The sequence below is a fragment of the Psychrobacter sp. CX18 genome (assembly GCF_057396215.1).
On record NZ_JBXYJH010000007.1, the window covers coordinates 57672 to 115342 of the forward strand.

Consider the following 57671-nt stretch of genomic DNA (forward strand, 5'->3'; position numbering starts at 1 on the left):
TCCGACGCTTGCTAATCGGCTCATCAATACTCGGTAACTCACAAGCATCACCGCCAAACTGAGCAAACTCAGCAATGAGCTTTCGCACACGGGTGGCAGATAAATTGTAGCGGGTAGGATGGGCCAATACCGCCTTACCGCCACAGCGATGTATTAAACGAATCGTGTCTTGCATACTTAAGGTTTCGATAGGAACATAAGCGGCTTTATTATCGGCTAGATACTTATCGAACGCCTTTTGCATGGTGGGAACCACCTCTTTTTCCAACATAACTCTGGCGATATGCGCCCGTCCAACGGCATCGGCATTACCATCTGCTTTGTCTAATACTGCTTGCCATAATTCATCAAAATCATAACCGGTTAATTCAGCGACTTTTTCAACAATCATGCGACCCCGGTTGCCACGACTGGTCTGAATATGAGTCAATGTGGCATTCATTTCATCGAAGTTATCAAACCCCAAAGCAAGCACGTGGATCACCTTATCTTTCTCTTTATTTTTGCCATAGCCACCCGTTAAGGTATGTTGACAGCTTATTTCCACCCCATTGATTAGAGTCATGCCCAACTGTTCAGCGACTTTTTTGGCTTCCGGAATACCCTTTAAGGTATCGTGATCGGTTAAGGCAAAGATATCGATATTGGCATTATGGGCTTTTTGTAGTAGCTCGGTGGGAGAGTTACTGCCATCTGAGCAGGTACTGTGGCTGTGTAAATCGATACGTTTATAAGCAAGGCTTGAGTTTGAAAGAGACTGACTGTTTGACATATTTAAAGGCTTTCATGTAAGAATTATTTAAAAGGGTTATTTAAGTAGTTATTGTAACGGTTAATTAATTATTATGTCGAAAAATTGGTAAATGGACGTTTCCATCGTAGCAATGCCTTTTTTTTGTGGGTCATGCCGTGTAAACTATTGCCACAGATTACATTCAATCGTTTATAGTCAACACGTATAGTCAGCGAACTACTAAACGGCTACGGCGTTAACCTCGTTAAGCCTACTCCCGTATTAGATGCTACTTGCACTCAGTTGCCTTGTAACCATTTTAGGCTTCTTTGACTATACATTATAGTCTATACAGGTTTTAAGAACTGAATCGACTCATCCCCTTCTTCTTACTTATTGTGACCGATATGAAAGCATTGCTGGACTTTATACCTTTATTAGCGTTTTTTTACTTTGCCAAAACTCAAGGCATTTTAGCGGGTGCTGCGGCGATCTTAGTGGCAACGATCGTGGTTGCTGTCATACATTTAATCACTCAGAAAGGTCGCCTTACTAAACAACAAGCCATCACGCTCATACTTACCGTGTTATTTTGTGGATTAACCTTACTATTTAGCGATGATATTTATTTAAAATGGAAATCTACGGTTATTAACGGTATCTTTGCGGTTGCGCTTATTGTCAGTGTCTTAATTGGTAAGCCTTTATTACAGATGGCTATGAAGAATGTGTTTACGCTTACCAAGTCAGGCTGGAACAAACTGACTATTGCATGGGCAGGCTATTTTATTATCATGGCAGGGCTACAGTACTATTTTGCGTTTTATACCAGTAATGAGACTTGGATCAATTTTAAGAGCTGGGGCTGGCTACCCTTTATGCTGGTGTTTATGGTTGGGCAGTTTGTTATACTTAAAAACTATATCAATCCTGAAATCAGCGATGATAAGTCTAAAAGGCCATAACGCACCATCAGCGTCTATCCCTTTTCGGACTTACGTTCTATCTACTTGCGTTCATGTTATATGAGGTCTTTTATGCCACAATTTATGATTATCGGTCATGATGTTGCTGACTCCACTGAGCTTAGACAACAAACTCGTCCGGCTCATGTCGAACGTCTAAAACAACTAGAGTCCGAAGGTCGACTCATTATCGCCGGTCCTAACCCAATCGAACATGGTAAAGATGCCATGTCAGGCAGTCTAATCGTTGCCGAATTTGAGAGTTTACAAGCCGTTCAAGACTGGGCCAGCGAAGAGCCGTATTTAAAAGCTGGGGTATACAGCCATGTCGATATTAAACCGTTTATCAAGACGTTACCTTCTACTTAAATAGCTGCTCATTTTATTAATAATAAATTAGTATTAGGTTAACCTTCTTTTAAACTTATATTAGCCTCCTATTAAATAGCCACCGGCTCTATGGAATCAAACTACCATGCCTGCTTTTGAAAACTTTACCTATCGATCGGATGTGCCCCACTCTAACGCAACACATCATAATGTAAATGATAGCCAGCGTCCTAGCACCGAGACATTCCTCTCACTATGTAGAGCGACTACTGTTGCAGTGGTGTGTACGCTAGCCGTAGGTATGGTTCCAATGACGGCGTTCGCAGAGCCAACAGTGGTGGTGAACAACCCCAACCCTAATAGTGCTCAAAACGCGGCACCCAATACTGCTGCGAATAATCAAAATACTAACGGGGCTGTCAACGCCAATGCTCCGACCGATCCGCAAGTAGCACCGCCACCCGCCAGCCCTTTTAACAATACAACTGATCAGCAAAATCCTAACGGCAATCCTAATGCTATAGGCGCACCCACTGGCAATGCCTTGGACAATCCCAATAGCCTTGCAAGCAATATGCACCCAAGTGATCAATCGTTGTCAGATGCTAACCAACAACTGCTAAGTCGCAATGCTCAGTTACAACGCGATGTAAATGATCTTGAGACTCGAGTCAACGTATTGATTAATGAGCGCAGTGGGCAACTGTTTATGTATGGCGCAGTTACCGTTGTGTTGTCATTATTTGCAGGTTTTGTATTAGCGTGGTTTATTTTTAGCCGTCGTGAACGTTGGTAGGCGCATAACGCTATCTTAGCTTAGGACGAAAACCAAGACCAATTCCAAGATTAAAACTAAGACCAAAAATAAAACAAGACTGAATCGTACTATTCGAGACTGACTCTTTATTGGTATTTTGAGTATTGGTATATTGAGCCACTGGTCATTAGGGTGATGCAAATGAATGAGGTTACGCCTGCACAACTCACTTGGACCGAGGACGATCTAGGCAACTTAGTGCCCGTCTCTGAGATCTTTGGTGATGTGTATTATTCCTTAGCTGATGGCCTAGCAGAGTCGCGATGTGTCTTTATTGACCAAAATAAACTACCTGAACGCTTCTTAGCGTTATTTGAAAATGCCTATTGTCAAAGTAAAACTGTTCACATTTCATTGAATCATAACGACAGCGATTGTCACTCTACCCGCAATAAGACTAATATTTTTACCATTGCTGAGCTTGGGTTTGGCACAGGTCTTAATGTACTCGTAACGTGGCAGCTATGGCGGTCGATCAAATCAAAAGTTCGCTCGACAACTGAACTAAATGACGACAGTCTGTCAAACCCACCTAGATTGCACCTTATTAGCACTGAAAAGCACCCGCTAACCCATGCCGATTTGACCCGTAGCCTTGACAGTTGGCAACATAAAGACCCAAGCTTATCGCCATTGATTGAGCAATTATTAGCACTCTACCCCACCTTAATATCCGGCTGTCACCGTCTGCATTTAGACAGTGATGTGACGTTGGACCTATGGCTTGGCGATGCGGCACAAAGCTTACAAAAATTGGCCGGTCCAAATGGCAGTACATCTCACCTCACGCATCAAACACAGACTCAGACCAATCCAGCTTATCAGTCTTATCATTCCATGCCAGCCAGTGTTGATGCCTGGTACTTAGATGGCTTTGCGCCGTCTTGCAATGAATCCCTGTGGGCGGATCAGATATTTGAGCAAGTGGCTCGATTGTCAAAGTCAGGAACCACAGCCGCTACGTTTAGTAGTGCCGGTGTGGTCAAACGCGGCTTAAGAGCGGCCGGCTTTGCTATTAAGAAAGCCAAGGGTTTTGGCCGTAAACGAGAAATGCTCACGGCGATTAAAAATCAGGATTTGACAGATAGCACTACGGATAATTTGCTACGTAACGAGTCAGGTCATGATGGACATGTTGAAAACCAGCGTGTTGAAAACCAGCGTGTTGAAAACCAGCGTGTTGAAAACCAGCGTGTTGAAAACCAGCGTGTTGAAACAGTACCGTATGAAACCCAGCAAGTTAATCTGCCAAAAGAGATACATTCCAAAATATCAAACAATACTCGTCAAGTTCATCGTCACCTGTATCATCATGTGGCAGTGATCGGTGGCGGTATTTCTGGTTTAATGTCGGCATGGGCGTTAGCGCAGCGTGGTATTCAAGTAACTATCATTGACAAACAAGCGCCCTTAGCTGGCGCATCGGGAAACCCACGGGCTCTACTGGCTCCGAAGATGACGCCTATTGGACATGTGGCGGAGCATCTGCACAGTATCAGCTATTTATACTCTGAGCGCTTTTATCGTCAATTAGACCATCAATTAGAACGGCAATTAGATCGGCAACGTCAGACGCAGAAAACCAATGATGAGCCTATTTTCAGTCCTGTCTTTGAGCCATGCGGTACGCTCGATCTACTGCTAAAAGCCAATGTGGATGTTGAACAAATTGCTCAATACCCTGATCAAATGGCGACCACCTTATCACCTACAGACGCCAAAGAGTTATCAGGTCTCACCCAACAAGATCTCCAGCGAAACTTATATCTACCACAAGCCGGATTAGTGAACCCAAAAGCCTTATCAGAGATTGTATTAGCGCATCCGAATATTGGCTTCAAACAAGGCACCATTGAGCGTATAGAAGTCTCAAATAACGCAGCACAACACACGAATAAAGGCACCGGTAAAGCTAAGGATGAAAATAATAATGAAGCTAAGAATACAGCCAAAGAGATAGAAGCAGAGATAGATTCAGACAATATTAACGGTGCAAATAAAGCCTTAAACCAAAGCGTCACTCTTCAGGTGGCAAATCAAGACAGTATCGTTGCCGATGCGGTTATCATTGCTGCCGCATTTGACAGCAAATATTTGGATTCACGACTATTTGAATGTCGCAAAATCCGAGGTCAGTTGTCTTGGTTTGAGCCCACGGCTGATCAGCTTGCATCTCTGCCCAAGCTACCGCTTAAATATGGTGGCTATTGTGCTACCTTTATGCCCCATCATCACGATGAACAGTTGAATCCAGTGACGCCCAACAACCCAACATTTTTACTGGGCGCAAGCTTCGTGCGAAATGATATTTCTACTAACATCCGTGACAGTGAACATGCTGTCAATCTTGATAAGTTGATCTCCGCAATTCCCGAATTAGCGTCTGTGCTAAACAATACGACAGAAAGCCAATCATTTGCAGGATGGCACGCCCGTGTTGGCATCCGCGCACAGACACCTGACTATCATCCGTTGGTTGGGCAAGTTGATGATGCTGGGCTCATCTGGACAATGAGTGGTATGGGCTCAAAAGGCTATGCGTTTGCTCCACTATGCGCGCAAGTATTGGCCGACTGCATGACGGGGCAATTCACTCCGCTACCCAGCGCCTTATTAGACAGGCTCTCGCCGCAACGCAAAAGCTTACAAAAGCCGTTACCCTAATGACTCAATAACGTCAACGCTTCACTAACCATCACCATGCCCACCACTGAGGTGATAGCGACCGCTGAGCCATAACCGCCGCAATGCAGCCCTCCGTTCCCTCCAGTCCCCGCAACCTGACAGCTACCATCGGCTGACTTATTAACAATCGGCGGCTGAGTCGAATACACACAGCGAATACCAAACTTCTCCTTCATCTGTTGATTGATACCATGTTCATGGCGCAACTTACTGCGCATACGCGCCAACAATGGGTCTTGATAGGTGTCCTTTAAGTCACTGACCGTAATTTGCAGTGGGTCGGTTTTACCGCCTGCACCGCCCGCACAAATCAGCTTTAGCTTATTAAATCGACAATGCAGCGCAATTGCCAGTTTGGCTGCCATATCATCGGTACAGTCGAGTATCATAGTTGCCTCTCCATCAGCGAGTCTCGATTTAGCGTGCTCACGACTAGGTAATAATTCAGCGACATTCTCTGCGGTTAAAAAGTCATCAACGAGGTGAAGCTCAAGTCTTGGATTGATTTGACGGGCACGCTTCGCCATTGCTTCAATTTTACTTTCCCCAAAGCTTGAGTCCATTGCCGGCAGCTGTCGATTGACATTCGAGGCGACAAGCACATCCATATCTATCAAGGTCAATTTACCAATCGCCGTTCGCGCCAGCCCTTCGACTGCCCACGTCCCTACACCACCAACCCCGATCACGATAACATGTGCGTGTTCAAAGTTGTGAAAGCTCTGTTGCCCATATAGAGTTTGCGTGCCTTGAAAACGGCGCGCATATTGAGTCGTGTCTGTTTGTTGAGCCTGATCAAGCGTTTTGGATGTCATAATATATGTGCTTTTAATAAAGGTAATAAAACATAAAATGAAAAATTATAAACTGAAATAAGACAATATCAATGTGGAGCTCATCCAGCTTTACGCTACTATCTTGGCACGCACTGAGGCGTGCGCTAAAGGTACGTGTCGTTTCTGCTATCACGATATCGCCACTTACCAAGCGCACGCATCTCAGTGCTTACCCAAGTATATCCGCTGCAATCTGGGCTAAACCGCTCTATCCTTTCTCGCTATTTATAAGCTTTCTTACTCAGAATTAACTGTCTCACTCAGAATAAATTGTCTCACTCAGGATAAGACCAATCAACCCTCAATGCCTCACAGCTATTTCTCCATAACTGTGGCGCTAGTATCTGCACATCTACCGCTAATAAATCACTAAGACTATGTAGCACATGTGTTAGATTACCTGGCACATTGCGGGTGGGCTCATGACCCTGTTGACAACAAACTGGTGTCATATCAGGACAGTCCGTCTCTAACACTATGCACTGAATACCATACTCGCTCACCGCTTCGCTAATTGCACGTCGCAGCTTTTTGGCATTTGGATTCGTTACCTGACCCGTCACCCCTAGTTTAAAGCCCAGCTTTACAAAGGCTTTGGCTTCTTGCTCACCGCCACTAAAGCTGTGCGCAATACCGCCAAGCTGATGCGCATCGTAGGCATGATGTTTGAGTAGCTGTAGGCACTCGGCATGGGCTTTACGAATATGCAGTAACACTGGCAACTGATGCTGCACCGCTAAGTCGAGCTGAATGCTAAAGAAGCGCTTTTGTTTGGCAACAGACGCCTCTGCTTTTAACGCATCCGTAAAAGTATCTAAGCCAATCTCGCCGAGTGCAAGATGCGGGTGCTGCTGCAAAAACTCCGCCAAATAATCCAGATCGGACTCACTATGATCATCAATATAAGCTGGATGTAAGCCGCTGGTCAAATGCGCTTTTGGCACAGGTTTTGTCTTGCTTTGTAGGTTCTCTAATTGGGCTTGCGTACTGATCAAGCGTTCAAAATAGGTTGCTAAATAGCCGATTAATAGCAAATGTCGCACACCGGAATGATAAGCAGAATGCGCCAGTTGCTCCCTATCGTGATCAAACACGACGTCATCAAAGTGGGTATGCGTGTCGATCATAGGATAGATTGATTCACTTTGTTTGACGTTAATTGGATTAGCGTTAAGTGGGTTGGTGTTAAATGGTGTTGCATCCAGTGTGGCAGTAGGCATAGGTGATCACGGTTACCCTTATCATTAGGGATTATTAGGGATTATTAGGGGTGTGTTTATAACTAATATTGAGTTTAAATAGAGCGAAGCTGTTTAAGAGTTATTATCGGTATTTTCATTGTCTTTAACATCAGCGTCTGTATCAGCATCTAAATTACGTTGCTTATCAAGAATGGGATGTTTCTCATTATTGGCATGGCTATTATTAGGGCTTCCTTCATCAGCGCTTCGCTGAGACTGTCGGCTACTGCGCCTTGGTATCAGCAATAATGCCACACCCACTGCACTAAGCTTTACTAATTTAGAAAGTTTCATATGATTCTCTGAGTTAGTTTTTCATTAAGCCACTTTTATTCATGTATTTTTATTCATATATTTTTATTCAAGCACTTATATTAAGTCATTTTGAAACGAAATACGCTTAAATTGAAAAAATACAACATGTAACAAAAATCTTTATTGCACAGCGTTATATTGTACGTAAACCTAGTTTAACTATCAAACTAAGCTGAATGTGTGGTTTAGATATTAGTTGACTAGTAGATTGATTGTTAATAGAAAGCTGTCAATCGTAAGCGATCGTTTGAATCAATAATAACGGCAATATCAATGATAATTATCATAATTATGACTAAACATAACTATAATAAGAGGCAATATAAATGACTGAACCCAATAATAATTCAATTCTATTTCAATGGGCAGAAGCGGAAAAAACTCTAAAAAAATTCATGCCCATCATGGTTGCAGAGCAGGCCAATGTTGCCAACACTGACATCCTCAACCCTTTGCCTAAAGAAAAACAAGACGCCATCAAAAACATCCCCTTCCTTGAAGAGTCGCGTTCTGCAGATGACGTTTTACAGGATATGCATGATCTGATTTATAAATATCGCACCAAGCAAAACAACCCAAGATTTTTCTCTTTTATTCCCTTAGCCTTATCTCCCATATCTGTGGTTGGCGATGCGATTAATGCTTTTTATTCGCCTTATGGTGGTAGCCATACGCTGAGTCAGGGCATGGCCATTGCTGAAAAAAGACTGCTTAACTGGATGGGTGAGCAAATTGGTTACCCCGTCAAAGAACTTGGCGGATTGTTTGTCTCTGGTGGTTCAATGGCAAACTTAACCGGCTCCATTGTGGCTCGAGATGAGAAGCTGAAAGATGAGGAATTCGGTAAAGGCACCGTTTACGTCTCAGACCAAACCCACTCATCCGTGGCAAAAGGCATCCGTGTCATGGGTATCCCTAAAGCCAATATCCGCAAAGTCAAAACCAATGAGCGCTTTCAAATCATCCCAGATGACTTAAGAGCGCAAATCGAACAAGACAAAAAAGATGGCTTTATTCCCTTCTTAATCGTAGGTACTTGCGGTACCACCAATACAGGCTCTATTGATCCGTTACACAAGTTGGCAGACATTAGTGAAGCCTACAATACTTGGCTACACATCGATGGTGCCTATGGTGCGAGCGCTATACTATCTTCTCATCGTGAGCTGTTAGATGGGATTGAGCGTAGTGACTCAGTGAGCTGGGACGGTCATAAATGGCTATTTCAATCATATGGCTGCGCTACTGTCATCTGTAAAGACCGTCAAGCTATGTCACGTACCTTTATGGAAAATCCAGAATATTTAACCGACATTCAATCAGATGATGCTAATATTAACTTTTGGGATATGGGGATTGAATTAACGGCGCCTGCTCGTGGTATGCGCCTTTGGTACACCCTACAACGAGTAGGTCTTAAAGAGATGAGACGAGCCATTGATAAAGGCTTTGAAAATGCAGAATATTTTGAGCAGTTATTCCGTGCTGAAGACTACTTTGAGATTGTCTCGCCTGCTCAGTTAGGTATTGTTAATATAAGATATTATGACGACCGCCATACTGAAGAAGAGATTAATGAGATTAACCATAAATTGTCCGAAATGGCAGAACAAAGAAATCAGTCTGTGTATTTTACAACCATGTTGAATAAAAAAATTGTTTTAAGATTCTGTGCTATCAATCCTTTATTAACCAAACAAGATATTGAAGATGTGGTGAATAATATAAAAAGCGATATTGCATCGCTTGGTTTGCTTGAACAATAATATAGTCGTAGGCAAACTAAAGAGCGACAGCGTTAACCTCACTAAGCCTACTAGAGTAGTACTTGCGCTCGGTTGCCTTGTATCTCATTTAGTTGCTTATGACTATAGGTTTGATTGAAACATCTTTCTATTCAATATCGACAAAAAAAGAGCCTATATTTAATATAGGCTCTTTTCAATGTAATCCATATATTCTAAGATTTAAAACGGGATATCATCATCCTTTGGTGTATCCGTCATGCCGCCCGCAGGTGTGGTAGTTTGATTGTTAAACGCAGGCGTTTGTGGTTGAGCGGCAGGAGAGCTTTGCGGCGCAAAAGTATTTTGATTATTATTGGCAGGTGCTTGATTGCCATAAGATGAATCATTGTTGCCGCCTTGATTACCATACGACTGACCACCTTGATTTTGAGCCCCGCCTTGAGGTGCAAAGTTATTTGGTGCCGTTTGATTACCACCCGCACTATCAAGCATTTGCAATTGGTCAGCGCGTATTTCAGTGATATAACGGTCTTGACCGCTCTGGTCTTGCCACTTACGAGTACGTAAGCTACCTTCGATATAGACTTTACTGCCTTTACGCAAGTATTGAGCCGCAATCTCACCCAAGCGATTAAATAGCACGATACGATGCCATTCTGTGGCTTCACGTTTCTCGCCCGTCTGTTTGTCAGTCCATTGCTCAGACGTTGCCACTGAAATATTGGTCACGCTTCCGCCATTACTGAATTGACGGGCTTCTGGATCAGCGCCTAAATTACCCACAATAATTACTTTATTGACACCACGCATAACATTTCCTTTTTAAAGTTTCGTCTATAGAATTGCCTATCATTCACATAAATAATCAATTTGACAATTTATAATCATTAAGCTTTTGTACTTTTGCAGTCACTGTACAGAATTTTCAATCAAATATCTAGCCTAGTTTCCGTTAGTTGCGACAACATCTGTCGTGAGTCCTCAGTAAGTTTTAATTTATTAAACTTTAAGTACGCCACGCCATCCTTTGGCATCACGACTATCTCATCAATCCCATCAATATTCATAATTTGTTGCGACCAACTTTGGATATCTGCCTGTTCAGGAATCGCTAAGGTGGTACTGGTCAAATATGGGGGCTGCGAGATTGGGAATATTAATATCAAAGCAACCGCCATCACTGCGCCAAGGATACCCCAAGACAACAGAGTCCCTTGATTCAATAGCATACCGCCCAACGCACCGCCAAAGAATGCCCCTAAAAACTGACTGGATGAATTAATGCCCATCGCCGTTGCTTTATTAGCAACCGGTGCTTTTTTAGATATCCAAGACGGTATCGTTGCTTCAAGTAAGTTAAAGCCGATGAAATATAACCCTAGTCCCACGATCAAGCCCACACTTAACTGACTGCCGAGCGCCAAACAGACAAACGCTAGTACAATCACCATTAATGCTGCTAAAAATATCTGACGCATTTTACGCTTTTTTTCAGCGATGATAATAAACGGTATAGCGATGGCAAAGCCAATGAATAAGAGCGGCAAATACACCATCCCTTGTTGACGAACGGTTAAATCTAGTACATCAGCTAACTGCTGTGGCACGATCACAAAGATTGCAGTCATAGTCAGGTGTAGCGCAAAAATACCGATGTGCAATCGATTTAGATCGCCAATTTTCAGCACTTCTTTAAGCTGTTCTTTGATCGATTGATTGGCTAAATTATGCTTCAAAACACGTAGCGGCGTCGGTACGATAAACAACAGCATCATTGCCAATACGGCAAACAGTGTAGTCAACCAAAATAGACCCGATATCCCCAGACTTGCCACCATAATCGGTCCAATGGCAAATGACAACATAATAGAAGTCGCAATGGTCAGACCCATTGTTGCCATGGCTTTGGTGCGAACTTGCTCTCGAGTCACATCCGCTAATAGCGCCATCAATACCGCAGATACTGCCCCACTCCCTGCCAGCGCTCGACCAATAATCACTTGATAAATACTGTCTGCGGTCGCAGCCACCACACCACCGATAGCAAATAATAGCAGACCTAACAATATCATTGGCTTACGTGGAAACTTATCAGCAGCCATGCTCATTGGAATTTGGAAAATCGCCTGCCCTAGCCCGTAAATACCGACGGCTAAGCCAATTAATAGCGGCGTCGCCTGAGCATAATTATGACCGTAGACTGAAAACACTGGCACTATCATAAATAGACCAATCATACGCAGTGCAAAAATACCACCTATACCTGCAATAGCTCGTTTTTCGATGCTATTCATATTGCTCCCACTTAATGATACACCTAAAGCTTTATTCTACACCTACTGAACCACGACGTCATTATAATGGTTTCAATATAAGTATGGGCAGTGACAGACGACGGATTTTTAGTAATTATAGTCAAAGAAGTCTAAAATGGTTACAAGGCAACCGAGTGCAATTAGCAAATAATTTAGCAAGCAATACGGGAGTCAGCTTAACGAGGTTAACACTGTAACCGTTTAGTAGTTCGTTAACTATACATATTATTGGACCCAAACCGCCCCTTATAAGTTGCAAAAATAGGAGCCAAGAGGGTGAGCCTGCTAATGATTGCTTTAAGCTCAGTACTTGAATTATAGGGATAACAGACCCATAAATAGTCTAACGCATTGACACATTTATTAAACCGACTACTTATACAACTGATATATATTTGAGCGCCTAAATCGGCTATTCTACTCCAATTACTCTATTTTATTTAGGGGTTGTCTATTTTAGTGCTCGTTTAATTTAGAGCATATCTAATTGAGTCATTATGGATTATTAAATATCGAACTTAAATGCAGACTCCTGAAGTACGAACAACGACAAGTAATCAGCGCTAGATAATAAAACTCATACTGCTATCTTGAATAATTTTACTGTTCTAGGACAGACCCTAATAATATTAAACGACTCAATCAACTTAATTTATATCTTAAAATAGCTTAATTATTTTTTAGCCATTTATATTTTGCAACCATCTTATTAACCTGTTTTTATTACCACCATTTAACTACTCACTACATTTATTACCATCTTTTAATGACAAAGGCTCTATATGGCACACGAACATATTAAAATTCGCGGCGCACGTACTCACAATTTAAAAAACATCAACATTGATATTCCACGTGATAAGTTTGTGGTAATTACTGGGCTTTCTGGTTCCGGTAAGTCCTCTCTTGCATTTGATACGCTCTATGCAGAAGGTCAACGCCGTTACGTTGAAAGCTTATCAGCGTATGCCCGCCAGTTTTTATCGCAAATGGACAAGCCTGAAGTGGATAGCATCGAAGGCTTATCACCTGCGATTGCCATTGAGCAAAAGTCGACCAACCACAACCCCCGTTCAACGGTCGGTACCATTACCGAGATTTACGATTATCTGCGTTTATTATACGCCCGAGTGGGCACACCTTATTGCCCAGTGCATGACTTACCGATGGTGGCACAAACCATCACCGAAATGGTCGATGACATCATGGCGTTGCCTGAAGACACTAAGCTGATGATATTAGCGCCTGTGGTGCGTGACCGCAAAGGGGAACATATCGTACTGCTTGAGCAGCTAGTGGGACAAGGTTTTGTGCGCGTGCGGGTCGATGGTAACGTCTATGATATGGATGAGCTGCCTGCCCTTGAGAAAAATAAAAAACATACGATTGAGGTGGTGGTTGACCGTTTTAAAGTGCGTGATGATTTAGGTAACCGTGTTGCTGAGAGCTTAGAGACCGCATTGCGTCTTGGTGGCGACTTAGCGATTTTGCACTATATGGACGGTAACCCAAACCCAGACGCGTCCAATCAAGATAGCGACGACCAAGTATTATCCGCCAAGCACTCTTGCCCAATTTGTGACCGTGCGGTATCGGAACTTGAGCCTCGCCTATTTAGTTTTAACAATCCTTACGGCGCTTGCCCTGCCTGTGACGGCCTTGGCAAACGTCAATATTTTGCGGCTGAAAAGCTGGTGACCAATCCTGAGAAATCTTTAAATCAAGGGGCGATCAATGGTTGGGACAGACGCCATGCCTATTACTTTGGTTTGCTTAATACGGTAGCCAAGCACTTTGATATCGACATGGACATACCATGGCAAGAGATTTCAAAAGAACACCGAGACATCATCTTAAACGGCTCAGGTAAAGAGAAGATCCAATTTAACTTTACCGATGAGCGTGGTCGTAAAACCAAAAAGACCACCCCATTCGAAGGGGTACTGCCCTACCTTGAGCGCCGCTATGCAAAGACGCAAAGTAACTTTGTGCGTGATGAATTGGCAAAATATTTAGCCGATACTACCTGTAACGTCTGTGATGGCGCCCGCCTAAACGAGATAGCCCGTAACGTGCGGGTGGACGGTCGCGGTATTGCTGACATTGTGCAGCTGTCTATTGGCGATGCGGCAAACTATTATAGCGATCTGCACATGGGCGGTGCCAAAGGAGAGGTCAGTGACAAGATTTTCAAAGAGATTAACGAGCGTCTGAATTTCTTAGTCAGTGTCGGGCTTGATTATCTTAATCTTGCTCGCTCTGCCGAGACGCTATCAGGCGGTGAAGCTCAGCGTATCCGTCTTGCCAGCCAAATCGGTGCAGGCTTGATGGGCGTCATGTATGTGCTTGATGAGCCCTCTATCGGTCTGCATCAACGGGATAACGACCGTCTGCTACAGACCCTTGTGCGTCTACGTGATCTTGGCAATACCGTGTTGGTCGTTGAGCACGATGAAGATGCCATTCGCCAAGCCGATCATGTGATTGATATCGGTGTCGGTGCTGGCGTACATGGCGGTCATGTCATCGCTGAGGGCACCATGCAAGACATTATGGACGTCGATGAGTCATTAACCGGTCAATACTTGTCAGGTAAAAAGAAAATCGATATCCCTAAAACCCGTCATAAAGCCAAAACCATCGATCTCAATAATCCGCCTGAAAAAGCACGTATTATGCCAATGGGTAAAGCCAAAGCGGCGGCAGCTAAAAAAGCAGCTAAAAATGCAAAACCCAAGCCCAAAAAGATAGTGCCAATGCAGATTGAGCTAAAAGGCGCCTCAGGTAACAACCTGCAAGATGTAAATCTCACCATTCCTATCGGCACCTTTACCTGTATTACCGGTGTATCAGGCTCAGGTAAATCCACCTTGATTAACCGTACCCTGATGCCCTTGGCCGCCACCCAATTAAACAACGCATCGACCTTAGTGCCCGATAAATACGACAGTATCACTGGGCTTGAATATCTCGATAAAATGGTCGATATTGACCAGAGTCCAATTGGGCGTACCCCCCGGTCTAACCCAGCGACCTATACGGGCGTATTTACCCCCATTCGTGATTTATTCTCGCAAACCCAAGAGGCCAAAGCGCGTGGTTATAAAGCAGGTCGCTTTAGCTTCAATGTCAAAGGCGGTCGCTGTGAGACCTGTCAGGGCGATGGCCTAATTAAAGTTGAAATGCACTTCTTACCGGATATGTACGTGCCCTGTGACAGCTGTCATGGCAAGCGTTATAACCGTGAGACGCTTGAGATACATTACAAAGGTAAGAGCATCGCTGAAGTATTGGACATGACAGTAGAAGATGCGACTGAATTCTTCTCAGCCATTCCGCCGATTCATCGTCGGCTACAAGCATTAGTGGATGTTGGTTTAAGCTATATCCGCTTGGGTCAGTCTGCCCCGACATTATCGGGTGGTGAAGCCCAGCGTGTTAAGCTGGCTCGTGAGCTTGCCAAACGCGATACCGGTCAGACGCTCTATATCTTGGATGAGCCAACCACTGGCTTGCATTTCCACGATATTTATAAGCTACTTAATATTCTTCATGCACTGCGGGACAAGGGTAATACCATTATCGTTATTGAGCATAACCTAGACGTCATTAAGACTGCCGACTGGATTATCGACTTAGGTCCTGAAGGCGGTAAGAATGGTGGCATGATTATCGCGGAAGGAACGCCTGAAGAAGTTGCTGAAAATAAAGCCTCGTTTACAGGAGCGTTTTTGAAGCCGATGCTTGCGGGTTAAAATCCAATTTCATAATTAGATAATGATACAAAGGCTATTCACAATGAATAGCCTTTTTTTTGCGTTGGGATTGTTGGTTTTACGAACAGATATCATGTGTAGGGTGTCGCCATGCGCACCAATAAAACGAGCTAGAAATATATCAAACTGTAAAATATCTTAAGACTTAACGATATTAAAAAGTAAAGTTGGAGCTATTCCTGCCAACCGCTTGTATCTACTGGTCTAGGCGGAGCGGGGACTAAGACTAGATGAGTTCCATCATCCAAGCGACCACCTCTAGCCAAAGTCCCCGCAATCCGCCCAGATCAGTAGGATACCGCTCATGTCAGGGCTAGCGGTAACATCGAGTTCTTGTTGATATTTAAAGTAGCCGTACACTTTTAAGTATGCCGATAGGGAAGATTAGATAGTTCGATTTTGACATTAGTATCACTTAATAATTTAGCGAGATATGGCTGGTAGTGAGTCGCAGCAGGTGCAATATAAATTTTATCTAAGTTTGACTTAACATTAGGTTCGTATTCAATATATAAAGCACTACCAAAATCCATCATCACTTCTAGGCTACTGATAGATGTAATGTATATCATTCGACATTCCTGCTCCTCTTGGAAAGCAGAGTGTTTAATTAAGTACTTTAAGGGTAATAGAATTTTATTAATGAGCTCGACATTTTCTTTAAAAGCTTCAGGATTATTGTTTTTTAGCTCTTGATAAGTTGTAGTTAGCTCTTCTAGTGCTTCAGAAACTTCATCTGTTGTATCATTAATAAATTTTTTATAGCCTTTCCATTTATCTTCAGCTACTTTTTTATCAAGAAATTCTCTATAAAAAGTAATCTCATTTCTTTGTGCTAATTGCACATATCTAGACTCAGGTTCAACATAAACACATCGCATTATGTGCAAACTAGATACTTTACCATCTGAATTAACTTCATGAGGTTGTACTTCTACTTCATCCTCAATATTTGAGGTAGTAAATTGATTGTGGTTACTTATACTTAAATAGCTGGGTAAAAAATCAATTCCGTTAGATAAACTGTCAGGATTAAAAAAACTCGACTTAAAAACTAGGCTAACACCAGATGCTTCCAAATTATCTTGTTTTCCGTATAAGCGAAACTGATTAAGACTATTATGGTTAAATGTAAAACAACCTACAAAAGCTTGAAAACGCTCATCAAAATTTTGAGAATAATTTACTTCACCACCATATCTATTAAGATAATGATCTAATACATGTCCTTCACTAGGATCATTAACATTATTAATAGTATTTAAACGCAGTGAGCCACCTTTATTATTTATAGCATTATAATTCAATAAAATATTGGCTACGTCTGTTGTTGTATAATGAGCAAGCTTTCTTTCTAAAGAATCTTCAAAAGTAATAGTTAGTTTTTGTAGTATTTGACGTACTTTATCAAAGATATGTTCTAAGAATTTTCCTGTCTTAAACGTATTAGAATCAAGTAAGAGCTCACATATCTTTGAATAGCAGTAAGCTTCGTAATGGTAATGATTACTAGCATTTTCAAAGCATTTTTTTGCAATATTAATCTTGTTTGTATCATTGAGATTAATAATCTTTGTACCAACATAGTAATGTGCTTTTGAGAAAAATTCTAGATTATCTGAGATACTAATATTTTTTAAATGCAAAATGCACTTATCCAACTGCCCCCTCAAACTATATAAAATAATTATTGCATATTGAGCTTCAGTATAGACTTCACGAGAATAGCTTTTTTTAATATTCTCAAATAGTTTAATAGAATCATCTATATCTTCTAACTTCAGACCACCCTTTTTTTCAGCAATATTTAACTTAGCTATATATAGCAGAGCTTTAGCATATAACTCCTTTTCATCACTTAGATTAATATTCTGAAAGTACACTTTAGATTCATGAAATTCCTGGACATTATAAAATATTTGCCCTAATTCTAGTTGAGATTTAGCAAAGCCTTCACCACCATCTTTTTCACGAGTCACTTTCTGCAATTCTTTAATCTTTGCTATTGTTTCCTCATCCAGTCCCTTAAAAATATCATGACTCATGCTCTACTCTCCAATCTATTTTAAAAACTCAGCTCGTAGGTTGGGCGGAGGCAACGACACCGAACACCATGCAATTTAATTCAACCAATAATATGCTGGATCTCGTACCTCGACGCCAACCTACTAACCCTTATCAAATTTGTGCACGATCCGTAGGTTGGGTGGAGTTTGCGACACCCAACAAATGAATCAATATATCAAACCAATCCGCCCCAATTTATATCAACTAAACCATTATTAACATACCGATGAAACGATGAATATTGCCAATCTTTAACCTGCGTCACATAACCGTGCTTAACGAGGTTCTTATGAATATAATCAACATGAGCACGATAATCTGCATCATCACGAATGCAGTGTCCCCAGAATCGACGTTGCCAAATACCCCGCTCTCCCTTGCGTAATCGACTTTTTGAAATATGCTCCGTCTTTTTAATATGGTACGAAAAATAATACTTAATCAATTTAATACGCTTAGAAAAATCATCATCGTCTGGTGGCATCGTACATAACAGATGCACATGGTCAGGCAAAATAACAACGGCATCAATATAAAAAGGGTGTTTTTGCCTAACGGTTTGAAAGGCTTGGCGCAATATATCAATATCAGCTATTAACAAGTCGCTAGACCTATCTTGCAAAACAATCGTAAAAAAGTAAGTCGCACCTTGTTGATAGTATCGCCGATATTGCATAATGACTTATAAATAATGAACGTCATTGGATTGTAGATGAGTGTTTTAAGCATAGTAAATGTTACGTTATAGATATTAAATGTTGGGTCTCGTACCTCGACGCCAACCTGCCTGATACATATATGAGAAATCTACAAGGTTGACGTGGCGCTTGAAAAATTCATATTTTCTAAATTTAATATAGAGGTTAACATGGGCCCTGATAGAAGTGATGGCACTATAATTGAGATTGATAACACTTTAGCAAAAGCTTATATTCAAGACAGTTATGAAGATACAGTTTTTGAAGCTGACTTGCCTAAATATAACGGTGAAATTCAGTTATCGGTTGGCACTAAAGTAGAGTACTTTAAACTTTATTATTCACAGCCTACTGCTCATTTATTAGGTACGTCTAAAGAATTCGAACAAAACTATTCTAATATTCATTCTAAGAATGTACAGTTTACACCTAATACATTTAAACAGATAGTTTATGAAGGAAGATTTAGATACTGCTTTTATATCGGATGTATTTTATTAGGAATGATTATCGGACTCTTTGATTGGTTTTAACGATAATCCAGTCTGTATATAATTTTATACTAGGATAGTTTAATGCAAAACCAACAGATAAATAGCTGTAGAATATGTGGTTATAGCAATGATGAGTTTATGCCTTGGAGTAATGATGGTAAATATCCAATGTTTGAAATTTGTCCTTGCTGCGGTATAGAATCTGGATACGAAGATATTTCATCAGACTCAATAGACTATAATAGACAGAAATGGATAACATCGCAAAAATATAAGTCAGATATGAAATATAAAATACAGCTTGAAAAAATACTGACGCAGACATAATTGTACGGTGCACTCTTACCAATCAGAAGAACTCACCACCTCCCTATCTTAAATAAACTCTCATCTAATATCCCGAGCCTGAAACCTCAACTACCTGCTGGATATTGTTCTCAATTTGATTAGATTCTGATTCAAACTAGTGAAAATGTCAGGGTTAACGCTCATGTATACATTACTGCCTCCTTTTTAAGTGATACTTTTGTTATATTAGCCTTAGATTTCAACTAAAAAAGTAATAAAAATGAGTATACACGTACTACAAACGATGCAATGGTCAAAGCTTAATTGGGATGCCTCTTGGCAACCTATTATTGATGTTGAGATAATACTGCCTTGTACGGGTATACACTATAAAGTTACCTTTGAGCCTAACGAAGAAGATAACGTAAAAGAAGGTTTGAGTTATATTTTATGGCGCCCACCTCATTCAGAACTAAACGGGTGGGCAGATAAAAGACCATCAGAAATTCTTCAATCCCATATAATACAAGGTCAGTTAACTCATGTTAAGACAGACTACTTTACTCGTAAATCGACGGCTATTTTCGAAGTCTATCAAACTAATAACTTAATTAATTTTTTCGAACGCGTGCCTTTAGAGCCTCACTATGCCAACTCCTGCTCTTCTATTGAGCACAATAAATTACTATATGACTGGACACAACTGGATGTTATAAAAAAAGCCGTTATCAAAGATTATATTTACTTAAATGGACAGTATGGAGAAACTACGCTCGAGGCTATATTATCCTATCTTGACAATCGCTTATACCTGCACTATGAAGCAATATTGCATCATACAGCGTCATATACCACAAATATCACTAAATATATACTTAGCCCTGTAGAGCACCTTCATTTTGAAAAGTTAATAGCTAAGGCTTATGAAATACACGACAACTCCTTAGATCAACTTGAACCTAATCAAGTTTTTGGCGCAGAATATTGGTAAGAATGGATTGATTAAAGCCTACTTCATCTGACAATAAGGCTTAAAACATTACAACCTATCTAGATAATCCCAAGTCGAATAGTCAAAATCCTTCATCTTACTTAATAAGTCCTGCAGCCATTCTGCTAAAGAATCGAAGATAACTTTTACATCTTCATCCCAGCCATCTTGAATAACTATTTGACCAAAATTCTCTTTTGAAATATCAATGCAGGTAGCATCACCCGACCCATTATCAGTAAATGGAACCCAAATCTTCCTCCATCTTTGTTCTTCAATGTCTCCATAATCAAGTTGCCCACTTAACTCCTCATACCATTCAATAATCTCTTCTATAGGCATCAAAATCTCATGCGTTTCAATATGGAAGGCTACATAAGGAGACCGTTTTTGTCCGTTATGCCACCTATAGAAAGTTTTAAACGCTTCAGGTAGCTTAGAACCTATGACGGCTTCTAGCGCTTCAAAATTAGACTCTGTCGCTGGCGGGTTAAGCGTTTTAATGAATTGCGGTATTTTTTCTTCTATCACAGTCTCTATTTGTTTAAGTGTTTGTTGCATAGCTTTTTCCTCATAAATTAAATGTAGCTTTGAAACTAAGAAGCTGCATCTTGATAATTTAACACTTCAAACTGATTTAACAACCTGTAAGCAATACGCAAGGCGTAGTAATTAAGGTAAGTATTAAAACAGGCTTCAAAAAGGTATGACGAAAATTAGGATGTAGCATTTTATATTTTCCTTTATCAAGGATAAGAAAGCAAAAATTAGGTTTGTGCAATTAATCTTATAGCCTTTTGTTCAAAAAAAATACTACCCCTGCTCTTATTCTATTCAAACAATTGTAATAGTTAGTTAACCCTTAAAGACTATCCCCTACGTTTAAAACCTATCTTAAATACTTTCCAAAATAAGACCAGCTTAAAATAATGAAATAAAGACAACATTATTAATTAAATGTTAAGGTTGAGTTAAACACCTACATAGAACAATGAGAAAAGACCCAACCATGACCAACACAATTCACAAACAAAGGCTTAAACTCGTTACAAAAAGCGTAGCATTAACACTAATTGGATCAATTGGCATCAGTTCGCCTAGCTATGCAAACTCAGAAAACACTAACTTGTCATCAAGTTTTGACAAAGATAGACCCTCACTAGCTGACGTTTACTCACCTGAGATGTTAGCTGCCTATAAGGGTTTTCAAGCAGATGCAGACATTATTCGGCTTCAACAGCTTAAATATTGGGTTAATTTAATTGAAACCTATCACGATAAGACAGGACACTACCCTCTACAAACCTCTGATAATCAGACCACAACAGTCTTCATCGCCACACCTAGACAAAAACAATATACCTATCAATTACCCGGATCTGAATACGTCGATATAAAGCAATTTGTTGATGACTTAGAATCAGGTCTTGGATACAGTATTGAAGAGCGTTATGACCCGCAGTACGCACCAGATGCTAAACCCAACTATTATATTTATATGCTTGATAGGGGCGATTATTTCTTTGCCATTCACACCCATCAAGATTATTCATTTAGTCGACCAGTAGCAACCGACTATAATAAGGTTGAGGTTTCTAATCATTATTCTCGATATACACCCAAAATCTTGACCTCAAGTATGTTGTTTGAATCAACAGCGTATCAAAAGGCTGCCACTAAGCCCATCCAGAACCCCGAATTTTTTAATAATCGAGAAGCTCTAACTTTGCACGCAACTAAATCTGAATAGTAACTAGGTCGGGTGGAGTTTACGACACCCAACAAATATAATTTTTTCAAACAGTTATCATTGACAAACTGCGTTTAGCCAAAACTTACAATAGGAGCATCTTTCTTTGATATAATTAAGCTCAGATAACGACATTCACTATAATTGAAGGAGGCATAATGAAAACAGCATATCAAATTGCACTGTTCTTTTTACATCATGCCTACAATGGTGAAAAGGACCAAATATCTAATGTTAAATTGCAAAAACTACTTTATTATGCCCAAGGTTACACTTTAGCGCTTTTAGATAAACCTTTATTTGATGAGACTATTCAATGCTGGACACATGGTCCTGTGGTTAAAAGCGTCTATCATCAGTTTAAAACCTTTGGCAAAAATCCAATAAAGCCTACTGAAGATTTTGATTTAAGTATTTTTAATGATTATGAAATTGCAATATTAACTCGTGTCGCAAATGAATATGGTCAATACTCTGCTTTGAAATTACGTGATATGACCCATAATGAGGAACCATGGCGTCATGCTTATGATACTCAGATGACGGTAATACCCAATATAGAGATTCAACAATATTTTAAGAAGCAGTTATCTACCTCAAACCCAACCAGCTCGATAATTAGCGATGACCTTCATGCCTATCATTATGACGTCAATGCCATGCAAGAATCCATCGATAGTGGCTCAATACCAGTACCAACCTTTGATACAGGTGAAGATTTCATAGCTTGGTTAAACGCATAAAGTATTATGCAAGTAAACCTATCCCCTACGTTTAAAACCTATCTTAAAAACTTTCCACAATCAGACCAGCTAAAAATAGCCAGCTTTATCAGCCATGTAAAAAAACATGGCTTACATTCGTTAGAAGGTAGAAATAAATCATCAGATAATGTCCCTACTGACGATCCACAATGGATTTATAAAGTTAAGCAAGCTCAAAAATATAACCTTTGGCACTATCACATCGGTATCCCAACTTATTCTGGAGTTTTTGGCGATAAGACCAGTGAGTATGTCTTACATTACATGCTAGATACTGATAGTGACTGTATCACCCTTATTTATATGTCACCACATCCTCCATTTGAATTGCCTAACGAAAAATACTTAGTACGAGATTAACGAGAAAGATTTGACCCGCCAATAAACCGACCACCAAAAAATTTGATGTTATCAATTTCAGTGGCAGTCAGGCAGGCTTTGCCAGGTTGGTGTTAGCGAAGCGTAACCCACCAAATAGATTTAGTAATGCTCTCATAATAATAGCCAAAACTTAAGACGTGGGTTTCGCTTCGCTACACCACACGCTACATATTCTGCATTCTATAGTGTACGTTGAATTATAGAATGATTATTTTTCTTACCGTAATACATAAAAAGCTAGATTACGTTTTTTCTAAACGGCTTTGTAGTTTGAAAATCTTCACTCCCCTTACCTAGATGTTGAAAAAGTGAATGCAAAGGTAAGAACTCTTTAAATAAAGCACTGCTTTGCCCATTCGCACGATATCAGCTTTTGTGCGAGGGTGAGAGCGGTTTAAACAAAGCACTGCTTTATCCGCTCGCAAGACAAAGGCTATGCCTGCGTGAAGCCGAGCTAACTCATTAAAGAATAATTGCCTATGAAACGCATATTTCTAAGCCTTTAAAGCACTCAAATCTTGAGGCCATGCTTTTTATCTTTTGCTGTTGTCTCTTGATAATTTTTAACTGTTTTCATATATTTTTCGCAAAGACTATTTGCCGTAATCCCTGCCTGCCTGATAAGATGACGACCTTTAAACCAGAACTTGAAAGGAATGTCGATGACGGCATCACACTCACCTCGGTCCCCTCAAAAAGAAGCGGTCTCGCAATCGCGACAGTCCAACATAAAACACGACCTCCCTGAGCATCAAAATGACAGTCCGAAACAGTTGTTGGGCGTCTATTTTAAAGGTATGGCAATGGGCTCAGCCGATATTGTGCCAGGGGTATCAGGCGGTACCATAGCGCTTATCGCAGGTATTTATGAACGCTTAATCAATGCGCTCGGAAGCATTGGGCCAAGCTTATGGCACGTGTATCGTGAGCAGGGCGGCATTAAGGGGTTGCTTGCTGTATGGCGCGCAGTCGATGCGACGTTTTTATTGTGTTTGCTATTGGGTATCGCAACGAGCTTTATTACCTTGGCAGGTACGATTAAGCACCTTTTAGACACTCAGCCATTATTTATCTGGTCATTTTTCTTCGGATTAGTCATCGCCACTGTGGTAATACTATTAAAAGAGATTAAGCACTGGAATGTGACACGAGGTGCACTCTTTGTCCTCGGCATCATTGTGGCAGTTGGTATAAGCAGTATGCCATTAATGACAACAGATCCAAGCTTGCCTTATATTTTTTTCGCCGGCGCAATTGCCATATGTGCGATGATATTGCCTGGTATTTCGGGGTCGTTTATTCTGTTATTGCTAGGCGTCTATCAGGCTGTCCTTGAGGCAGTACATACTTTCAATCTTAGCGTCATCGTGACGTTAATGGCAGGTATGATAACGGGGCTATTGTTGTTTACCCGTGCACTCAAGTGGCTTTTGTCTCGCTATTATCAAGGGACTCTGGCACTGTTAACGGGTTTTATTGCTGGCTCATTGGTGAAGGTCTGGCCGTGGAAGGTGGATGCGTTGGGGACATTAAGTAGCGAGGCGATTCACAACGTGGCGCCGTGGCACTATCCAACTGGTGCGCAGTGGGTAGTGACGTTGGGCTTAATGGTGCTTGGAGCGGTGATGGTGTCTGCGTTGTCTTGGTGGGGATTGAAAAGTAAGGGGACTAAATAGACGGGTGCGGTTTGGCTTGCTATTTGAATTGCTATTTGAATTGCTATTTGAATAGATACTTAAATGGCTGCACAGCCGACAACGAATGAAAAATGAGTTATTTCTTTTGATATTTTTCTTTACCAGTCTCTAAGAAGAGTTTATATGCCATTCAACCTGCTTATTTATAAACCATAACCTTCAATATTATCTAAATACTATTTAAAGACTTATTAGCTGTTTTTATGAGTTTCTGTTAGGCTTGATTTAACCCTTATAAATCTGTTTAACGTGACTCAGAGTCTGACATGCTTACCAAATTACTAACGATAAAACACTGGCAACTTTTTTTAATGATTTTTGTCATACCGACGCTATGTCAGATTTGCGCCTTTAGCATGATATTCTCAGCGCAAAATGTCAACGACGATTTATCAAAGTCTCTTTTTAACGCTATATTGGTGAGTATTCTAAGTACCTCTTTAATATCGCATATGATTTATATGATGTGGATATGGGCAATAGCGACCAAAATTCATCGAAAACTCCCTTTATATCTTCATCTCGATTTGGTTAAATTCAAATTAACTGCCATCATAACCATTATACTATTCTGCTTACTCCTATCGATCATGGCCATGCTATTTGCTACTATTTATGGATATCCCTTGTATGATGGTATATTCAATATAATACCCGTGATATTCGTGGTTGAATGGTTGATGCTGTTTTCGATCATTTATGTGTTCTACTTTACAGGTAAAATCATTACATTGGCGGAAATGAAAACTGAGGTCGGACTAAAGAGCTATATTGGGAATAGTATTCTGTTAGGATTATTTCCTATTGGCGTTTGGATACTTCAGCCTAAGCTCAATAAACTAATGCAAAGTCCAGACTTAGGCTAATTGTAGCCTCAATTTTTCGACGGTTATTTTCAGTTTTTTTTGTTCTTTTTTTTCAAGCGCTTAGGTTCATTTGATTGCCTGAAACTCATCTGGTTTGGAATAGGTTTTTTAAAACCAGATACCTTTGAAGACGGATGATCAAATAGACCCTAATATTGGGGTTTTTTAATATTCTTTATACTAGTACTCTAATAACTAAAAAGGTTTAACAATGACAAGACATTATGATTATATTGCAATTGGTGGTGGTAGCGGCGGTATCGCCTCACTCAATCGGGCGGCAAGTTACGGCAAAAAGTGTGCCATTATCGAAGCCAATCACTTAGGCGGTACCTGTGTCAACTTAGGCTGTGTACCCAAAAAGGTGATGTGGTATGGCGCGCAAGTTGCTGAGGCGATGCATAAGTATGCGCCCGATTATGGGTTTGATGTGGATGTTAAAGGGTTTGACTTTAGCAAGCTCGTAGCAACCCGTCAAAAATATATTGGCAATATCCACCGCTCTTATGAGACCAATCTAGGTAAGAATAACGTTGAGGTGATTCACGGCTTTGCTAAATTTGTCGATGCTAAAACAGTCGAGGTCAATGGCGAGTATATTACTGCTGACCATATTTTGATTGCGACCGGTGGACACCCTATCCTACCGGATATCAAAGGTGCTGAGTATGGTATTGATTCAGATGGGTTCTTTGCTTTAGACCAGTTACCACAGCGAGTAGCAATCGTCGGTGCAGGCTATGTGGCGGTTGAGATAGCGGGTGTGCTACGTAGCTTAGGCTCAGAGGTTGATTTATACGTGCGCCAACATAGCCCGTTACGTCAATTTGATCATGATATCGTCAATGTGTTAATTGAAGAGATGGACAAGGAAGGTATTACTATACATACCTATGCAACGCCCACTGAAATCATTAAAAATGAGGATGGCACTTTAACAATCTGTCTGGAAGATAGGAAGCACAATGGGCATCAAAAAACGGTAGATTGTCTAATCTGGGCAGTGGGACGTGCACCCTCAACTGATAATATCAACTTAGAAGTGACGGGAGTTAAGACCAACGCCATTGGTAAAATTAAAGTCGATAAGTATCAAAATACCAATGTCGAAGGCATCTATGCGGTGGGGGATATTATTGAAAACAGTATCGATTTAACGCCTGTTGCCATTGCTGCTGGTCGACGCTTGTCAGAACGTCTGTTTAATAATAAACCTAATGAACATCTGGACTATAACTTGGTGCCGACGGTTATCTTTACCCACCCGCCAATTGGGACTATTGGATTGTCCGAGATGCAAGCCATCGCCCAACATGGTAAAGAAAATATCAAATGCTATATGTCGACGTTCACCCCGATGTACAGTGCCGTGACCCAGCACCGTCAAAAGTGCCGCATGAAATTAGTATGTCTAGGAGAGGATGAAAAAGTCATCGGATTGCATGGGATTGGCTTTGGGGTAGATGAGATGATCCAAGGCTTTGCGGTCGCTATTAAGATGGGTGCCACCAAAGCGGACTTTGATAATACAGTCGCCATTCATCCGACAGGTTCTGAAGAATATGTGACAATGCTTTAAAGCTAAATTTAGCCATTAGTCGCTTAGAATTTAAAGCAAAGTCGAGTTAGTAGACAGATATAAGAAAAGCCATTCTGCAAGGAATGGCTTTTTAGTATAAATTATTAAGAAAGCATCTAATCCAAATGCTGTTTAAAACCACGCTGCTGATCGCGCTCCCAATCTCTATCTTTGAGTGTCTTACGCTTATCGTGAAGCTTCTTACCTTTGGCTAAGCCAATTTTGCACTTCACTAGCGAGTTTTTCCAATAGACTTCTAACGGCACACAGGCATAGCCTTTTTGATTGACCGCACCGAATAAGGTATCAATCTCTTTACGATGAAGCAATAGCTTTCGGGTACGAATACTGTCTGGATCAACGTGTGTCGAGCTTGATAATAGTGCCTGAATGTGGGCACCAAACAAAAAGGCTTCGTTATTTCTAAATACCACGTAAGATTCGGTGATACTCATCTTGCCGGCACGGATCGCTTTCACTTCCCAACCTTGAAGCTCTAATCCTGCTTCAAACGTCTCTTCAATAAAATACTCATGCCGCGCTTTTTTATTCGCCGCAATTTGATTGGAGGGCTTTCTGTTCTTTTTCGCCATAATATTGTCTCTCTAAAGGCAAAGTGGCTTTTATTCTGCCACTTGTCGTACGTGTCCCTAATCTCATTTAGTTGCCTACGACTATAGATATATGTCGTACTGAGTTAGGTCGAACTGTTAGTATAACAAATTAATCCCTACGACTATTTCATCTGTTTGTAATAACCCCACTATGATATTTGAAATTATGAGGTTTCAAAGTTGGAAAGTTAGCGAGGAAGTTAGTAACTTATTCGCTTAGTCATATTCTTAGGTTAGTAACTTAGTTCACTCATAACCATAATAAACGTTAATGAACGTTAAGCTAATTGTATTGGCTAAACGCGATAAAATAAGAGACGTAAAGTAGCAGGCTAATAGCTCAACACAATAACTCGACATAAGTATGGTTAATGACCTTACTTGCATCGTCAAAATTTGTTACGATAGGCGCTTATATCTCTTAATCATTATCTCGGCCTACCACCATGACAAAAACCTCTTCTTTATATACTAAAATCATTTATCCAGGTACGTTTGACCCCATTACCAACGGTCACCGTGATTTAATTTTGCGCGCGGTTAAATTGTTTGACGAGGTGGTGATTGCCGTGGCATTGGGTCATCACAAAAAACCCATGTTTAGCTTTGAGGAGCGGGTTGAATTGGTGGAGACGGTATTTGCTGACTTACCGCAAGTATCTGTGGTTGGCTTTGAGGGACTATTGGTAGAGTTTATGCGAGAGCAAAAAGCGACTGCGGTCTTGCGTGGTCTACGCGCGATGTCAGACTTTGAGTATGAATTTCAGCTGGCCAATATGAACCGTGAGCTTGATGAGGATTTTGAGGCAGTATTTTTGACCCCTGCCCCGCAATATTCTTTTATCTCATCCACGATGATTCGTGAGATTGCCAAACTTGATGGGGATGTGGATAAATTTGTGCCGCTATGTGTACAAAAAGCATTTGACGATAAGCGGGCGAATGATTGGCAATAGGTGCATAATAGCCTATAGGGTTAATAGTATGTTTCACTGGGTTAGGAGTTTGCAATGGCGTTAATGATTACTGATGAATGCATCAACTGTGATGTTTGCGAGCCTGTTTGCCCAAATGATGCCATCTATGAGGGTGAGGAAATCTATGAGATAAATCCTGACTTGTGCACCGAATGCGTGGGTCATTTTGATGAACCTCAATGCGTACAGATTTGCCCGATTGATTGTATTCCTCAAGACCCCAATCATCCTGAAACTGAATCTGACTTAATGTCGAAGTATAAGCGGATTACGGGAAAGGAGTAGCTTCTAGCTGTCTGCTACTTTAAAAATTAGCAAAATAAATGAGCCCTAAGTCTTTAAAAGACTTAGGGCTTTTTATTGCCATGCGATTAATAAGGCTAGAATGATTGGTCTGAATTAATGAGCATTTATAAGATAATGAGCTCTGCCTTAGGTGCGGTTTAGCCTCGATTGAAGCGGATATACTTGGTAAAGTACTGGGCTGCGAGCGCTTGGTAAGTGGCGGTATCGCCGAGCAGGAACGACACTTATCAATTGTGCTCGCCCCAGTACTAGCCAAGATAGTAGCGAAAAGCGAGAGGAGCTCCAGTGGCTATCATTACATTGACAATTAATATAGCGCTTATTATGCCAATAGTTATCGTTTCAATATCTTCATACTATATATCAGTGCTTTCATATCAGTGCTTACGCTATTTTATTTTTAACCATAGCTTAAAGTCTTAAGATTTTGTGCGAGACATAATATAGGGCAAGGCGGATATCGCCATCAATAGACAATATAAACCCAGTCCTAATCCGTAGTCGTCAAGATAATTGTAGGTATAGGGGAAGTTTTTGAAAAACTCGTACGTGAGTATCACGATTCCTAATAATGGGAACAGTAATGCGATTAATGAATGGGTAAAGGCTACTTTTTGGGACTTGTATTCGCCTTTTAGATGCAATAGCGTGCTGGCGATAAGATGAATGAGAAAAAACGGGACGATGACCAGCCAAAAGAAGTTGATACTCATGCTTGAGGAATGCCAACCGGCATAAGCGGGACTGGTTATTAAGCCTATTAATAAAGTCGATATAAGAGTGATAGGATTTAGCATAGGATTAACCACTTAATAGTGCACTAGATACTCTTGTACTTTAGCTTGAGTGTGAATAAGTCTAAACAGGTATTGATAAAGTCTGACGTGTTAATTGATGGTCTTACTTAACTGTTAGCATTTTGCGACTACAAACTAACTTTTTATAAGCTATAGTGAATGATTAATTTATCATAATGATAACTAAAGTTTTCTTTGTTGTAATCGTACCCTAGCCCATTCTTTTCTGTGTAACAAAACTCGGATGGTTGCCAAGTTGAAGCAAATTCATGTTAAAATGAGGGTTATTCTTTTTAAGCGTAACATTAACGGTATTATCCCTCTTTCATTTATTACCCTCATTTATCATATCTCTGTTCATAAATCATTATCTAGGTTACCCCCATGTCAGCTGAAACCATTGCCCGCACCGCTTTTAAACAAGGTGTTACGCCTTTATATGACTACGATAAGCACTGGGCAAGTTGCTATGACCCTGCGCCTTTTCTGCCGATGTCACGCGCTGAGATGGATGAGCTTGGCTGGGATGCCTGTGATGTGATTATTATTTCGGGTGATGCGTATGTCGATCATCCCAGCTTTGGTATGGCGATTATCGGGCGGTTGCTAGAGGCGCAAGGCTTTCGTGTGGGTATCATCGCTCAGCCTGATTGGACCAGTAAAGAGGCGTTTATGGAACTGGGCAAGCCAGTTTATGCGTATGGGGTTACCGCTGGCAATATGGATAGCATGATCAATCGCTACACTGCGGATCGCCGTATTCGTAGTGATGATGCCTATTCGCCGGGTAATGCTCCGGACAAACGTCCTGATCGTGCGGCCATTGTGTACAGTCAGCGTTGCCGTGAGGCGTACCCCGATGTGCCAATTATACTCGGTGGTATAGAGGGCAGTTTGCGCCGTATCGCGCATTATGACTATTGGTCTGATAAAGTACGTCGTAGTATTTTGCTAGATAGTCGTGCCGATGTCTTACTCTATGGCAATGCCGAACGGGCGATTGTGGATGTGGTGCATGGTCTGTCAAAAGGCTATACCTTTGAGCAAATGAGCGACCTACGTGGTACGGCTTATCTGCTTACGCCATCTCGTCGTCACTGGAAGGCTGGTATGGTTGAGGTCGCTAGTAACGATGTGGATACCGTGGGCCGTGTCGATCCAATTATTAATCCTTATGTGATGACAGAAGACTTAGACAGTTGCTCTATTGAAAAAGAGAAAGGCATTACTGAGAGTGGTTATAACCAAAGCAAAAAGGACAGCATAAAAGAAAGCCTGTCATCTATGGAGCGTCAATATAAAGGCTTTAAGTCAGAGCCTGTAGAGAATAAGGTCATTAATGCCGACCAAGTGAATGATGATGTTCAGGTAGTAAAAATGGTTGGTCTTGAGACTCCGAAAAATAATGACCAACAAACGCAAAGTAGTCTGTCAGAACATAATAAACCTAAAACGGCAAGAAAACACAAACTAAAACTACCGCCTCGTGAGAAAACGGTCATTCGCCTGCCCGATTATGAACAGGTCAAATCTGACCCAGTTCTCTATGCCCATGCCAATCGTATCTTGCATATGGAAACCAACCCCGGCAATGCCCGTGCGCTTGTGCAGCGTCATGGCACTGGTGGTGGTAATTCAAAAACGGACATCGATGTTTGGTTGAATCCGCCGCCTATTCCACTGTCTATGGAAGAGATGGATTATGTGTTTGATTTGCCTTACCAGCGAGTCCCGCATCCAAGTTATGGCGATGCGCGTATTCCTGCGTTTGATATGATTAAGTTTTCGGTCAATATTATGCGTGGCTGTTTTGGCGGCTGTACGTTCTGCTCAATTACCGAGCATGAAGGACGCATTATTCAAAGCCGTTCTGAAGAGTCTATTCTGCGAGAAGTAGAAGCCATTCGTGATACCGCACCTAACTTTACTGGGGTGATATCAGACCTTGGTGGCCCCACTGCCAATATGTATCGCCTAAGCTGTAAAGATGAGACGATAGAGAAGAACTGTCGTAAACCCTCTTGCGTATATCCTGATATTTGTGAAAATTTACTGACCGATCATAGTAACTTGACCAAACTATATCGTAAAGCCCGTGATATTAAAGGCGTAAAGAAAATCCTGATAGCCTCAGGGCTACGATATGACTTAGCGGTAAAAGATCCTGAATATGTTAAAGAGCTGGTGACGCATCATGTTGGTGGCTATTTAAAGATTGCGCCTGAGCATTCTGAGACCAATGTGTTATCGAAGATGATGAAGCCGGGTATGGGTTCGTACGATACGTTTAAACAAATGTTTGAGCAGTACAGTCAAGAGGCCGGTAAAGAGCAATATCTGATTCCTTATTTCATTGCCGCTCATCCGGGTACGACAGATGAAGACATGATGAATCTAGCGCTGTGGCTAAAACGTAACGACTTTAGAACCGATCAAGTACAGGCATTCTACCCTAGCCCAATGGCGACTGCGACCACCATGTATCACACGCACAAAGATCCGCTACATAAAGTGACTCGTAGTGAGGGCGATGTTGAAATCGTCAAGTCAGGCAAACAGCGTAAATTGCATAAAGCCTTCCTACGTTATCATGATCCTAAAAACTGGGGCATGCTTCGTGCTGCTTTAAAACGTTTGGGCCGAGAAGATTTAATCGGGACAGCGCGTCATTGTCTGGTGCCTCCCTTTAATTCACGCTTAGAAGGTAGAGACAGTCAAGACACTTATCAGTCAGCACGTAAGAAAAACAGCCGTGTAGGATCAGATTCAGTGAAGCGTAGCAATAAACCTAATTCAGGAAAAGGGGCTAATTCTCGCAAAAGCTCAGAATCTAAGCCTGTTAGAAATCAACGCAAAAAAGTGCAAAAAGGCAACTTCCAGACACAGCATACAGGATTACCGCCTAGAGTGAGTAAGTAGCGTCATAAGGTAATATTTATAAACGTAATATTTACCTTTAATGCCTTACTGTAAACCATAGTAGGGCTTTCGTTTATCTAGCATATAACTTATTTAGAATATGCTAAACTTGATGTTTAATTAATGCTATAAATGTCTAATTGTAAAATAGGACTTTCGCAAATAATAATATTTAGACACTTATTGAATTGATAGGTGACTGGGGTTTATTTATTTAACGTCTGGCTCTGCCTTATAGACCGTGCAAAACGATAATTATCGACGATGAAAATTTTAATTTTGCGTCAGTCATATAACAATAGAATTCTTAATTTTGATTAATACGCTTTTTTTATCAAACCATAGCTTTAGATCAAATCATACTTTAAAACCCTATATTCTAAAAGATATCTATTAAGAGATGACAGTTATGAATCAATTATTTAGCCGACACCGTTTCGATCATTCTTTTAAATTATCAAAATTAGGTTTATTAGCATTGGTTATTGCGGTCGCAGGCTGTAATAGTAATAGTACTGAAGCCAAATCAAGTGAGATTACTAGCTCTAAAACTGCTTTAAACGTCCAGTCCACATCAAATGAGATCCCCAAATCAGACCCTGAAGTCGTTGCCGCTTTGGAAGCGAACTTTAAAGCGTCTGGATTTAATCAAAAAATCTATGCGGCTATTCCCACCAAAATGAACAATATTTACTGGGTGACTGGCGAAGGTATACCTGCATTTTTTACCGACAAAGAAGGTCGTCATATTATCCAAGGTCAGATTGTTGAGATTGGTCAATCACGCCCTGTAGATATCAGTGCGGAATTGGTCGCAAATACTGCAAGAGAAAAGCTGGCAGCGGTCGATAAAGATGAATTAATCATCTATCCCGCTAAAGGGGATACCAAAGCAGTGGTTTATGTCTTCACCGATGCAGATTGCCCTTACTGTACGAAGCTTCACTCAGAAATGGCTGAAATAAATAACTTAGGCGTCGAAGTTCGCTATTTAGCATGGCCTCGCAGTGAAAAAAGTATTCCAAAAATGGAAGCTATCTGGTGTAGTAGTAATCGAAATTCAGCCATGAATCAGGCCAAATCTGGACAACCTATTTCAGCTCCTAAATGTAATAGTCCCATTATGTCGCATATTAAGCTTGGTATGAGCTTAGGAGTGAGTGGTACGCCTGCTATATTTACAGAATCAGGGCAACAGATTGGTGGTTATTTGCCTGCTAAGCAACTAGCGGAGGCGGCTATTAATAATTAATAGCTTCTTTTATTAGACTGTGCATTATGGACCACCTGAGCATAATGTTGAGATAGGTTATAGAGTTTTGCAATTTCCAACTTAATAAAGGATCTGTCATTGACAGGTCCTTTTTTTAGTAAACCCCTAAATCAAACGTGACCAATAATGAGTTCAGTAAGCACAACTCAGTAAGCACAACGAAGATAGGTTATTTTATAATAAAGGCATTAAAAGGGTTAGACCTTTATTCGCTTTTCATAGACTGCTAATATAAGGACCGTTTTAGACTAAAGCGTCAGTTAAATTGACCACCGCTAAGTTACTTTTAGACCTCTACCATGGTAACTTTAATCTTAAGTCTATTGAATGTTTATCTACTCTATTTAAATGAAAGAATGTACTATTAGTCATAGGCAGATAAGAGATCATGAGGTCAGCCCATTTCATGCACTACACTACTCGTCTGAAGGTGGTTGACACCATAGCGCTTTAGCTAAAATACGACTATATTCATATTTTTAGTATGAGAGGGCAACTATCTGTATAAAACTACCTATATAATGATACGCTAGATTTTCGCTGTTACTATATTTAGCTATCAGTCAAAATTCGATCTACTCTCTATAATAACGTTTAACAATACTACTGAGGATACCGTGAGTAAATCTATTAAACTTGCCATATTAGGGCTTGGCACCGTAGGAACGGGTGTGCTAGACCTTCTTAAAGACAACTTGTCAGAGCTTAAAAGACGTAGCGGCCATGACATCGTCATTAGCCAAGTTGGCACCCGTCGTCAACGCGATGATATAGATCAAACCATCAAACAAAACGGTGATTTGATGGCCATTGTTGAAAGCGATGATGTTGACATAGTCATTGAAGTTATTGGGGGGTTGACGGTTGCCAAAGACGTCATTACTCATGCTATAAAAAGTGGCAAGCACGTGGTCACTGCCAATAAAGCGCTTCTTGCCGAACATGGCAATGAAATTTTTGCGTTAGCAGACCAACATAACGTGCATGTGGCTTATGAAGCAGCGGTTGCTGGTGGTATTCCTATTATTAAAGTCATGCGCGAAGCGTTGGCTGCGAATAAGGTCGACTGGTTAACAGGTATTATCAATGGTACTGGCAACTTTATTATGTCAGAGATGCGTGATAAAGGTCGTGACTTTGATGATGTGCTTGCTGAGGCTCAAGCTCTTGGCTATGCCGAAGCTGATCCTACTTTTGATGTAGAAGGTATTGATGCGGCGCATAAACTTGCTTTGTTGGCTTCGATTGCTTTTGGTATCCCCCTACAGTTTGACAAAGTTTATTGTGAAGGTATCACAAATATCACCCTACAAGATGTCACATATGCAGAAGAACTGGGCTACCGCATAAAGCATTTAGGCTTTGCGGTACGTCGATATGCAGACTCAAATAATACTTTAAATAACACTTCAAACAGTACCTTAATTAGTGCGTCAAACAGTAATGAGGTTAATAAACCGGTAACAGGTATTGAGCTGCGAGTACACCCTACACTCATTCCTCAAGACAAGTTACTTGCAAATGTCAACGGTGTTAAGAATGCCGTATTGGTGAATTCTCACCCATTAGGTCAGACCCTTTATTACGGTGATGGTGCCGGTGCCGGTGCCACTGCTTCTGCTGTGATGGCCGATGTGATGGATCTGATTCGTGTACTGACTGTTGAGGACCAAGGACATCATGTGCCGCATTTGGCATTTATTCCTGATGCGCTATCAGATACTCCTATCTTACCGGCAGACGAGATGGTGACAGGATACTATTTACGACTGCAAGCCACTGATACACCAGGGGTATTGGCCGATGTGACTCGTATTTTGAGTGATGCTGGTATTAACATCGATGCGATATTACAGAAGCCTGCTCATCAAAAAGGCCAAGTACCGATCATCATACTTACATTACCGGTTATTGAAAGTCAGATGAACGTCGCCATTAATAAGATAGAGGCCTTACCAGAAATTACAGCTGATGTGGTACGAATTCGATTGCATGAGTTAGATTAAGTGGCATTAAATGTGTTAAATGTATAGGCAAATGTAATAAACATTAGCGGCAACCCATTTGCCGTTTGTAAGTTTAACGGTTTGCGATTTAACCTTTTTTAATGTGTTCTACTTTTAATGTGTTCTACCATTTTTAAACATTTACCTACTTTAGTTAAGGATATTATTATGTCAACAGATTCAATTGTTATTGTCAGTGGTGCGCGCACCCCAATGGGCGGTTTTCAGGGTGATTTATCTGGCTCCACTGCTCCACAGTTAGGGGCTGCTGCAATTAAAGCGGCTGTAGAGCGTGCAGGTGTAACACCTGAAGAGATTGATGAAGTCATTATGGGCTGTATTTTAACGGCTGGCGTGAAGCAAGGTCCTGCTCGTCAAGCGATGCGCAATGCAGGTATTCCAGATAGCACTGGCGCTGTTACCATTAATAAGCTGTGTGGATCAGGCCTAAAAGCCGTAATGCAAGCTCATGATTCTATCAAGGCAGGCAGCGCTGACATCATTGTTGCCGGTGGCATGGAGTCTATGACCAATGCTCCTTACGTTTTACCACAAGCTCGTAGTGGCTACCGCATGGGACATAATGACGTTAAAGATCACATGTTCCTTGACGGCCTAGAAGATGCGGATACCGGTAAGTTAATGGGTCAGTTCGCTCAAGAAATGGCGGACGAAAAAGGCTATACCCGTGAGCAAATGGATGATTTCGCTATTGAGTCGTTAAACCGTGCGCTAACGGCAATCAATGAAGGTCACTTTAAGAATGAAATTACCCCTGTTACTATTAAAGGTCGTAAAGGTGATGTCGTCGTAGAATCTGACGAACAGCCAGCTAAAGCCAATGCTGAGCGTATCCCTACTCTACGTCCTGCTTTCGCAAAAGAGGGTACCATTACTGCCGCAAATGCCAGCTCCATCTCTGATGGTGCCGCTGCTGTGGTTGTGACCTCAGAGCAAGTTGCAAAAGACAAAGGCTTTAATATTGAAGCCCGTATTGTTGCTACTGCCTCCCACTCACGTCATCCATCAGAGTTTACTATTGCCCCTATAGGCTCTATTGAAAAAGTACTAGATAAAGCAGGATGGTCGGTAGAAGATGTAGACCTATGGGAAATCAATGAAGCCTTTGCGATGGTGACTATGGTAACGATGGATGAATTAAACATCCCCCATGCTAAAGTCAATATAGAAGGGGGTGCCTGCGCCCTAGGTCATCCAGTAGGATGTTCAGGGGCTCGTATTTTAGTTACCTTGATTAATTCTTTAAAACGTACTGGCGGCAAAAAAGGGGTGGCATCATTATGTATCGGTGGTGGTGAAGCTGTCGCTGTTGCCATTGAACTAGCTTAATAGATTTCTAATGTTTAAAGGTTATGAGTTTATAGTTAACTGCTAAAGGTAACCTTAATAATTACTATATGACACATGGTCTATTTAAGTGTTAATTTGGATTAAGTGTTAATTTGGAATTAATAAGTACCGAGGATGCTTTAAACTATTATCTTATTACTAAGACTTCTTTAACGTTTAATACCTTTATTAAAATGAGGTTAATTTAAATTCTTATTTGAATTCTATAAAAGAGCCTTCACTATTGAAGGCTCTTTTTTATTATAGTATTACCTCCTATATTAGATAATGAATCTTGTCAGTCTTATTTGCACTGCCATATTAGATAGTTTAATTTCTTGATTTAATGCAAGTTTATTCATTTGTCTATATCAAACTGTAAATCTAATAGAAAGCTATGTTATCGCAGTTACAGCGCCTTACAGCTTTTTACGCAAAATAATAATGTGATACTCGTTCACTATATAAGCCTCACTCTCATATTGTTACTCTATTACCAAGTCATCGGGACAGACCATAAATTTATAAATTACATAGTTAATTTATTGATTTAATAATAGGTTTTTAATTGGTTTGCTAATCATTATTTACCATCAATGATGTCCTCGATTTACTTACTAAGGAGTTTATAGCTAAATTTTATTAGGTATTAAAGTTTATGCTTAATATTTTCTAGTTTAAATGACAATTGGTTTAACCTAAAATTTTACTAATTCTCATATAGTTAATAATTGAGATTTAGATAATGATATTTAGTGAATCATTAGGTTAGTTTAGAATTTTTAGCTTAATTTTTTCTACTATAAATAAATTTTTGGGTTAGACAATTTATTAATAAGATGGCTAGATTTTATTTTTTTTAATTTTTTCATAATTTAAATTCACACTAAAAGAAGGAAAATTATAATGAGTCAGTTAATTCGTTTAAAAGATATTCAAGAAACTCACCGTGATCTAATTGGTGACGACTATTATGACCCAACTGGTAAAACTGCTTACGGTGCCGGTGAAGAAAAAATTGGTAAAATTGAAGGCGCTTTGGTAGAAGATGTATCTGGTCGTATTCGTTATCTAATCGTTGATGCTGGCGGTTGGTTTAGCTCAAAAGAAGTATTGGTTCCAGCTGGTTTAGCACGTATCGTTGGTGATGATGTGTTCTTTGATAGCTTGACTAAGTCTCAAGTTGAAGCTATGGAAGAGTATGACAATGACTATCAGTACACTTATGAAGAGCAAACTAAGAAAGACCGTGCTGCTTTCGTAGCTGATACCGTTCCAGCTGAAGAACGCGTAGAGCTTAAAGAAGATTATTACAATGCACCAAACACTCTTGAGCTACTAGAAGAGCGTTTAACCGTAAACAAAGATCGTATTGTTGCTGGTTTAGTAAAAGTAGGTAAGCACGTTGTCACTGAAGATCGCCAAGTCGATGTTAATCTTGAAGAAGAACATGCTCATATTGAACGTACTGAAGTGAACCGTCCAGCTAACCGTCGTATCGGTGATGATGCGGGCCAAGATTCTGTACAAGTAGAGCTTGAAGCTGAGCGTGCTAATGTCAATAAAGAGACCTATGTTACTGAAGAAGTAAACGTCGGTAAGACTACTCAAACACGTAAAGAAACCATCCATGACACTATCCAACGTGAAGAATTAGACGTTGACCGTGATGGTAATGTTGTAGACCGTGAAGGCAAAATCGTAAATCGCGATGATATTACAGCGGATGATGTACGCGCCGTACGTGGCAAGTAAATCTACGCTTTTATTAAGCAGATTAATCGCTCTAAAAATGGATTATATATTCTGAATTAAGGATTGATATAGAGTAATTCGTCATTCCAAATTCAAAAATTATTTATAATTCATATGAAAAGCCAGGGTTTATACTCTGGCTTTTTTAACGCTAGACAATACATAATGCTACATAAAATATTGATACATATTAAAACTATTTATTTAAGGTTATTGGCTATTCTAAGAATTATTAAAGTACTACAATTAATCTACTACTAAAATCGGTTCAATATCGTGGTCAACACAGCGTCACATAATGGCTTATTTTGTTATTATGAAATAAGGTTAACGTTTAAGCAGCTTGCTAATTGCTAATTTCCAACTGTAGTACACCATTTGCTTTATAGTTTTGACTGACTACATTTATTACCCTAGTAGATAATCCACCATAGCTAGTTATGTCAACCTACAAAATAGTTAACTTCACTTATTACAATTACTTATTACATTGATATCTGCATATAGATATCAGCTCTATAGGGACTCTTATGAATCACTCAAATAATACAAATAATGAAAAACTGGACTTAACACAAACTAATACCGCTACCTTAAAGGCTGAGGGAAAACATCACTCAGATTCGAATGATACTGATCTCCATCGTAAATCAGCGGTCCTTGATAGCTCTCTTAACAATTCTATTGATGCCACTAATGACTCTACTCTAGGTAATCGCAATCTCGTTGGTAAGTTAGAGCTTCTTGAAGAGCGTGCGGTCGTCAATAAAGAGCGTTTAGATATTGGTAAAATCAATGTTACTAAAAAAGTCCGCACCAAAACAGTTAACGTACCTATTGAATTAGCGGAAGAGGTTTTGGTCATTGAAACTGAATATTTTGATCCAGATTCAAAAGAATTTTTAAACAGAGATGTTGGCACTAATGATATCGTTCGCCTCATTGAACCTACGCTTAATAACAAAGCCAGTATTAAAGTCAATGGCTCTGATATTTCATTAGAAGACGGGCCCATCGAGCTAGTTATTTCACGTCAAGTAGCAGTCATTCAAAAAGAAACCTATGCGGTACAAGATATTGCAATTGAAAAATCAACTCATATTCACAAAGATACTTTTAATGTTGAACTCCGTCATGAAGAGCTTGATGTGCAAGAAGAAGGGTTCTTAGATCATCAGAATTCAAAACGTTAGTTGTTTTAGGGTTAATACAGTACTTTCAAATCCACTACCTTCAGCGTCTTTAGAAGTGGAATAGTTGGAAAGCTTCTTATAGCATTGTTTTAATTAATCTAAACGTATTAAAGCCAGCATTTAGCTGGCTTTTTTGTTTGTATTTACTTTATTTAATACTAATTTGACTGAGTATTCGAATCTGAATTTAACTCAGCATTAGGGGGAGTCTCTAAGTTATCTGACTCTAAATTGTTATTTGGATCTAAATCCACATTTGAGTCTAAGGAGCTATCCGAGTTTATATCACTATTGGTGGTAACAGCATCATCGGTCACGCTTTCTGATTGCGCATCGACAACATCAAGATCATCAGCCACAATAGCCGGATCATTGCCTTCAGCAGGTGCAGCAGACATCGCTACGTCAGCTTCTGGGTTTGTCTCGGGAGTGTCGTTGGTTTCTTTTTGACAAGCGTTAAGTGCCATAAGCGCAACAAGTAAAGACGTCCACAGGGTAACTTTTGCTGACTTGGTATTTATCATAACAGGTATCCTTATTGGTTAACGCATTCATAATATAGTCAGCGAACTACTAAACGGTTACAGTGTTAACCTCATTAAGCCTACTGCCGTATTATTTGCTACTTGCACTCGGTTGCCTTGTAACCACTTTAGACTTCTTTGACTATAGTAATGCTTAAATACCATTTTTACGTCATTTAAAAATGATTGGTTTATTATTAACCCTTGTATCATTTAACTCAAGCTTTAAACCGTTATGAATGATACCTAATAATAGTATTTATCGACTATTATTACCATATTTAGTCGGCATACTCAAATAAAGTCTGAAAACTTACTTTGAATGCTTAGCTTTGGCGGACTTAAATTTTACCGTGGCACTGTTTATAACGTAAGCCGGATCCACAAGGGCATGGCGCATTTCGACTGATATTCATATCTGCATAAGGATTTTCACCGTCTGTCTCTGGCCTTCTAGATGTAGCCGCTTGATTATTTAAATTTAAAGCTTGAGGAGTAACTTGATCCTGATTCTGGTTACGTGCTTCTACCTTAGGATCATTATGACGTTCACCCGTTAGGCTATCAATCTCATCATGTTCAAACATCATACGCTGACGTTCCGCTTGGGCTAAGCGTTCAGCTTCCATTGCCTCAAGCTCTTCTTTAGTTGGAATATGAACACGTGATAAATCTTGTACCGTATCCGATTTAATGGCACCGAGCATCATCTGAAATAATTCAAAAGATTCGCGCTTATATTCTTGTTCGGGATTTTTTTGTGCATAACCTCGCAAATGAATACCTTTACGTAACTGATCCATTTGCGTTAAATGTTCTTTCCAATGACGATCTAAGCTTTGTAGCATAAAGTGGCGCTCAAGCTGTGCCGCATTTTCAGGACTCATTTGCTCACGGCGATCACGATAACGCGTAATGGCAGTCTGAATAATTTTCTCACGCAGACCTTCTTCGTCAAGACGACGGTCTTCATCCAGCCAGTCATTGATAGGCATAAAGTATTTAAATTCGCTTTCAAGCTCATCCTCTAAACCATCAATATTCCATTGATCATCGATAGATCCTGGCGGTACAAACTGACTAATCAGCGCATCATAAACATCATGATGCATCTCTTCAATCGCCTCTTTAAGATCAGCTTCTGCCAATAAATCATCACGCTGAGCGTAAATGACCTTACGTTGATCATTGGCAACATCATCATATTTTAGTAGGTTTTTACGGGCATCAAAGTCACGACTTTCAACTTTACCTTGGGCATTTTCGATAGAGCGAGATACCATTTTATGCTCGATGGCCTCATCTTCCTTAAGTCCCATGGCGCGCATCATATTGACCACTCGATCACCAGCAAAGATACGCATTAAGTCATCTTCAAGCGATAAGAAGAAACGAGATTGCCCTGGATCACCTTGACGGCCTGCACGACCTCGAAGCTGGTTATCGATACGGCGAGATTCATGACGCTCAGAGCCAATGATATGTAGACCACCCGCTGCAATCACCTCATCATGTTTTTTCTGCCATGAATCTTTTAAGCGCTGCATTTCTGCAGGATTAACATTTTCAGGATCGATAATCTGAGCTTGCCAGTTACCCCCTAAGATAATATCAGTACCACGACCTGCCATGTTAGTGGCGATAGTAACCGCTCTTGGGCTACCTGCCTGAGCGATAATTTCAGCTTCACGCTCATGCTGCTTGGCATTTAACACATTGTGCTTAATACCTTCTTGATCTAACAAATAAGACAGCTCTTCACTGGCCTCAATAGTCGCCGTACCGACCAACACTGGGGCACCTTTTTCTTGAATGCCTTTAATCTCGCGGATAATACCTTTGTATTTACCTAACTTAGTTAAGAAAATTTGATCATCCAAGTCTATCCTTGCGATCGGTTTGTGCGTTGGGATCACCACCACATCAATATCATAGGTAGATTTAAATTCTGCCGCTTCGGTATCAGCAGTACCTGTCATACCAGATAGCTTGTCATACAGTCTGAAGTAGTTTTGGAAGGTGGTGGTTGCTAGCGTTTGGTTCTCCGCTTGAATCTCTACCCCTTCTTTTGCTTCAACTGCTTGATGCAAGCCATCTGACCAACGACGGCCTGGCATGGTACGGCCGGTATTTTCATCCACAATAATCACTTCACCATCATTGACGATGTAATGGACGTTTTTAACAAAAATATGATGGGCGCGGATGGCTGCCTGTACGTGAGCCAATAAAGGCAACCTAGTTGGGCTATATAAACTTTCATTCTCACCAAGCTCGCCCACTTCAATTAAAAAGGACTCAATTTTTTCATAGCCTTTTTCGCTAATTTCGATTTGGCGGTTTTTCTCATCAATCCAAAAGTCGCCTTCTCTATTTTCTTTATTGGCCTCTTCATCTTTTGAACGTTGCAGGCGCGGAATAATATTATTAATTAAGGCATAAGTTCTCGATGAATCTTCAGCTTGTCCAGAGATAATTAAAGGCGTACGTGCCTCATCGATCAAAATAGAGTCAATCTCATCAATAATACAAAAGTTTAATGCGCGCTGTTTTTTCTCAGCCAAGCTAAACACCATGTTGTCACGCAGATAATCAAATCCATACTCATTATTGGTACCATAAGTAATGTCTGCTTGATAAGCGGCAACTTTTTCTTGCGGCGGCTGTTGTGAGTAAATGACCCCAACCGTTAACCCTAAAAACTCAAATAAAGGTCGGTTTAATTCTGCATCACGTGACGCCAAGTAATCATTGACCGTCACAATATGGACACCCTTGCCACTGATAGCATTGAGATAAATGGCCAAGGTTGCCATTAAGGTTTTACCCTCACCAGTGCGCATCTCAGCGATCTTACCTTCATGTAGCGTGATACCGCCGATAATCTGTACATCAAAATGTCGCATACCTAACACGCGCGTTGATGCTTCACGACATACCGCAAAGGCTTCGGGTAACAGAGAGTCTAGGTTTGCGCCTTCATCAAAACGGCGTTTAAACTCCGTCGTTTTATCCTTAAGCTGTTCATCTGTTAACGCAGAAACGGCTTCTTCCTGAGCATTCACTTTAGCGACAATTTGACGCATTCGTTTTAGCTCGCGATCATTTTTTGTACCAATTACGCTTCCGATTATTTTTGACAACATAACTTTGTAGACCTATCTATCGACTTAGTCGTGCATATTCAGGTGCAGACTGAAAAAAAATTCTATTTATTATATATGGTAACAGTATTGATAGATACAAGGGCAATTGATTCTATATAGAGAAATTTTTATTCCTAACATCCAATAATTAGGGTCTGTTTTATTATTAATCACGTTAACCCACGTTAGTAGCCCACGTTGGAGTATTCATGTAGTTCAAAAACCATCAAACGTTTCCGATATTGAGTCGCTATCCACATTTAAAGGGTTAAATTGACTTAACTGTCCTTATATATCAGCTTTTCTGTTCTTACCAAACTGTCATTTTAATCGGGCATTCCCATTGTCTAGTATGCTATCAATGAATAACAGAATAAATACCGTCGTCAATTAATGGTAAAATAGCCTTTCCATATCCTCTAGACCCTCGTTTTTATTGTGATTTACCCCTATTATGTCTGATATCGAAAGTAACGCTCAAATCCTGACTATCAATGGCACCCAGTATGATCTAAACAACCATACGCCCATGATGGTGCAATACCTGACCTTAAAAGCCCAATACCCGCATGCCCTACTACTATATCGTATGGGTGACTTCTATGAGCTTTTTTTTGAAGATGCTTACCGCGCTGCTGAAATTTTAGACATTACATTGACCCGTCGTGGTAATGATAAAGCGGGCAATAATATTGCGATGGCTGGTGTGCCCTTTCATGCTGCTGAAAGCTATATGGCAAGACTGATTGCCGCAGGCCAAACAGTGGTAATCTGTGAACAAGTAGAAGACACAGCCGAAGCAAGCTCAAATAATGATGCCTCTACCAACTCAGTGTCTGAAAAAACAGCCTCTGCAAAAGGTATCATGCGTCGCGAAGTGGTTAAGACACTGACTGCCGGCACCTTAACGGATGATGCGTTAATTGCCCCAAATCAAACGCCAAGCGTGGTCTCTATTGACTTGCATCTAGGCAAAAACATTCACAATCCTACCTTAAACCAAGCCAGTAAATGGCAAGTGGGTGTCAGTCAACTTGACTTAAATGCAGGCACCATTCGCACCCAAACTATCAATTTAGATACGGTTATTAAACAAGGCAATGTTGTTAAACAAGAAAATGAAGGCGATACTGTTCCGTCCCACTCTATCGATTACGAATCACTACTAAAACAACGTCTGATGACGGTACTTACCCGCTTTACGCCGAGTGAAGTCATTATCGCAGAAACAGTCTCAGACGACTGGAGGCATTGGCTACAAGATACCCTGTATTGCCCTGTTATTAGTGTTGCGGCAAGTGACTTTCATCCTCAACACGCTGCCACTACTGTGTGCCGACAGTTTAATGTCCAAACCTTAGAAGGTTTAGGTATTGCCGATAGCATTGTCTCTCAGACCAGTAGCGCCGCCTTGATTCATTATGCGCAGCAAACTCAGCAGCGTCATACGCCGCAATTGACAGAGTTAATTGTTGAGCGCGATGAAGACTACTTAATTATCGATGATATCAGTAGCCGTAACCTTGAGTTATTTAGCCCCGTTAGCGCTACCGGCACCAGCTTATTGAGTGTGGTCAATCAATGCCAAACCCCTATGGGCAAACGATTGCTGTCCAATCAACTAAAGCGGCCGCTGCGACTGATGTACGCCTGCGATACATTAAATGCACGGTTAGATGCCACTCAATGGCTCATCGAGCAGCCGTCGCATTCTCATTTATCAGAACTCATGCAGGAGGCCTTGCAAGGCATCTCTGACATTGAGCGTATCAGTAGCCGCATCGGTCTCCACAGTGCCAAACCGCGTGATCTAAGACGGCTTGCAGACAGTATTCGCTGCAGTGAACAATTAGCGATTATTTTACAATCTCATGGACTTGACCCTGAAAGTTCGGGGCTTTTAGCACAGTTAACACGGCACTTGCCTGTGCATCTTGAACCGCTACTTGATATCGCCAAATTGATTGAGACCGCGATAGTGGCAGAGCCGCCCTCTCATATTCGCGAAGGCGGTATGATTGCCACCGGTTACGATGAAGCGTTCGATCGTCTCGTACACTTGCATGACAATATTCAAGAAACACTCGACAATATGGCAGAAGAGGCACGCCAAGAATATGGGTTGAACAGCCTTAAAGTCGGATTTAACAAAGTTAGTGGCTTTTATTTTGAGTTACCTAAAGGTCAGGCCAGCACAGCGCCCGATGTCTTTATCCGCAGGCAAACTTTAAAAAATAGCGAGCGCTTTATTACTGAGCCTCTTAAAAACCTTGAAGTGGACTACTTACAAGCTCAAACCAACGCTCTGGCTCGTGAAAAGGCTTTGTATCAAGCGTTACTAGTGGCATTAAGCGAGAAGCTTAGCGATTTGCAACAGTTAAGCGCTGCCGTTGCCCAACTTGATGTCCTTTTAAACTGGGCGGTACTGGCGACAGAGAACCATTGGGTACGTCCTCATCTGGACCCTGATGCCAGCTATGTTGATATAAAAGACGGGCGGCACTTGGTTGTTGAAGCGATGAGCCAGCCTAAAGCGAATAATAGCAAGCCTACTAATACGGTAACGTCTGTTCAACATTTCGTCGCCAATGATTGTCAATTAGGCACCCAAACACATCCTGAGCGTTTGTTACTGATTACGGGTCCCAACATGGGCGGTAAATCGACCTATATGCGTCAAACTGCTTTAATTGTGTTGTTGGCCTGTTGCGGCAGCTTTGTACCTGCCAGCACAGCCCATATCGGTGATATAGACCGTATCTTTACCCGTATTGGGTCTGCAGATGATTTGGCGGGCGGTAAATCCACCTTTATGGTAGAGATGATTGAAACGGCGCAAATATTAAACTTAGCGACAAACCGCTCACTGGTATTGATGGATGAAGTCGGCCGCGGTACATCAACGACTGATGGTCTTGCTATTGCCCATGCTTGTGCGGTTCAACTTTGCAATATGGGCAGCTTAACGTTATTTGCAACCCACTACTTTGAGCTCACTGAGCTTAGCCGGCAAACACAGCTTTCCTCTAAACTTAGTAATGTCCACGTAGCAGCGAGCAGTGTAGACGGTCAATTATTGCTACTTCACAAAATCAAACCAGGCGCGGCAAGCTCAAGCTTTGGACTCCATGTGGCCAAAATGGCAGGTATTCCACAACCTGTATTACAAGCCGCGGAGCACTATTTAAGTCAACAAAAGCTGCTAAGCCAGTCTGCCCAGTCGCCACAAACGTCAGTCAATGACGGTCATGAATCATCCGAAACGGCTATTGATGACAGCAAATCTAATAGCGATAAGTATAAAAATGATAAGTCTAATAAGGGTGAGACCGCTAAGTCCAATAATGCTAAATTAGATAAAGCTTATGCAAATGATGACCATAGTCAATATTTAACCCCTTCATCTGAGGTGCAGCAGTCCTCGCAGACCTACTTAAACGCCGAGCAATATTTGGATTTGATGGCAGATAATAGTAGCGATACACCCACTACCATTACGCCTAACCCACTCAATACTAAGGCTAAAGGGATTATTGATAGGCTCAATGAGGTACATCCAGATGAATTAACACCGAAACAAGCACTCGACTTAATCTATGAGCTCAAACAAAGTGTAAAAGACTGACTGAAGCGAATTTGTGAAATAAGTGTTAACAGGGTAAAATATCTCCCTCAAATAAATCTTATCCTTCATCTCAACTCTAACTTACTTATCTTGAATGAGCTTGCCATTTAGCCAATGCTAGTCGTTATACGGGTTTTGCTATAACGCCAATCAAAGGTTATGACAAATAAAACTAGCTCGCCAACATGGATAAACATGCCACAAGATAACTTTTATAAAGGTAGCTCGCTATGACATTTGTTGTCACTGAAAATTGCATCCGCTGCAAATACACCGATTGTGTTGAAGTCTGCCCTGTGGACTGCTTTTATGAAGGGCCTAACTTTTTGGTCATTCATCCTGATGAATGTATTGACTGTGCTTTGTGTGAGCCTGAGTGCCCAGCCAATGCAATTTTTTCTGAAGATGAGGTGCCGAAAGGGCAAGAGGAGTTTATCGAGCTCAATGCTGAGTTAGCAGAAGAATGGCCCAATATCACTGAAATGCACGATCAACTGCCTGATGCTGAGAAGTGGGATGGCGTTGAAGGTAAGATTCAATACTTAGAGCGTTAAGGTTATATTAGGCAACTTATTGCCAAATTCTATGATTGGATCTATCGTTTTCTTTGATAGTTTTATAATTTCGATAATATGAGTTATCTACAAGTTAGTTTCTAACAATCTGGTAAATAAAAAGCGACCTTTTGGTCGCTTTTTTACTTATTGGTGTATCCTGCCTGCTCAATTGTGTCGTATTTACACCAAATTTAAATGAGTGAAGTGTTCCAGTATATTTCTCTCGAGCATATTTTAATACGATTAACTGATTGGCTTCGCCTCACAATTAAGAATATCGCCCATCGAACAAACAATACTTGCTCTACTGTCATTAACAGGTTTTTTAATAACCCCGGTGATTGTTGACTCAATCGCCACTTCCGATGCTATATTGTCACTATTAGCTGCCACAGTCGTCGCGCCACTTGCATAGGTCAACGTTTCACAAGCAGATGCAGCCCTATCTAATAAAGGCTGAACGGTTGTATCGTCAAATTGTAATGTCGTGTCATTGTTGTCCATAAACACTTTGTTACTAAATGCTTTAGTTTCAGCCATACAGGCCGCTTCTGAAGATTTTTTAGTATAGTCTTGATAAGCTGGTATCGCGATTAACGCCAATGTACCGATAATAGCAACCACAACCATCAACTCAATTAAGGTAAAACCCTTTTGACTGTGCATAGCACATCCTTGTATGAAAATAAAAATAAAATAAATAAATAACAATCCAAAAAAAGCCTATAGCTTAATAATTATAAGAATTGACTTTAGTTATAGTAAAAAAACATAAGGATAGTAACACTTTTTTAATTGTATAATGCAACAAAATAAAATTTACTGATTGAGTCCGTGTTTTTAGTGTTTATCTATACACACACCAATCACCATGTCAAATCTTTTAGGCAGTAAATATCACTATCTAAGTCTGGGACTGCACTACCACTAGGATATCGGCAACGCCGGCCCTGACTGTCTAAATAATAGCTATCTGCAAACTGTGTTAAGGTATTCTCAGAATTTGGTGTTATTAGCATCCGCCAACCATTGCCGTTGGCGTATGAATGTATTAGCGAATAGAGACCGCTGGCATCTGCTAAAGTTATGAGATAGCGATGTTTTGATAAATTAGACGCATCGTTAAGCTTACTATTAGCACCTGTTTTAGCAATATTATTTGGTGTGTTAAATAAGATATCATTATTTACAGCACTTCCAATAGTCACCATTGGTTCTTGAGATGATGAATAATCATATCCTGCATATGTCAATCTTTTCGCCTTCCAACGTGACAGTTGACCACTAATCTGCAGCCCTTGCTGCTGCGCTTGGATTTGAATTTGGTTACGTGTATATTGCCGATAGCTGGGAATGGCAATCACTGTCAAAATGACCAATATTAGCGCTACTGTCACAAGCTCAATAAGGGTAAATCCTAATTGCAGAGAGGGTTGATGCGCACAGTTATTTTGATCTCTTACTCGGTAAGTTTTATGTTTATCATTAAGGGTTATTTTTAGTTGCTTACTCATCCTTTAGCCACCTGATTGCATTAGCAAATCGTTACTCTTTGGGAATATAAACCAATAATCCTTAGCTTGCACATTGTATGGTGTATAACTGCTATCTAAGCAAGCCAACTGACCCTGCGTTTCAATAGCGCCCTCCTTATCCATGCCTCTCAATTCATTCAGTGCTTGACTCGTTGTTATGGCCTCTGAATTAGCATTATGGATGGGCAGCTGCATACAGGCATCAATTTCATTGACGGTGACATGGCTTAAGCTGGGAATAAATGAGGTAACATATACTCGAATCAGAACAGGAAGCCTGTCATCAGTACTGGTTTGAAGCTCTAAACTTGCCAGTACTGAATTTGGTGGTGCTAAGCTTGACTGATCCAGTGTGAGTCGCACAAATGAGACTTGGGTGGCAACCACCTTACGATTACTAGTAAAGTGATTGATAGCGTTGTTTCTGATATTGCAATAGCCTTGACTATTTCTAACGCCCTTTGTTTGACTCATTATTCTGTGCACACCAGCACCGACATACAGACTCTTATGGACGGTTGGCTGGTAACAAATGACATATTCTGCTGTTGCTAATTCATCACCCTCTCTTGCTAAATAACCTATTGGGCCATTTATGGATACCAGCCCTGCTAACTGGCTAGGGTCTTGTATCGCCTTCTCAAAGTGAGCCAGCGGCACATCAGAAGCTTGGAATAAAAGCTGATTCACTTGTAAGGCGGTAGTCATATCTCCTGAGACTTGGGCACTTTTGATCGTCATCATACTGACTATTGATAATAATAAAATCATAAATAGCACTATCACCATAACCGCTCCATTCTGCTGGGCAGGATGTGTCATGAGTGGCACACTGCTACGCGGCGAGCTATGATCTAACGATTGGCTTTGTGGGTGTGATATTGTAGTGGCTAATAAGACCCGAGAGTTAGGGGTTTTTATACCTGTAGCGTTAACCGGTTTTCTAAAAGAAAGAGTTCTCAAAACACAGGTGCTCCATGTCTTAAATACACCACACTTTGTAAGGTACGCCGTACATAGCTGGGATGCTGCTGTTTTATAATGCGCTCAGTACCATTCACTTTGAACACAGAGGGGTGATCTTGCTCAGACTTTATCGAGTGATGACCACGACCAATAATGCCTAATTGAATAGCTACAATAGGCCAGTCGCTGTCACTACCTGAGCTATTTGGACTGCCTGAACTGCTTGAGTTTTGCGAAGACTTACTGGCAAGATAGCGTTCAATAGGTAAATAGGCCATACCGTGATCACTCCGAACCCCTAATTTCACTTCAAAATAATCCACCCGATTTATGAGAATGACCCCATTATCCCCAAAGTTGCTAATCCGTATGTTCTCAGTTGTCACACTATCGGCATCTGCCTCATCAGGCAGTACATATCGGCCGGCATCACAGGCCAACACGATAGCCAATGACTTAGTTTCGTTATCCGCTTTTTGTCGATCTGACCGCGTAAAAAAACGCTGTATCACCCTTTCACCCTGTATGACCGTACGCCCTTCACAATCAAATCCATCGTCAGCAGCTTGGTACTGTATGGTGAGCTGATCACTTTTCATTGGAGTCAATACATTGCTTGGGCCTGCTTGATTTCGAGTGAGAAGCTTTGCATCAATACCCCTTACACCTCTTAAATTACCTACCTTTACAAATTGTCCTGCTTCATTTATCTCTCCACTATTCTCAGAGCCTGTCAACACAATGCCAGTCCATGCACTTTGTTGAGTCATAGCAAGTGATGACCCTTGATTGGCCAGTGCAATATCCTTATTAAGAGAAGCCAAATTGTATATGGCAGTTTCTTGTACCTCTAAGGTTGAAAGCTGAATACGCTGGATATCTATACTATGGGAAAATAACTTGAAGGCTGCCGCGCTAATAACCAAACCTAAGCTTAGCGAGAGCATCAATTCTGCTAAGGTGAAGCCTTGCTGTTTTGGTACTGGCTTACGATAATTCGTTGTAGCAATATTTGTTGTAGTAGTTAAGGGGTTCAATAGGTTTCCCTATAGATACAATCTGCATCCTTTAGATAGGTGCCGTCCTGATAAAGGCACCCTAGATTTTCAGCGGTCGCGTCCGGCATCTCAGATGCAGTGGCATACCCTGCTAAGGTATTATTCCATGCAGCCACCAGACAACGGGTATTACCATAATTTGCAGTACCAGGACAGATGACCATACCCAACGTTATCCCTTGATTTTTAGCATATTGACGCAGCGCCACCACGTCATTTGTGACCGATTGAGCTGTGCTGCACCCCCCTATCGCTTCACAATCAGTAATTGACGGTAACGCTGATGCTGTCAAATGGGTTTGGTACTCACTCATATCTACCATATCATGATGCGCTCGCATCCGCTCTGCCGCTTCATCTAGAATAAGTAAAGCGCTTATACGTAGGTTGGTATCATTCATTGCGTTGAGTGAGCGTGCTTGCAACGCTGAGTAGCCTAATGCTGCTGTGGAAAGTAACAATAAGGCTATTAACACTTCTACCAAGCTAACCCCATGTTGGTTAAAGGTTGGACCTGAGTTATTGACAACTTTTAACACTATTGAGGGTCCTTTATATGGGGGAGAGACTTGTGGGAAAGCTTGAACGATATTTATCCTGACGTGAAATCTTATACTAGCCTAATCACACTGGATACGATGACATTCTATACCGTTATAATCCAAACTTAACTCACCATCATGTTCCATAACCGTGTCTTTCAATGGGGTTGCAATGATCTTCCAATGCGCTGAACCAATATGTTTATGGTCTAAGCTTATGGGTAAAATAGACACCGTGTATAACGCGTGTTCGATATTTGGAAAGGGTATGTCTCGGTAAGTGCTCAGTGGGTTTATAAGGTCAGTATTCAGGTTTTCATGTGGTAATTTGTTTTGCGATTTAGGATGCGAACTAAGTCCAGTATCAGCATTAATGGCTATGGTATGTTTATCTTTGAAGATATCGCTAAACTTTATTGACTCATAAGTCCCATAAATTAAGCTTTTAGCATGAATTTGAGTGGCAAGGTTTTGCAACTCCACCCTCATTTCGACTCGCTTGGTTTTAATAGAATACGCTTGATAACTTGGATAAATAATCGAAGATAACACACCGATCAATATCAGAGTACACATCAGCTCTATCAAACCATAACCTTGAGAGTTTCGCATATTATACCTTTTCTATGAGAACCTATCCTTTTCAAGCTCGGTCAGGCTCACTAAACCTACTATTTATAGCATTTGTTTTTGTTGCATTTGAACGTGCCTTTCTCGATTGATTAATTTTAAGATTTGGTCTTATTTTCCATGCGTAATACTAAAAGCAGAAACCTTAAGCTCAGGGTAGGCTTTAATTAACGTGCTGGCGAGTACATTTAAGGTGGCTCCGGTGGTCATGACATCATCGAATAACAGAATACGCTTTGATGGCGGTCGACAGCTAACAGTAAAGGCATTAACAATATTTTTTTGACGCTCATGACGATCTAGCCCTTGCTGACTTCTAGCAGCATCTACCCGACTCACTCCTTTCCATACAGGTATCTCCCAATGCAGTGATAAATAATGCGCCAGAATGGAGACGGGATCAAAGCCACGTGTAGAAAGCCGATGACTGGTGGTTGGCATAGGCGCTATGACACTGTTATTTGCATGGCATCCTTGGGGCCTAGGTAGCTGGCGTAGAGCATGCACTAACACCGGTAAAGCATTCAATTGTTCACGATACTTAAAGGCGATGATGGCATCCCGTAAGTAACTCGTGTGCGCTGCTATCGGTTGTATCACCAAAGTTGTGATGATTCCCTTTCTAGTATATAACCTATCTTTGTCAGGTTCATTGACCCTAATAGTTGTAGCGTTTGCACTCATTTTACTTGATAGATTAATTTCTAGATTAGGGTTTATATTTGCCTGCGTTGTCGCAACCTTTGATGTATTACTAAGCGATTTATTACTAAGTGATTTATTACTAAGTGATTTATTACTAAGTGATGTTTTATTTAGTGATGGGTGCTCAAGTAAAGTTTGCTCAATTATTGAGGGTAACCATGTAATATCATCATGGCAGGCTTGGCACACGAAGGGCGAAAAAAAAGAGTACTCCGCATGAGAGTACTCTTTTTTAGGTATGGTTTTCTTAATTAAGCCATTATCATATGATGTGCGATCAAGCAACGTATCGCTAGCCTTAATCGCACCCGTTCCAGTTGCATTAATCTGGCACACACAGCATCGTTTTTGTAAATACTGTACCCGCCACATGCCTAAATGATAAAATGCGGGTACTAAATTTTGTACGCTCTGCCTAATAAGTTTCAATTAGATATCAAGTCCTTTTGTCTTTAGCGTCCTATTAACGCCCTATCAAGTCTCATTGACCGCCAAATTATGTATTTTCCACAACAACCATCTGCGGTTTAAAGCTTAGTCTAATATGGCATTGATTATACGATAGAAAAAAGATTATAAACCTTTCCAGTCACTAAGAGATAAACCTACCCCCACTGCGGTCGTTTCATCATTATAGTCAATGATGGACTCCCCATAACCGTGGAAGATTTGAATAAAGGCTTCTAAGTCTCGGGTTAATGGATGTGTATAATCTAACTGAATAGCCCCTTTATCGGTGTCAAAATTATAACGTCCCGTTGCTGATAAAGTCTCCCCTTTGCCAAAATTATACAAGGCGACTACCTCACCATGTCCATAATAGTCAGTGATATCTGGATTATCACTAGGGGTTGAATCCGATTCATTCTTAACATGAGTCCAAATTTTAGGAATAACTGATAATTTACCCCACTCAGCACCACCCATCAGGTAAATGCGGTTCCATGACCGCGACAAGGGATCTGATTGTCCATTTGAGTGGTGAACGGCACCCGCACCTAGCATACGCAATCGACCATTAAAGGGTAGTTTAGCGGTCACCGGCTGAGTAATAAATATCTCTGGCATGTAATCTGTCGCCCTAAAAGGACGAGAGTTGTCTTCGTTATAGACCTGCCAATGCATTTGTTGTGTATAACCAAACCAAACATCAGCATTGGTATCAAACAGGTCTTCCGCTACTTTAGTTTTTAAAGATATCTGAGCTTTCAGCTCTAATGGTTCATACTCTTCTTTGGTATAAGGGTATTCTTCTTGAGTCGGTGTATGAGGAGAACGATTTGGATCAAAATGAGCAAAGGCTGGCAGTAAATAGATAGGATTATGCGGCCTTACCGTCCATGTTCCCTGTTCGCTATTTTCATCAAGGTCATAAGCGAGGCTCAGGGTCGTATAAGGAGAAAAGTCCTCAACTGTGACACCAGCTTGAGCCAGTTTTTGGTTACCCGCTTCAGTAGGCGCACCAGGAGCCAATTGCTGCTGCTCAGTCAGATTTTCGGTATCATCAGCATATACTGCTGTAGGGCGTAGACCCGTGAATGATGCCTTGACAGATTTCGTAATATCTATCGGCGTTTTTTTGCGACCTACGGTCACCTCTTGACCAAGAGTGACTTTGTCATAACATGCCAAGCGTGCGGCACCTAGCTTCAGCTCAGTACATTTCATAAAATCATCAATAGCGGGAGCTGAAGGTAGTTGGTTATCCACTGCCGTCATTGAATCAACTGCTTCTGTAGTGTCCTCCGCATGAGCTGAGGTCGTCATCAGCACAGGTAGAGCACCTATTGAACTTACGGATATAATTGAAGCTGCTAAAAAACTAACTTTAGAAGTCATCTTAGATGCGGTTTTATAAGGGACTTTAAGAAGATGTGTATGAGTCCGCAATATGGTCATGCCTATTCCTGATCTATTTTTAAAGACTTTATTATACTATTAAAAACGACTTAACGATAAGGATAATAGTTAAATAAAAACAAAAAAATGATTTTCCACGTTCATTGTAGTGTTTGGATAGTTCTAAGAGATAACGTAAACAGTCATGAATTGCCATTACCTGTCCGTTTTATCCAAATCGCTTACCCTTGTGCTCAAGCCAACCGTTTTGATGTCGAGCAGCTGGATCATGGTGCGTCCAATGTATGATACCGCCTTGGGGATTATATTCATACTCACCATAAAACAGCACCTGATCGCCTGTAAGCAGGTTAAGAATTTTGGGAGCTAAGTCAATATTATGTGCAATAAGGACAGTATGCTCAGGTGTCGTACCGTCAAGTTGGACGATAAAGCGTTGATGGCGGCTGCCTTCATTATCATCTGCTAATACTACTTTTACTGTTCCACAGCCCTTCACCTGTACCGATGAGGACTGGGCTTGAAAGGCGTCAACTATCAGGCTATTACGACAGGAGATGGGTAGTGAGACTTTACCTATGACGTCACTATCAGAAGTCAGACTTGGACTATCAGGTATATTTTGGCTATTAGGAATAATATCTTCAGAACTAATGACCGAAGTTTTTGCCTCTATTTTTCCTAATACTGGGATTTCAGAGGACTGCTGTTCACAGCCTGTCATTATTAAGGCTAATGGCAAAGGAAGTAGTAAAGCAAGGGCTTTAACTTGATTACATATGCTTATAGAGCTCATGGCTATTTCTCAGTTTTATTAAATAGAAGCTGCCATACACCTCAGATTCGAATCAATAATATAGTGTAAAGCTATGTCATTATCAAGCAATATTCGACTTTTGTCACCTTTACTAGACTGCTGTCTCTATCAGCTATTATTCAAACTATACAGACAAATTAAAGAGTAAAGTAAAGCCCCTCCTTCTTTGAGGGCGAAAGATTAAACATACCCTACATTGATATTAAAGCCGTTCAAGAGTTTGCTCAAATTCACCACGCTCGATTGTCCCGACTTGCTGCAACACCAGTTTTCCATCCACAAAGTAAAGTAAAGCTGGAGGACCAAATAAACGTAACTCAGATAAGATACGTGCTGACGCTTCATTAGATTCTGTGACATCCAAACGTACGAATTGCCATTGTTGCATGTCTGCCGGACGGTTGGTAAATAACGTCTTATCCATGATACGACATTCAATACACCACTCTGCGGTGACATCCACCAATACTTTTTGATTATTTTCAATGATAGGTATCAAAGCATCCATCGTATTTATGTGGATATCTGAGGCTGAGGCACTCTCCTGATTGGTAGGATTAGAAGTAGCCGCTTGGTTAATATTTAAACCGTTTGGCTGATGGAATACACGTAAAGGTTGCCAGGTATCTTCGCTTCCTGCAGCAGCACCGATCAAAGTAACCGTCGACCAAATCGCTAATACAACGGCGAATGGCTTTGTGAATAACTGACCCCGACCCAACCAATGCCAAGCCCATACTGCTACTACCATAAACCAAATTGACCACAGCATCAGCATCATAGGGCTGATGAGTACCCGTTCAACCAGTAATAAAGAAACGGCAAACAGCATTAACGCAAAGCCTTGTTTGACCCAGTTCATCCACTCACCAGCTTTCGGCATTAAGTTGCCTTGACTCACACCTAGCAACATTAAAGGCGCGGATAATCCAAAGCCCAACATAAATAGCGCTGCAAACCCCAATAAGGGGTTGCCAATGGTAGACACGGCTAATAACGCCCCGAATAAGGGAGCAGACACGCATGGTGACACCACTAACGCTGACAATAAGCCTGCAATAAAGCTACCTACTGTACTACCGAGATACCTATCCCCTGCCTGACTCATCTTACTGGTTTTTTGCTTGATTGCATTGGGCACCCCGACAGTTATCACATCGAGCATATATAATGCTAATAC

General features: G+C 40.9%; 48 protein-coding genes (2 of these 48 cut by a window edge). 25 read left to right on the plus strand and 23 right to left on the minus strand.

Annotated elements, in window-relative coordinates; all coding sequences use genetic code 11:
• Positions 1 to 772, minus strand: the 5' portion of a protein-coding gene (locus AC2SLT_RS07345; RefSeq protein ID WP_486547003.1) for a PHP domain-containing protein. 146 nt of this gene lie to the left of the window's left edge; only the first 772 of its 918 coding nucleotides appear in the window; it begins with the start codon at positions 770 to 772; its stop codon lies beyond the left edge, outside the window.
• Between the two features lie 368 nt (positions 773 to 1140).
• Here AC2SLT_RS07345 and AC2SLT_RS07350 point away from each other — a divergent pair, with 368 nt between their 5' ends.
• From AC2SLT_RS07350 to mnmC2, 4 genes are all read left to right on the plus strand, one after another.
• The gene (locus tag AC2SLT_RS07350; RefSeq protein ID WP_486547004.1) at positions 1141 to 1698 is read left to right on the plus strand and encodes an inner membrane-spanning protein YciB; all 558 of its coding nucleotides are present in this window, start codon (positions 1141 to 1143) and stop codon (positions 1696 to 1698) included.
• Between the two features lie 72 nt (positions 1699 to 1770).
• Positions 1771 to 2067, plus strand: a complete 297-nt coding sequence (locus tag AC2SLT_RS07355) for a YciI family protein (protein WP_486547005.1) — start codon at positions 1771 to 1773, stop codon at positions 2065 to 2067.
• A gap of 106 nt (positions 2068 to 2173) precedes the next feature.
• Positions 2174 to 2824: a hypothetical protein gene (locus AC2SLT_RS07360; protein WP_486547006.1), complete on the plus strand. Its 651-nt coding sequence runs from the start codon at positions 2174 to 2176 to the stop codon at positions 2822 to 2824.
• A gap of 162 nt (positions 2825 to 2986) precedes the next feature.
• Positions 2987 to 5509 carry a tRNA (5-methylaminomethyl-2-thiouridine)(34)-methyltransferase MnmC2 gene (mnmC2, locus tag AC2SLT_RS07365; protein ID WP_486547007.1) on the plus strand — a complete coding sequence of 841 codons (2523 nt, stop codon included), beginning with the start codon at positions 2987 to 2989 and terminating at the stop codon, positions 5507 to 5509.
• On the opposite strand, the gene AC2SLT_RS07370 is transcribed toward mnmC2, so the two are convergent.
• From AC2SLT_RS07370 to AC2SLT_RS07380, 3 genes are all read right to left on the minus strand, one after another.
• Positions 5506 to 6345, minus strand: a complete 840-nt coding sequence (locus AC2SLT_RS07370; RefSeq protein ID WP_486547008.1) for a tRNA threonylcarbamoyladenosine dehydratase — start codon at positions 6343 to 6345, stop codon at positions 5506 to 5508. The genes mnmC2 and AC2SLT_RS07370 overlap by 4 nt on opposite strands.
• A 296-nt stretch (positions 6346 to 6641) precedes the next feature.
• Positions 6642 to 7493, minus strand: a complete 852-nt coding sequence (locus tag AC2SLT_RS07375) for a TatD family hydrolase (protein ID WP_486547054.1) — start codon at positions 7491 to 7493, stop codon at positions 6642 to 6644.
• A 186-nt stretch (positions 7494 to 7679) separates the two neighbouring features.
• Positions 7680 to 7901 (minus strand): hypothetical protein, encoded by a 222-nt coding sequence (locus AC2SLT_RS07380; RefSeq protein ID WP_486547009.1) that lies wholly within the window; start codon positions 7899 to 7901, stop codon positions 7680 to 7682.
• 347 nt (positions 7902 to 8248) lie between these two features.
• Between AC2SLT_RS07380 and AC2SLT_RS07385 the strand changes: the two genes are divergently transcribed.
• Entirely contained in the window at positions 8249 to 9688 is a 1440-nt protein-coding gene (locus tag AC2SLT_RS07385) for a pyridoxal phosphate-dependent decarboxylase family protein (protein WP_486547010.1), read from the plus strand.
• Positions 9689 to 9889: 201 nt separating this feature from the next.
• On the opposite strand, the gene ssb is transcribed toward AC2SLT_RS07385, so the two are convergent.
• A complete protein-coding gene (ssb, locus tag AC2SLT_RS07390; protein WP_486547011.1) occupies positions 9890 to 10480 on the minus strand; it encodes a single-stranded DNA-binding protein in 591 nt (196 codons plus the stop codon).
• Between the two features lie 119 nt (positions 10481 to 10599).
• Positions 10600 to 11964, minus strand: coding sequence for an MFS transporter (locus tag AC2SLT_RS07395; RefSeq protein WP_486547012.1), 1365 nt, complete (start codon positions 11962 to 11964; stop codon positions 10600 to 10602).
• Positions 11965 to 12767: 803 nt separating this feature from the next.
• Between AC2SLT_RS07395 and uvrA the strand changes: the two genes are divergently transcribed.
• On the plus strand, positions 12768 to 15740 hold the full coding sequence (gene uvrA, locus AC2SLT_RS07400) for an excinuclease ABC subunit UvrA (RefSeq protein ID WP_486547013.1): 2973 nt from the start codon (positions 12768 to 12770) through the stop codon (positions 15738 to 15740).
• Positions 15741 to 16123: 383 nt separating this feature from the next.
• Here the strand turns inward: uvrA and AC2SLT_RS07405 are convergent, their stop codons facing one another.
• Entirely contained in the window at positions 16124 to 17806 is a 1683-nt protein-coding gene (locus tag AC2SLT_RS07405; protein ID WP_486547014.1) for a tetratricopeptide repeat protein, read from the minus strand.
• A gap of 197 nt (positions 17807 to 18003) precedes the next feature.
• Positions 18004 to 18504 carry an REP-associated tyrosine transposase gene (locus tag AC2SLT_RS07410; protein ID WP_486547015.1) on the minus strand — a complete coding sequence of 167 codons (501 nt, stop codon included), beginning with the start codon at positions 18502 to 18504 and terminating at the stop codon, positions 18004 to 18006.
• Between the two features lie 144 nt (positions 18505 to 18648).
• On the opposite strand from AC2SLT_RS07410, the gene AC2SLT_RS07415 reads away from it, so the two are divergent.
• The 3 genes from AC2SLT_RS07415 (at position 18649) to AC2SLT_RS07425 (ending at position 20299) form a co-directional block, all read left to right on the plus strand.
• Positions 18649 to 19059, plus strand: coding sequence for a hypothetical protein (locus tag AC2SLT_RS07415; protein ID WP_486547016.1), 411 nt, complete (start codon positions 18649 to 18651; stop codon positions 19057 to 19059).
• Between the two features lie 42 nt (positions 19060 to 19101).
• The gene (locus tag AC2SLT_RS07420) at positions 19102 to 19347 is read left to right on the plus strand and encodes a hypothetical protein (protein WP_486547017.1); all 246 of its coding nucleotides are present in this window, start codon (positions 19102 to 19104) and stop codon (positions 19345 to 19347) included.
• Positions 19348 to 19588: 241 nt separating this feature from the next.
• The gene (locus tag AC2SLT_RS07425; protein ID WP_486547018.1) at positions 19589 to 20299 is read left to right on the plus strand and encodes a hypothetical protein; all 711 of its coding nucleotides are present in this window, start codon (positions 19589 to 19591) and stop codon (positions 20297 to 20299) included.
• A 48-nt stretch (positions 20300 to 20347) separates the two neighbouring features.
• Here the strand turns inward: AC2SLT_RS07425 and AC2SLT_RS07430 are convergent, their stop codons facing one another.
• The gene (locus AC2SLT_RS07430) at positions 20348 to 20860 is read right to left on the minus strand and encodes an SMI1/KNR4 family protein (protein ID WP_486547019.1); all 513 of its coding nucleotides are present in this window, start codon (positions 20858 to 20860) and stop codon (positions 20348 to 20350) included.
• 448 nt (positions 20861 to 21308) lie between these two features.
• On the opposite strand from AC2SLT_RS07430, the gene AC2SLT_RS07435 reads away from it, so the two are divergent.
• The 6 genes from AC2SLT_RS07435 (at position 21309) to gorA (ending at position 27336) form a co-directional block, all read left to right on the plus strand.
• Positions 21309 to 22049, plus strand: coding sequence for a hypothetical protein (locus AC2SLT_RS07435; RefSeq protein ID WP_486547020.1), 741 nt, complete (start codon positions 21309 to 21311; stop codon positions 22047 to 22049).
• 158 nt (positions 22050 to 22207) lie between these two features.
• Complete coding sequence (locus AC2SLT_RS07440; RefSeq protein ID WP_486547021.1) at positions 22208 to 22792, plus strand: Panacea domain-containing protein; 585 nt, start codon at positions 22208 to 22210, stop codon at positions 22790 to 22792.
• Positions 22793 to 22798: 6 nt separating this feature from the next.
• Entirely contained in the window at positions 22799 to 23173 is a 375-nt protein-coding gene (locus tag AC2SLT_RS07445) for a hypothetical protein (protein WP_486547022.1), read from the plus strand.
• 683 nt (positions 23174 to 23856) lie between these two features.
• On the plus strand, positions 23857 to 24870 hold the full coding sequence (locus AC2SLT_RS07450; RefSeq protein WP_486547023.1) for a DUF368 domain-containing protein: 1014 nt from the start codon (positions 23857 to 23859) through the stop codon (positions 24868 to 24870).
• A 287-nt stretch (positions 24871 to 25157) separates the two neighbouring features.
• Positions 25158 to 25757: a hypothetical protein gene (locus AC2SLT_RS07455; RefSeq protein WP_486547024.1), complete on the plus strand. Its 600-nt coding sequence runs from the start codon at positions 25158 to 25160 to the stop codon at positions 25755 to 25757.
• Positions 25758 to 25968: 211 nt separating this feature from the next.
• Positions 25969 to 27336 (plus strand): glutathione-disulfide reductase, encoded by a 1368-nt coding sequence (gorA, locus tag AC2SLT_RS07460; RefSeq protein WP_486547025.1) that lies wholly within the window; start codon positions 25969 to 25971, stop codon positions 27334 to 27336.
• 116 nt (positions 27337 to 27452) lie between these two features.
• On the opposite strand, the gene smpB is transcribed toward gorA, so the two are convergent.
• Complete coding sequence (gene smpB, locus AC2SLT_RS07465) at positions 27453 to 27929, minus strand: SsrA-binding protein SmpB (RefSeq protein WP_486547026.1); 477 nt, start codon at positions 27927 to 27929, stop codon at positions 27453 to 27455.
• A 467-nt stretch (positions 27930 to 28396) separates the two neighbouring features.
• Between smpB and coaD the strand changes: the two genes are divergently transcribed.
• Positions 28397 to 28906, plus strand: coding sequence for a pantetheine-phosphate adenylyltransferase (gene coaD, locus AC2SLT_RS07470; protein ID WP_486547027.1), 510 nt, complete (start codon positions 28397 to 28399; stop codon positions 28904 to 28906).
• 54 nt (positions 28907 to 28960) lie between these two features.
• A complete protein-coding gene (locus AC2SLT_RS07475; RefSeq protein WP_486547028.1) occupies positions 28961 to 29212 on the plus strand; it encodes a YfhL family 4Fe-4S dicluster ferredoxin in 252 nt (83 codons plus the stop codon).
• A gap of 440 nt (positions 29213 to 29652) precedes the next feature.
• Here AC2SLT_RS07475 and AC2SLT_RS07480 read toward each other — a convergent pair whose 3' ends face one another.
• On the minus strand, positions 29653 to 30030 hold the full coding sequence (locus tag AC2SLT_RS07480; RefSeq protein WP_486547029.1) for a hypothetical protein: 378 nt from the start codon (positions 30028 to 30030) through the stop codon (positions 29653 to 29655).
• Positions 30031 to 30414: 384 nt separating this feature from the next.
• On the opposite strand from AC2SLT_RS07480, the gene AC2SLT_RS07485 reads away from it, so the two are divergent.
• The 6 genes from AC2SLT_RS07485 to AC2SLT_RS07510 all read left to right on the plus strand — a co-directional run bounded on the left by AC2SLT_RS07485 (position 30415) and on the right by AC2SLT_RS07510 (position 40526).
• Entirely contained in the window at positions 30415 to 32949 is a 2535-nt protein-coding gene (locus AC2SLT_RS07485; protein WP_486547030.1) for a YgiQ family radical SAM protein, read from the plus strand.
• Positions 32950 to 33358: 409 nt separating this feature from the next.
• Positions 33359 to 34201, plus strand: a complete 843-nt coding sequence (locus AC2SLT_RS07490) for a DsbC family protein (protein WP_486547031.1) — start codon at positions 33359 to 33361, stop codon at positions 34199 to 34201.
• Positions 34202 to 34839: 638 nt separating this feature from the next.
• The gene (locus tag AC2SLT_RS07495; RefSeq protein ID WP_486547032.1) at positions 34840 to 36228 is read left to right on the plus strand and encodes a homoserine dehydrogenase; all 1389 of its coding nucleotides are present in this window, start codon (positions 34840 to 34842) and stop codon (positions 36226 to 36228) included.
• 168 nt (positions 36229 to 36396) lie between these two features.
• Positions 36397 to 37578, plus strand: coding sequence for a thiolase family protein (locus tag AC2SLT_RS07500; RefSeq protein WP_486547033.1), 1182 nt, complete (start codon positions 36397 to 36399; stop codon positions 37576 to 37578).
• Positions 37579 to 38484: 906 nt separating this feature from the next.
• Entirely contained in the window at positions 38485 to 39333 is an 849-nt protein-coding gene (locus AC2SLT_RS07505) for a DUF2382 domain-containing protein (RefSeq protein WP_486547034.1), read from the plus strand.
• 530 nt (positions 39334 to 39863) lie between these two features.
• The gene (locus AC2SLT_RS07510) at positions 39864 to 40526 is read left to right on the plus strand and encodes a YsnF/AvaK domain-containing protein (RefSeq protein ID WP_486547035.1); all 663 of its coding nucleotides are present in this window, start codon (positions 39864 to 39866) and stop codon (positions 40524 to 40526) included.
• A gap of 158 nt (positions 40527 to 40684) precedes the next feature.
• On the opposite strand, the gene AC2SLT_RS07515 is transcribed toward AC2SLT_RS07510, so the two are convergent.
• Positions 40685 to 41050 carry a hypothetical protein gene (locus AC2SLT_RS07515; RefSeq protein WP_486547036.1) on the minus strand — a complete coding sequence of 122 codons (366 nt, stop codon included), beginning with the start codon at positions 41048 to 41050 and terminating at the stop codon, positions 40685 to 40687.
• Positions 41051 to 41391: 341 nt separating this feature from the next.
• Positions 41392 to 44196: a preprotein translocase subunit SecA gene (gene secA / locus AC2SLT_RS07520; RefSeq protein WP_486547037.1), complete on the minus strand. Its 2805-nt coding sequence runs from the start codon at positions 44194 to 44196 to the stop codon at positions 41392 to 41394.
• Positions 44197 to 44650: 454 nt separating this feature from the next.
• On the opposite strand from secA, the gene mutS reads away from it, so the two are divergent.
• Together mutS and fdxA are read left to right on the plus strand one after the other, a co-directional pair.
• A complete protein-coding gene (gene mutS, locus AC2SLT_RS07525; RefSeq protein WP_486547038.1) occupies positions 44651 to 47821 on the plus strand; it encodes a DNA mismatch repair protein MutS in 3171 nt (1056 codons plus the stop codon).
• Between the two features lie 230 nt (positions 47822 to 48051).
• Positions 48052 to 48375: a ferredoxin FdxA gene (gene fdxA / locus AC2SLT_RS07530; RefSeq protein WP_486547039.1), complete on the plus strand. Its 324-nt coding sequence runs from the start codon at positions 48052 to 48054 to the stop codon at positions 48373 to 48375.
• A 246-nt stretch (positions 48376 to 48621) separates the two neighbouring features.
• Here the strand turns inward: fdxA and AC2SLT_RS07535 are convergent, their stop codons facing one another.
• The 10 genes from AC2SLT_RS07535 to AC2SLT_RS07580 all read right to left on the minus strand — a co-directional run.
• Positions 48622 to 49044 (minus strand): pilin, encoded by a 423-nt coding sequence (locus tag AC2SLT_RS07535; protein WP_486547040.1) that lies wholly within the window; start codon positions 49042 to 49044, stop codon positions 48622 to 48624.
• A gap of 200 nt (positions 49045 to 49244) precedes the next feature.
• On the minus strand, positions 49245 to 49892 hold the full coding sequence (locus AC2SLT_RS07540; protein WP_486547041.1) for a type IV pilin protein: 648 nt from the start codon (positions 49890 to 49892) through the stop codon (positions 49245 to 49247).
• Positions 49893 to 49895: 3 nt separating this feature from the next.
• Complete coding sequence (locus AC2SLT_RS07545) at positions 49896 to 50876, minus strand: pilus assembly PilX family protein (RefSeq protein ID WP_486547042.1); 981 nt, start codon at positions 50874 to 50876, stop codon at positions 49896 to 49898.
• Complete coding sequence (locus tag AC2SLT_RS07550; RefSeq protein ID WP_486547043.1) at positions 50873 to 51916, minus strand: PilW family protein; 1044 nt, start codon at positions 51914 to 51916, stop codon at positions 50873 to 50875. The genes AC2SLT_RS07545 and AC2SLT_RS07550 overlap by 4 nt, the downstream gene beginning before the upstream one ends.
• Positions 51913 to 52476, minus strand: coding sequence for a type IV pilus modification PilV family protein (locus AC2SLT_RS07555; protein ID WP_486547044.1), 564 nt, complete (start codon positions 52474 to 52476; stop codon positions 51913 to 51915). Before AC2SLT_RS07555 ends, AC2SLT_RS07550 begins: the two co-directional genes overlap by 4 nt.
• Before the next feature lie 81 nt (positions 52477 to 52557).
• Complete coding sequence (locus tag AC2SLT_RS07560) at positions 52558 to 53091, minus strand: type IV pilin protein (RefSeq protein ID WP_486547045.1); 534 nt, start codon at positions 53089 to 53091, stop codon at positions 52558 to 52560.
• A 129-nt stretch (positions 53092 to 53220) separates the two neighbouring features.
• Positions 53221 to 54243 (minus strand): ComF family protein, encoded by a 1023-nt coding sequence (locus tag AC2SLT_RS07565; protein WP_486547046.1) that lies wholly within the window; start codon positions 54241 to 54243, stop codon positions 53221 to 53223.
• A 144-nt stretch (positions 54244 to 54387) separates the two neighbouring features.
• Positions 54388 to 55713: a phospholipase A gene (locus AC2SLT_RS07570; RefSeq protein ID WP_486547047.1), complete on the minus strand. Its 1326-nt coding sequence runs from the start codon at positions 55711 to 55713 to the stop codon at positions 54388 to 54390.
• A 169-nt stretch (positions 55714 to 55882) separates the two neighbouring features.
• Positions 55883 to 56470 (minus strand): DUF3465 domain-containing protein, encoded by a 588-nt coding sequence (locus AC2SLT_RS07575; RefSeq protein WP_486547048.1) that lies wholly within the window; start codon positions 56468 to 56470, stop codon positions 55883 to 55885.
• Positions 56471 to 56693: 223 nt separating this feature from the next.
• On the minus strand, positions 56694 to 57671 hold the 3' end of the coding sequence (locus AC2SLT_RS07580; RefSeq protein ID WP_486547049.1) for a protein-disulfide reductase DsbD family protein. Its footprint extends 1398 nt past the window's final position; the window shows 978 of its 2376 coding nt (coding positions 1399–2376); its start codon lies beyond the right edge, outside the window — the gene reads right to left on this strand; it ends in the stop codon at positions 56694 to 56696.

What these genes read in the sequence shown, in the direction of transcription:
- AC2SLT_RS07350 (WP_486547004.1), top strand. Translation starts at nt 1,141, where the DNA reads ATGAAAGCATTGCTGGACTTTATACCTTTATTAGCGTTTTTTTACTTT.
- AC2SLT_RS07355 (WP_486547005.1), top strand. Translation starts at nt 1,771, where the DNA reads ATGCCACAATTTATGATTATCGGTCATGATGTTGCTGACTCCACTGAG.
- AC2SLT_RS07360 (WP_486547006.1), top strand. Translation starts at nt 2,174, where the DNA reads ATGCCTGCTTTTGAAAACTTTACCTATCGATCGGATGTGCCCCACTCT.
- mnmC2 (WP_486547007.1), top strand. Translation starts at nt 2,987, where the DNA reads ATGAATGAGGTTACGCCTGCACAACTCACTTGGACCGAGGACGATCTA.
- AC2SLT_RS07370 (WP_486547008.1), bottom strand. Translation starts at nt 6,345, where the DNA reads ATGACATCCAAAACGCTTGATCAGGCTCAACAAACAGACACGACTCAA.
- AC2SLT_RS07375 (WP_486547054.1), bottom strand. Translation starts at nt 7,493, where the DNA reads ATGATCGACACGCATACCCACTTTGATGACGTCGTGTTTGATCACGAT.
- AC2SLT_RS07380 (WP_486547009.1), bottom strand. Translation starts at nt 7,901, where the DNA reads ATGAAACTTTCTAAATTAGTAAAGCTTAGTGCAGTGGGTGTGGCATTA.
- AC2SLT_RS07385 (WP_486547010.1), top strand. Translation starts at nt 8,249, where the DNA reads ATGACTGAACCCAATAATAATTCAATTCTATTTCAATGGGCAGAAGCG.
- ssb (WP_486547011.1), bottom strand. Translation starts at nt 10,480, where the DNA reads ATGCGTGGTGTCAATAAAGTAATTATTGTGGGTAATTTAGGCGCTGAT.
- AC2SLT_RS07395 (WP_486547012.1), bottom strand. Translation starts at nt 11,964, where the DNA reads ATGAATAGCATCGAAAAACGAGCTATTGCAGGTATAGGTGGTATTTTT.
- uvrA (WP_486547013.1), top strand. Translation starts at nt 12,768, where the DNA reads ATGGCACACGAACATATTAAAATTCGCGGCGCACGTACTCACAATTTA.
- AC2SLT_RS07405 (WP_486547014.1), bottom strand. Translation starts at nt 17,806, where the DNA reads ATGAGTCATGATATTTTTAAGGGACTGGATGAGGAAACAATAGCAAAG.
- AC2SLT_RS07410 (WP_486547015.1), bottom strand. Translation starts at nt 18,504, where the DNA reads ATGCAATATCGGCGATACTATCAACAAGGTGCGACTTACTTTTTTACG.
- AC2SLT_RS07420 (WP_486547017.1), top strand. Translation starts at nt 19,102, where the DNA reads ATGCAAAACCAACAGATAAATAGCTGTAGAATATGTGGTTATAGCAAT.
- AC2SLT_RS07425 (WP_486547018.1), top strand. Translation starts at nt 19,589, where the DNA reads ATGAGTATACACGTACTACAAACGATGCAATGGTCAAAGCTTAATTGG.
- AC2SLT_RS07430 (WP_486547019.1), bottom strand. Translation starts at nt 20,860, where the DNA reads ATGCAACAAACACTTAAACAAATAGAGACTGTGATAGAAGAAAAAATA.
- AC2SLT_RS07435 (WP_486547020.1), top strand. Translation starts at nt 21,309, where the DNA reads ATGACCAACACAATTCACAAACAAAGGCTTAAACTCGTTACAAAAAGC.
- AC2SLT_RS07440 (WP_486547021.1), top strand. Translation starts at nt 22,208, where the DNA reads ATGAAAACAGCATATCAAATTGCACTGTTCTTTTTACATCATGCCTAC.
- AC2SLT_RS07445 (WP_486547022.1), top strand. Translation starts at nt 22,799, where the DNA reads ATGCAAGTAAACCTATCCCCTACGTTTAAAACCTATCTTAAAAACTTT.
- AC2SLT_RS07450 (WP_486547023.1), top strand. Translation starts at nt 23,857, where the DNA reads ATGACGGCATCACACTCACCTCGGTCCCCTCAAAAAGAAGCGGTCTCG.
- AC2SLT_RS07455 (WP_486547024.1), top strand. Translation starts at nt 25,158, where the DNA reads ATGCTTACCAAATTACTAACGATAAAACACTGGCAACTTTTTTTAATG.
- gorA (WP_486547025.1), top strand. Translation starts at nt 25,969, where the DNA reads ATGACAAGACATTATGATTATATTGCAATTGGTGGTGGTAGCGGCGGT.
- smpB (WP_486547026.1), bottom strand. Translation starts at nt 27,929, where the DNA reads ATGGCGAAAAAGAACAGAAAGCCCTCCAATCAAATTGCGGCGAATAAA.
- coaD (WP_486547027.1), top strand. Translation starts at nt 28,397, where the DNA reads ATGACAAAAACCTCTTCTTTATATACTAAAATCATTTATCCAGGTACG.
- AC2SLT_RS07475 (WP_486547028.1), top strand. Translation starts at nt 28,961, where the DNA reads ATGGCGTTAATGATTACTGATGAATGCATCAACTGTGATGTTTGCGAG.
- AC2SLT_RS07480 (WP_486547029.1), bottom strand. Translation starts at nt 30,030, where the DNA reads ATGCTAAATCCTATCACTCTTATATCGACTTTATTAATAGGCTTAATA.
- AC2SLT_RS07485 (WP_486547030.1), top strand. Translation starts at nt 30,415, where the DNA reads ATGTCAGCTGAAACCATTGCCCGCACCGCTTTTAAACAAGGTGTTACG.
- AC2SLT_RS07490 (WP_486547031.1), top strand. Translation starts at nt 33,359, where the DNA reads ATGAATCAATTATTTAGCCGACACCGTTTCGATCATTCTTTTAAATTA.
- AC2SLT_RS07500 (WP_486547033.1), top strand. Translation starts at nt 36,397, where the DNA reads ATGTCAACAGATTCAATTGTTATTGTCAGTGGTGCGCGCACCCCAATG.
- AC2SLT_RS07505 (WP_486547034.1), top strand. Translation starts at nt 38,485, where the DNA reads ATGAGTCAGTTAATTCGTTTAAAAGATATTCAAGAAACTCACCGTGAT.
- AC2SLT_RS07510 (WP_486547035.1), top strand. Translation starts at nt 39,864, where the DNA reads ATGAATCACTCAAATAATACAAATAATGAAAAACTGGACTTAACACAA.
- AC2SLT_RS07515 (WP_486547036.1), bottom strand. Translation starts at nt 41,050, where the DNA reads ATGATAAATACCAAGTCAGCAAAAGTTACCCTGTGGACGTCTTTACTT.
- secA (WP_486547037.1), bottom strand. Translation starts at nt 44,196, where the DNA reads ATGTTGTCAAAAATAATCGGAAGCGTAATTGGTACAAAAAATGATCGC.
- mutS (WP_486547038.1), top strand. Translation starts at nt 44,651, where the DNA reads ATGTCTGATATCGAAAGTAACGCTCAAATCCTGACTATCAATGGCACC.
- fdxA (WP_486547039.1), top strand. Translation starts at nt 48,052, where the DNA reads ATGACATTTGTTGTCACTGAAAATTGCATCCGCTGCAAATACACCGAT.
- AC2SLT_RS07535 (WP_486547040.1), bottom strand. Translation starts at nt 49,044, where the DNA reads ATGCACAGTCAAAAGGGTTTTACCTTAATTGAGTTGATGGTTGTGGTT.
- AC2SLT_RS07540 (WP_486547041.1), bottom strand. Translation starts at nt 49,892, where the DNA reads ATGAGTAAGCAACTAAAAATAACCCTTAATGATAAACATAAAACTTAC.
- AC2SLT_RS07560 (WP_486547045.1), bottom strand. Translation starts at nt 53,091, where the DNA reads ATGCGAAACTCTCAAGGTTATGGTTTGATAGAGCTGATGTGTACTCTG.
- AC2SLT_RS07570 (WP_486547047.1), bottom strand. Translation starts at nt 55,713, where the DNA reads ATGACCATATTGCGGACTCATACACATCTTCTTAAAGTCCCTTATAAA.
- AC2SLT_RS07575 (WP_486547048.1), bottom strand. Translation starts at nt 56,470, where the DNA reads ATGAGCTCTATAAGCATATGTAATCAAGTTAAAGCCCTTGCTTTACTA.